Genomic DNA, 56,556 nt, shown 5'->3' on the forward strand with positions numbered 1-56,556 from the left:
ATCTGGACGATGGCGCTCTCGCTGCGGGAGCGCGAGTACGTCGATGCCGCGCGGTACATGGGCGTGAGCGGCATGCGCATCGTGATGCGGCACCTCGTGCCGAACATCGGCTCCCTGCTCGTGATCAACTTCACCCTCGGCGTGGTGAGCGCCGTTATGACCGAGACCGGCCTGTCGTTCATCGGTTTCGGTGTCAAGATCCCCGATGTCTCTCTCGGGTCGCTGATCGGCATCGGCGCGGCGAGCGTGACGAGCGCCCCGTGGCTGTTCTACTTCCCCGCTCTCGCGCTCACGCTGTTGACCGTCTCGATGGCGCTGGTCGCCGACGGCCTGCGCGACGCGCTCGATCCCACTTCTGCGGCGGGAGGCCGCGCATGAGCTCCAACACTGTTCTCTCCGTCCGAGACCTCAAGGTCAGCTTCCCGTCCGAGGCGGGCCGCGTCGACGCCGTCCGCGGCGTCTCCTTCGACCTCGAGGCCGGCAAGACGCTCGGCATCGTCGGCGAATCCGGTTCCGGCAAGTCGGTGACCTCACTGGCGATCATGGGCCTTCTCGACGAGAACGCCAAGGTCACCGGATCCGTGCAGTTCAACGGGGAGGAGCTGCTCGGCAAGTCCGACAAGCAGATGTCGATGATCCGCGGCAACGGCATGGCGATGGTCTTCCAGGACCCGCTGACCTCGCTGACGCCCGTGTTCACGATCGGCGACCAGCTGGTCGAGGCGCTCACGGTGCACCGCAGCATCTCGAAGCAGGAGGCGTGGGATCGGGCGATCGAACTGCTCACGCTCGTCGGCATCACCAGCCCCGAGAAGCGGATGAAGTCCTTCCCGCACGAGTTCTCGGGCGGTATGCGGCAGCGTGTCGTCATCGCCATCGCCATGGCGAACAACCCGAAGCTGATCATCTGCGACGAGCCCACCACTGCGCTCGACGTGACGATCCAGGCGCAGATCCTCGACCTCATCGAAAAGGCACAGGACGAGACCGGTGCGGCCGTCATCATGATCACCCACGACATGGGAGTCGTCGCCCGCACGGCCGATGACGTGATGGTGATGTACGCGGGCAAGCCCGTCGAGCACGCGCCCGCCCACGAGTTGTTCCACCGCACGCGGATGCCGTACTCCATCGGGCTGCTGGGAGCCATCCCCCGCGTCGACAAGGCCGAGAAGGAGCCTCTGATCCCGATCAAGGGCAATCCTCCGCTGCTCATCGACCTGCCGGACGCCTGCCCGTTCGCAGCACGCTGCCCGATCGCGATCGACGCATGTGTGCGACGCGAGCCCGACCTCGCCCCTGTCGCCACAGGCAGCGGCGAGCCGCACACCGCCGCATGCATTCGCGCAGACGAGATCGACGACGACGGGCGCATCGGCGGACTGCCGGTGTTCCCTGTGCCCGTCATCCCCGAGAGCGACCTCACGCGCATGCCACGTGAAGCGCGACCCGTCACGCTCGAGGTCAAGAACATGACCAAGACCTTCCCCCTGCTCAAGGGAGCGCTCTTCAAGCGGAAGGTCGGCGAGGTCCACGCCGTCAAGGGAATCAGCTTCGACGTGCGTGAGGGCGAGACGATGGCGATCGTCGGAGAATCCGGCAGTGGCAAGACGACCACGCTGCTGCAGATCATGGACTTCGCCAAGCAGGAGCACGGCGACATCGTCATCGCGGGCACCAGCGTCAACGACCTCCACGATCGCAAACTCGAGCGCACGCTGCGACGTGACATCCAGATCGTCTTCCAGGACCCGATGGGCGCGCTCGATCCACGCATGACCGTGTCGGACATCATCGCGGAGCCGCTGTTCGCGATCGGCACGCCCAAGGACGAGGCGTTCGCACGCGTCGAGGAGTTGATGGACCTGGTGGGTCTGAATCCCGCTCACCGCGACCGGTTCCCCGGCGCGTTCTCGGGAGGGCAGCGTCAGCGCATCGGCATCGCCCGTGCGCTGTCGACGAACCCCAAGGTCGTCGTCCTCGACGAGCCCGTGTCAGCCCTGGACGTGTCGATTCAGGCCGGCGTGATCAACCTGCTCGACGAGCTGAAGGTCAAGCTCGGGCTGTCGTACCTGTTCGTCGCGCACGACCTGTCCGTCGTGCGCCACATCGCCGACCGCGTGGCGGTGATGTACCTCGGCGAGTTCGTCGAGCACGGCGATGTCGACGAGGTGTTCGACAATCCGAAGCATCCCTACACGCAGGCCCTGCTGTCGGCGATCCCGGTCCCCGACCCGGACATCGAGCGCACGCGCGAGCGCGTGGTGTTCGATGCCGAGACGATGAGCACGCGACCCGCCACCGTCTGATCGCCAGGGGAGGCCGTGCGCGCGGCCTCGGAGCGATCACCGTCGATCACCGTCCGATAACAGTTAGTCACGATTCACTCACGCGCACCGCCGTCGCGGTCGCACGAGAACTATCCTCCCCTTATGACACGCCGAAAGGCGAAAGGAGCACCATGAAGCAGTACAAGCTGATGGGAGCGCTGGCACTCACCGGCGCTTTCGCACTCGCTCTGAGCGGGTGTGCAGCCAACACCGGCGACAACGGCGAAGGCGGCGACAACGGCGAAGGCGCCAAGGAAGTCGAGCAGGCTGACTACAACCCGCAGCCCCGCGAGAACCTCAAGGAGGGCGGCACCGCCAACTTCCCGATCAACGAGATCCCGGAGCAGCTGAACTCGTTCCACGGTGACGGCAGCGCCGACACCGCGCGCGTTGCCGCGTGGTACATGCCGCAGATCCTTCTGCAGGAGCCGGACGGCACGCCCTACAAGCACGACGCGTACCTCGACGAGTGGAAGATCGACACCGTCGACGGCAACACCCAGATCACCTTCACCTTCACGGAGGAGGCGACCTGGAACGACGGCACTCCGATGGACTGGACCGCCATCGAGGCGACCTGGAAGGCCAGCCGCTCGAACGACGAGGGCTACGTGCCCAACGCGATCGACGGTTACAAGGAGATCGCGTCGGTCGAGCAGGGCGACACCCCCAAGACCGCCATCGTCACCTTCGACGGCGAGTTCGCCTGGCCGCAGATGCCGTTCCTCACGGGCATCATCCACCCGAAGCTCGCCGAGAGCCCCGAGGTGTTCAACACCGCGATGATCGACAACCCGCACGCCGAGTGGGGTGCGGGCCCGTACACGATCGACGAGTTCGACGCGAACACCGACTTCGTCTCGTTCAAGCCGAACGACAAGTGGTGGGGCGACAAGCCGCTGCTCGAGAAGGTCACCTTCAAGGGCATGGACGCACAGGCCTCGATCAACGCGTTCAAGAACGGCGAGATCGACACCGTCGGCGTCGGCACGAAGGACCGCATCGCGCAGGTCGCCGACATGGAGGGCATCGAGATCTACCGGGCGATGCAGACCGCCAACACCCTGCTCGAGGTCGATGCGGAGAAGCCGCAGTTCGCCGACGTCAAGGTTCGCGAGGCGTTCTTCAAGGGCGTCAACATCGAGCAGCAGAAGAAGATCGCCTGGAACGGTCTGGACTACGAGGAGGAGCCGGCCGGTTCCTTCACGCTGTTCAACTTCCAGCCGGGCTACAGCAACGCGCTCGAAGAGGCGGGCTGGGAGTACAACCCCGAAGAGGCGAACAAGATCCTCGACGAGGCCGGCTGGGAAGCCGGAGCTGACGGCGTCCGTGAGAAGGACGGCGTGAAGCTCTCGGTGACCTACCCGATCTTCAGCGACGACCCGACCCAGGCCGCCCTGGCTCAGTCGCTGCAGGCGTCGCTGAAGGAGATCGGCTTCGAGGTCAAGGTCGACGTCCGTCCGGCGAACAAGTTCGCCGAGGACTACAACAACAAGAACTGGGACATCATGAGCCTCCGGTTCACGTCGTCCGACCCGTTCGGCGCGGCGTGGTTCTTCCAGCTCTACGGCCAGGACCAGGGTCTGAACCTTTCGGGTGTTCAGAACGAGGAGACCGACAAGCGGATCCACGAAGAGGTCGAGTCGATCAAGGACCCGGTCAAGCAGACCGAGGCCGCGATGAAGCTCGAGGCTGAGATCTTCCAGGAGTGGGGCCTGATCCCGCTCTACAACGGTCCTTCGGTCACCGCTGCCAAGGAGGGTCTGGCCAACCTGACCCCCGAGCCCTACGTGGGTCTCGACCTGTTCGGCGTCCAGCCCGTCGAGAACGTCGGCTGGGAGAAGTAATCCCTGACGGACCGCTGAGCTTCGGCACGGCGTCCTGACAGCGGGGCCGGTGGTTCATCCACCGGCCCCGCCTTCATATGCTGGGAGCGTGACGCCTCAGGTCGTTCTCGTGCACGGCATCCGCACCTCCGCGACGATGTGGCGCGCCCAACTCGCCTGGCTCGAAGAGCACGGCGTCCCCGCCCGCGCGGTGGATCTGCCGGGGCACGGCAGCCGGATGGCGGAGCAGTTCACGCTCGATGGGGCGTTCCGCACCATCGACGAGGCCGTCCGCGACGCGGCCGAACGCGGACCGGTGCTGCTGGTCGGGCACTCGATGGGCGGGCTGCTCTCGCTGGAGTACACCGGCGCCGAGGATCCGCCGCCCGTCGCCGCTCTCATCGCCGCATCCTCCACCGCACTCCCCCGTGGCGCGGCCCTGTCGACCTATCGCGCGCTCGCCGGCGCCTTCGACCGGCTGCCCGGCCGGGGCATGTGGATCACCGAGCGCGTGTTGGCCGCGACCATCCCGCCCGAGACCCGCGGCGATTTCGCCGCCGGCGGGTACGCCCTCGATGCGCAGTCTGTGGTGCTGCGCAGCCTGTCAACGCTCGATCTGACCGCCGCGGTGCACCGCATCCATGTCCCGCTCTGGTTCGTGAACGGGCAGTTCGACCAGCTGCGCTCGCATGAGCGGCTGTTCCGCCGCCTCGCGCCGCACGCCGAGCACATCGTGGTGCCGCGCACCTCGCACCTCGTGACGGCGATGCGCCCGCACGTGTTCAATGCCGTGCTGAGACTGGCGCTGGCTGTCGTGCGACAGGGATCGTGACGCCCCTAGGGCCGGCGACAACGATCTCGCCTCCGAGTTCCGTCCGGCGCGTCGCGCTCCGGCCGTTTCGCGCTCAGCCGCCGTGTGCTGGTAACATTGACTCTTGGCTTGCGTGTGGGTTCGTCCCTCACGACCATCGCATGGCGCCCCTCTCGCGCTCGCGACATCCGAATCCATCAAGACAGAAAGCGTCCACACGTGGCAAACATCAAGTCGCAGATCAAGCGCAACAAGACCAACCTGAAGGCGCAGGAGCGCAACAAGGCCGTCAAGAGCGAGCTGAAGACCCTCGTCCGCAAGACCCGCGAGGCTGTCGCCGGCGGCGACAAGGAGGCCGCTGAGGCCGCCCTCAAGGTCGCGTCCGTCAAGCTCGACAAGGCCGTCAGCAAGGGCGTCGTGCACAAGAACCAGGCGAAGAACCGCAAGTCGGCCATCGCCAAGCAGGTCGCCGCTCTCTGAGCTTCGTCTTCATCAGAAGGCCCGTCCCGTTCGCGGGGCGGGCCTTCTGCTCTGCCTGCGTCCGGTAGCCCGGCGCAGTCAGCAGTGGTCGTGCGACGGCCACGGGAACGAATCGTCTCCCCGCGCGCTCCGTCACCGCGCGATATCGCCGCCGAAAGGCTCGCGAGTCGCAATCACCGTGACCATGCGCTCCAGCGCGAAGATCGGGTCGCGCGCGGCGCCCTTGACCTCGGCGTCCGCACGCGCGGTCGCCTGGATCGCCATGCCGAGCGATCTCTCATTCCACCCGGCCAGGTCGCGGCGGGCGCGATCGACCTGCCAGTCCTTCATGCCGAGCCGCTGGGCGAGCTGGCGGCTGGGCTCGCGGTTGCCCGCCACCCTGGCCATCGTGCGCAGTTTCATGGCGAACGCGGCCACCATGGGCACCGGATCGGCGCCGGAGGCGAGAGCGTGCCGCAGCGCGATGAGCGCCTCACCGTAACGGCCCGCGATCGCCGTGTCGGCGACCACGAAGGCCGAGACTTCGACGCGGCCACCGTAGTACTTCGTGATCACCTCGTCGGTGACGTCGCCCTCGACGTCACCGATCAGCTGCTGGCAGGCCGCGGCGAGCTCGGTGAGGTCGTCGGCGAACGCAGACACGAGTGAGCGCAGTGCGCTCGGGGCGATGCGCTTCTTCGCAGCCTTGAACTCGCCCGCCGCGAAGTCGACGCGGTCCGAGTCGCGCTTGACAGCCGCGCAGGCGATCTCGATGCCCCCGCCCGTGCCCGCCCGGATCGCGTCGAGCAGCTTCTTGCCGCGCACGCTCGCCCCGGTGTGCCGCAGGATGACGGTGGCACCCTCCTGCGGGTTCTCGATGTACTTGAGTGCCTCCTGCAGGAACGCGTCGGTGCACTTCTCGACTCCTGCGACCCTCACCAGCCGCGGCTCGCCGAACAGCGACGGTGAGGTCATCGCGAGCAGCGTGCCCGCACCGTAGTCGTCGGCACGAATGTCGCTCACCTCGAGTGCAGGATCCTCCGCGCGCAGATAGTCGCGCACCCCTGCGGTGGCGCGCTCGGCGAGGATCTCCTCGGGGCCCGAGACCAGCACGATGGATGCCGGCCTGGGCTCGCGCCACGGAACCTGAGGGATCTTCGGCCCCTTCGCGCCGCCCCCGCGCGCATTCGACCCGCGGGCGGAGGAGCGAGGAGCGGACATGGATCCAGCCTACCGGCGGCCGGCGACGCTGCAGCCGGCGACCGCGCGTCTGGTCAGAGACCGAGATACACCACGAATGGCGCGTCGAGCGCCCACAGGCACGCGCTCTGCTCGTCCACTCGTACGACGGCATCCAGCCGCACGCGATCGGCGAACTCCTGCGCATCGATCCTGTCCATGAACGACACCGTGAAGAACTCGGCGTCCGGATCGGGATCCTGGTGGTTCGAGTCCTCCAAGGAGAGGGGTTCGATCCGCCAGACCTCCACGGTCAGCGGCTGAGGCGGCCGCGGGTCGTCCTTCGGCGTCTGCACCCGCCACGGCTCCTCGCAGACCAGCCCTTCGAGCGCGTGCGTGTCCAGGGTCGACAGCGCCCCGGCGATCCGCTCGGCCTCGTCCTCGACGGCCCGCGCCCGCATCTCCGGCGACGACAGCAACGGTGTGCAGCCGCTCAGCACGAATACCACCGCCACGGCCAGCGCAGGCACCGCATACTTCTTCCTCAAGATCTGTTCCTTCATCGATCCGTCCTCGTTCCGTCAGTCGTCTGCAGCATCCGGTGGCGCCCGCTGCGTTCGCACCTCGATACCGTCCGCTCCCCCGCCGAGCAGGGTCAGACCGTTCTCGTCCGTGCGCAGCACACGCGCACCGACGGCGTCGAGCAGCGCCACGGTCTCGGTGCGTGGATGCCCGTAGTCGTTGTCCTCCCCCACGCCTATCAATGCGACCGTGGGCCGAGTCGCCTGGTAGAGGCCGGGCTCCTGATCGCGGCTGCCGTGGTGCGCGACCTTGACGACGGCGTAGGGGCCACGCAGTCGTCCGCCCGACAGCAGCATCCGCTGAGGCGCCGCCGACAGGTCGCCGAGCAGCAGCGTGCGGGGCACGCCGCCGCCCGCGATCTCGATCACGATGCTCGCGTCGTTTCCCGCGGGAAAGGCCTTCGAGCCCGGTTCCGGCCAGAGCACGCGCCAGCGAGCACCGCCGAGGCTGCCGTGCACTCCCGCCGCGCCCTCCATGAGCGTCGCTCCCCCGGCGCGGAGCGACGTCAGCGCGCGAACATCCTGCCCTTCCGCACCCGGACCGTGCAGCACCGTGCCCACTCTCCCCTGCACGGCGGCGACGCCTCCGGCGTGATCGAGGTCGAAGTGCGTGAGCACGAGCAGGTCGATGCGATCCGTCGCGGTCTGTTGCAGGCAGTCCTGCAGCGCGTCAGGGTCGGGCCCTGTGTCGATGAGCGCCGTGCGGTCGGCCGAGCGGATCAGGAACGCGTCTCCCTGACCGACATCGCAGGCCGCGATCGACCAGTCCTCCGGCGTAGACAATGCCGCCAGCGGGCCGGTGAGCAGCATCCGCGCGCCGCCGAGACCGACGGAGACCGCCAGGACGAGTGCCGCGCCCGCGTGCAGGATGCGCGAGTGGGGACGCACCAGGGCGACCGCCACCGCGGCGCTGAGCGCGGTGACCAGCAGGGCTGCGACCGGCCCCGCCACGACGGCGAAGGTCGCACCCGGGACTGCAGCGCTCACCGTCGCCGTGGTGGCGATCCAGGCCGAGGGCAGCCAGGCCGTCGCCGCCAGCAGATCCGCAAGCCAGGGCACAGGCGCCGCAAGACAGGCCAGCAGGCCGATCACCGTCGCGACCGGCGCGGCGGGGGCCGCGAGCAGATTGGCCACGACGCCGACGAGCGACTGCTGTTCCGAGAACAGCGCGATGATCGGTCCGCACACCACCTGAGCGGCGAGCGGTACGGAGATCGCCAGTGCCAGCGGCTGCGGCATCCAGCGCCCGAGTCCCGAGAGCAGAGGCCGCGACAGCACGAGAAGTGCGGCCGTCGCCGCGGCCGACAGTGCGAAGCCCGGCGACGCGGCCAGCCAGGGATCGGCGAGCAGGATGCCGCAGACGGCGACCGATAGCATCGCAAGGCCCGCGCTGGGGCGCCCGAGCAGCACCGTGAGCATCGCCAGCGCCGCCATGACTGAGGCGCGCACGACGCTGGGCTCGGGCGTCACCAGCACCACGAACGCCGCGAGAGCGACCAGCGCGACTACGACCCGCATGCTCCTGCCGCCGCCCAGCAGCGAGATCATCCAGAACACGGCGGCGACGACGATCGCACAGTTCGCGCCGGAGACGGCGGTGAGGTGCGACAGTCCCGAGGCAAGCATCGCGTCGTTCAGCTCGTCGGAGACGGCTCGGGTGTCGCCGACCGCGAGCCCGGGCAGGAGCCCGGCCCCCGGCTCCGGCAGTATCGACGCTCTGGCCACGAACCCTGCTCTCGTGTCGGCGGCGATGGCGAAGACGCCCGAGGCCGGCCGAACCACTTCGGCACTCGATCCGAACACGACCAGTCCCGCGCGCTCGAACGGATCGGTCACCTTGCCCTGCCCCATGATCCGCACCGTCGCCCCGAGATCGGCGCCGGCGATCGGCGCGATGCCCACGCGGACGGGTGCGGCGACTGCGACGAGACGCCCCGGCGGTCCGAGCTCGGCCGTGACAGCGTCGAACCACAGCCGACCGTCATCGCCGATGGATGCCGAGGACGCGACCTGCACGACCGCCTCGACGGCGCGACCGTCGGATTCGGCCAGCAGCGCGCGCTGCGGCTGAGCGGCCGAGACGTTGACCCCCGCCCCCGTGATGCAGAGCAGCGCGAGCACTGCCAGACCGGCTCCCGCCGCCGGGGCACCCCGTCGCAGCCGGACGACGATCAGCAGGACGACGGCGCCCGTCGCACCCAGCGCGGCGCCTGGCAGCGCGACGGCGGGGAGGCAGACGGCGGTCAGGGCCGCCGCCCACACGACGGCGGCGAGCACCGCGCTGCGCAGATCCCTCACACGCGCACCTTCTCCCGGATGCCCGCGAGCAGTTTCTCGCCGATGCCAGGAACAGCGAGAAGATCCTCCACCGCGCGGAACCGGCCGTTCTCATCGCGCCACTGCAAGATGCGCTCGGCCAGGGCGGGACCGATGCGAGGCAGCGTCTCCAGCGCGGCCTGATCGGCCGAGTTGAGGTCGATCCTGCCGTCGGAGGGCGGCGGGGGCGACTCGCCCGAGGGCGTCTTTCCGCGAGCAGGGACGACGATCTGCTCGCCGTCGCTGAGCGGGCGCGCGAGGTTGACCGCCTGCAGGTCGGCGGCTTCGAGAGTGCCACCCGCCGCGGCCAGCGCGTCGACCAGCCGCGCCTGCGGATCGAGGATGTACAGCCCCGGCTTCGCCACCTCGCCCAGCACGTGCACGTACAGCTCTGCGCCTTCGGTCACGACGGCGCTGCTCGCCCCGTCGTCCAGAGGAATGCTCTCCACCGGCGCCGTCTGACCCCGGAGGATGCCCCAGCCGACCGAGGCCGACAGCACCACGAGCCCCAGGGTTACCGCCGCGCCGATGCCCAGCTTCAGACGCGGACGCGGCGACGGCTCCGGAACGATCGACTCAGCTGGGGCCACCCCGCCACGCTAGACACGCCTGTTGCCGCGCCGTGCCGCTTCGTCAGCGGATGTGGAGAACTCCTGCACGCTGCGACGCTGTGCAGGAGTTCTCCGAGTGCGTTCAGCTCTTGACGGCGAAGTTCACGATCTTCGGAGCGCGCACGATCACGCGGATGATCTCCTTGCCGTCCAGCGCGCGCTGCACGCGCTCGTCGGCGCGCGCCAGGGCTTCGAGCTCCGCCTCGCCGATCTTCGCCGGTACCTCGAGGGTCGCCCGCACCTTGCCGCCGACCTGCACGGCGACCGTGGCGGTGTCCTCGACGAGCAGGGCAGGGTCGGCGTGCGCCCACTGCACCAGCCCGACCGAAGGCTCATGACCGAGCATCTCCCACATCTCCTCCGCGGTGTGCGGGGCGATGAGGTCGAGCATCACCGCGAGCGTCTCGGCAGCCTCGCGCACGGCCGGATCGGCAGCACCAGCGCCGGCGTCGATCGTCTTCCGGATCGCGTTCACCAGCTCCATGAGGCGCGCGACCAGCACGTTGAACTTGGTCTGCTCGACCAGCCCCGGCGCCTCGGCCAGCAGGTGATGGGTGACACGGCGCAGCGAACGGTCTCCGCCGTCGAAGCCCACGCCCGCCTCGCTCGACACCTCACCGGCGATGCGCAGTGCGCGCGTCAGGAACTTCTGCGCTCCCGTGGTCGAGACGTCGGCCCAGTCCTTGTCGTCCTCCACCGGTCCGGCGAAGGCCAGGCCGACGCGCAGTGCGTCGGCTCCGTGCGCGTCGAGCTCCTCCTGGAACAGCACCAGGTTGCCCTTCGACTTCGACATCTTCGCGCCGTTGAGGATCACCATGCCCTGGTTGATCAGGCTCGAGAACGGCTCGGTGAAGTCCACCAGACCCATGTCGAACAGCACCTTCGTGATGAAGCGCGCGTAGAGCAGGTGCAGGATGGCGTGCTCGACGCCGCCGATGTACGAGTCGATCGGCGCCCAGCGCTTCGCCTCGTCGCCGTCGAACGCGAAGTCGGTGCTGTTCGGCGACAGGAAGCGCAGGTAGTACCACGAGCTGTCGACGAAGGTGTCCATGGTGTCGGGGTCGCGCAGGGCCGGCTCGCCGGTGCCCGGCACCACCGTGCGCACCCACGACTCCGCCGCGCCCAGGGGCGAGGTGCCCTTGGGGCGCAGATCGAGGCCAGCCGCATCGGGCAGGCGCACGGGCAGCTGGTCCTCCGCCACCGGCACGATGCCGCCGTCCTCGGTGTGCAGCATCGGGATCGGCGTGCCCCAGAAGCGCTGACGGGAGATCAGCCAGTCGCGCAGGCGGTAGTTCTTCGCCGCCCGCCCGACACCGTCCTTCTCGAGGCGCTCGATCTGACGCGCGATCGCGTTGCGCTTGGACAGCCCGTTCAGCTCACCGGAGTTGATCATCCGACCCTCGCCGGTCAGGGCGACACCGGTCTTCGCGGGATGCTGGTCGTCGAGCGAGTCGATGTCGGCATCCGCGTCGACGACGGGGATCGCACCCGTGACCGGCGCCGTCGTGTCGACCACGACCTTCACGGGCAGGTCGAAGGCACGGGCGAAGTCGAGGTCGCGCTGGTCGTGAGCGGGCACGGCCATCACCGCACCGTGGCCGTAGTCCGCCAGCACGTAGTCGGCGGCCCAGATCGGCATCCGCTCCCCGTTCACGGGGTTGATCGCATAACGCTCCAGGAACACCCCGGTCTTCGGGCGGTCGGTCGCCTGGCGGTCGATCTCGCTCGTCTTCTGTACCTGCTCGAGGTAGTCCTGGAAGCGCGTTCGTACCTCGGCGGGTGCCGCGGCGGCCAGTTCGGCAGCCAGATCGGAGTCGGGGGCGATCACGAAGAACGTCGCGCCGTGCAGCGTGTCGGCGCGGGTGGTGAACACGGTGACCGGCTCTTCGCGCCCTTCGATGCGGAAGTCCACGTCGGCTCCCACCGACCTGCCGATCCAGTTGCGCTGCATCTGCAGCACCTTGTGCGGCCAGCGGCCCTCCAGCTGGTTCAGGTCGTCCAGCAGGCGGTCGGCGTAGTCGGTGATCTTGAAGTACCACTGCGTGAGCTTCTTCTTCACGACCTCGGCCCCGCAGCGCTCGCAGCGACCGTCGACGACCTGCTCGTTCGCGAGCACCGTCTGGTCGTTGGGACACCAGTTCACCGGGCTCTTCTTGCGGTACGCCAGCCCCCGTTCGTACATCTTGAGGAACAGCCACTGGTTCCACCGGTAGTACTCGGGGTCGGAGGTGTGCAGCACACGTGACCAGTCGAACGAGACGCCGTAGGCGCGGAACCCCGTCTTCTGCTGATCGATGTTCTGATAAGTCCATTCGCGCGGGTCGGCGCCGCGGCGGATCGCGGCGTTCTCAGCCGGCAGGCCGAACGAGTCCCAGCCGATCGGGTTGAGCACGTTGTGGCCGCGGTGCCGCCAGAAGCGGGCCACGATGTCGCTGTACAGGTAGTTCTCCGCATGCCCCATGTGCAGGTCGCCTGAGGGGTACGGGAACATCGCCAGCACGTACTTGCGGGGCCTGGTGTCGTCAGAGCCGCCGGCGAGGAACGTCTCGTTCTCGGCCCAGTACTTCTGCCACTTGTCCTGGAGCGCGTGCGCAGAAGGCGTGTCGTGGGTCTCGGCGGTGGGTGCGGACGAATGCTCGGACAAGGATCGGCCAATCTACGGATGCGGAACATCCCGGAAAATCGGGAGATTCCAGGTTATCGCGAGTTGCCCTCTCCCCCGGCCTCGGTGAGGTCGGCGGTGAGTGCCGCCCATTCTCGCGGCAGCTCGGCGGCGAGCGCGGCCAGCGGCGCGCGCGCCTTGGTCGCGACCTCGGCAGCCTCGGCATCGGGGCGGGAGAGCCAGGTGATGCCGCCGCCGGCTCCGACGTAGGCGCCGTCGCGCTCGACCACGATCGAGCGGATCACCATCGCCAGATCGACCCTGCCGTCCAGACCGACGTGCCCGAAGCATCCCGCGTACACCCCGCGGGGCGCAGCCTCGAGCCTGTTGAGGATGCTCATCGCCGACAGCTTCGGCGCGCCCGTCATACTGCCGGCGGGGAAGGTGGCGTCGCACAGCTCTCCGAAGCGGATGCCGTCGCGCAGTCGCACGCTCACCGCGCTGACCAGTTGATGCACGGCCGGGTAGGTCTCCACCTGCCACAGCCGTCCCACGTTCAGCGTCCCCGGCACGCCGACGTGGGAAAGGTCGTTGCGCATCAGGTCGACGATCATGACGTTCTCAGCGCGCTCCTTCACATCCGTGCGCAGCTCCTCGGCGAGCCGCGCGTCCTCGACCGGATCCTGCGACCGGGGTCGCGTCCCCTTAATGGGGCTCGTCGACACGAAGCCACGGGACACGGCGAGGAACTGCTCGGGGCTCGCGCTGAGCAGGCTGCGGTCTCCGGCCCGCAGGTAGCCCCCGTGGTGCGCGGGCGTGGCCGCCCGCAGCCTGCGATAGGCGGAGAGCGGGTCAGCCGGCCGCGGCGCGCGGAAGCGGGTGGTGAGGCAGAGCTGGTACGCATCGCCGCGCCGGATCGCCTCCCGGCATTCCTCGATGAGCCCGGTGTACTCGCGCACGCCGTGCCGTGCGACAGCCGTCGACGTCGCCGGTACGGGCGGAGGAGGCGGCGCGGTGTCATCCGACAGGGCCGATCGCACCTGCGCCTGCCATGCCTCGGCGCTCGCCGGGTCGGCGAGCGTCCACAACCTGCGTCGCGCGTGATCGAGGGCGATCGCCCGATGCACCGCGATCCATGCGCCCTGCGGTTGCCGCTCCGCACGGGTCACGGGTGCTCCGGCGCGACCGGCCCCCGACTCGTAATCCAGCCAGCCCACCCATCCGCCCCGGAAGGGCACGGGAGATTCGGCCGCCGCGTCAACAGCCAGCGGCACCGCCCGCACGGCATCCGCATCGCTCTCGACCTCGCCCGCGCCGAGGATGCTCCAGCCGTCGGCCGCATCCGGACCGGCATCGAGCCAGAATGCCGCGTCGGTGTCGGCGAACAGACGCAGGAACAGGCTCTCGGCGTCCGTCCACCCGTCGAGCGGGAGAGCGGTCAGGGTCGCGGGAGATGACACGATTCTCAGCGTACGACCCGCATCGGGCTCGTAAGCTCGTGGCGTGAACGACTTCGTGCTGTGGGCCATCGAACTGGTGCAGTCGGTCGATCCCGTCCTGCGCACGGTGCTCGCTGGCATCGCGATCATGCTCGAGACGAGCATCCTGATCGGGCTGGTCGTTCCCGGGGACACGGTCGTGCTGGTCGCTTCGATCGGCGTGTCCGGGTGGGTCGAGGGCGTCGTGCTCGGGGCCGTCGTCGTCGTCGGGGCCCTGATCGGGGAATCGATCGGGTTCTGGCTCGGCAGATGGATAGGCCCGCACATCCGCACGTCATGGCTGGGCAGACGCATCGGCGAGGCGCACTGGGCGCGCTCCGAGCGCTACCTGCGCCGTCGTGGCGGGATCGCCATCTTCCTCTCCCGCTTCCTCCCCGTGCTGCACTCGCTCGTGCCGCTGACCGTCGGCATGAGCGGGTTCGCCTACCGGAGGTTCCTGGCCTGGACCTTCCCCGCGTGCGTGCTGTGGACCTCGATCTACGTGGGTGTCGCGTCCGTGATGGCAGGCAACTACAAGGAGCTGTCGCAGACGGTGCACTACGCGGGCTATCTTTTCGTCGGCGTGATCGTGCTGCTGCTGATCGCCGTGCTGGTGGCGAAGAAGGTCATTGCCAAGCGCGAGGAGCGGCATATGACCGAGGAGAGCCCGCACGACGCGTGAGCCTCGGCGTGGAACCGTGAAAGACTGAAGGAGATGTCCCCAGCCTCAGCGGCCAAGATCCACTGGTTCGCTCGACTCGAGCACCGTTTCCACGTCTGGCGCGAACGCCGCGCCCGCAGGCGAGGGCGTTCGGCGACCGCGGTGCCGTTTCCCGGCTACGGTGGCTCCGACTGGGTGCGCGTGGTGGGCCGTGTGCTGATCGTGCCGCCCCCGCCCAAGCGCGCGCGAGGCGAACGAGCCGGTGTGCGCGGCTGGCGCTCGTTCGTCGGCATCCCGGTCAGCTTCGCCTCGGCCCGCGTCGAGATCGGCGGCCGTGTGCACGAGGTCGTGGCCGATCGCGGCGGCGTGATCGACACGGTCGTCGAAGCCCACCTGGAGCCGGGCTGGCAGACGTTCACCATGTCGGTGGAGGGGCAGGAACCGGTCGAGGCGAGCGTGTTCGTCGTCGGGGATGACGTGCGCTTCGGCGTCGTGTGCGACGTGGACGACACCGTGATGGTCACCGCCCTGCCGCGCCCGTTCATCGCGGCGTGGAACTCGTTCGTGCTCGATGAGCACGCCCGCACGCCGGTACCGGGGATGGCTGTGCTGCTGGAGCAGCTGCGACGGGATCACCCCGGCGCGCCCGTGATCTACCTGTCGACAGGGGCGTGGAACATCGCGCCGACCCTGCGCCGCTTCCTCAGTCGGCACCTGTTCCCCGCCGGCGCCATGCTGCTCACCGACTGGGGTCCGACCCATGACCGCTGGTTCCGCAGCGGACGCGAGCACAAGACGCGCAATCTGCGCCGGCTCGCGCAGGAGTTCCCCGAGGTGCGCTGGCTGCTCATCGGAGACGACGGGCAGCATGACGAGGCGATCTACTCCCAGTTCCTCGAAGAGCATCCATCCTCGGTGGCCGGCATCGCGATCCGCCGGCTGCTCCCTGCGGAGGCCATGCTCGCGGGCGGTCGGGCCACAGCACCTCACGACGAGAACGCCGTGCCGTGGGTGAGCGCCGAGGACGGCGCCGGACTGCGCGACCGACTCGGCGACGTCGGCATCCTCGACGCGGGCTCATGATCGCCTCGCCCGCCGCATGCCTCCCGCGAGCGGATTGGCTCGAGCGGGCCGAGCGCCATGCGCAGCGTGCCGACGCGCTGACGGCGGCGCATCGCGAACGCGCCGCCCGCGGCCAGAAGCACCCTGTCTGGGACTTCCTCTTCACCTATTACTCGTACAAGCCGGCGCAGCTGCGCCGCTGGCATCCCGGTGCCGGCGTGACCCTCGAAGATGCCGCGGAGCGGACGGGCTGGCGCTGGTACTCCCCCGCAGCGCGCCCCGTTGACCTCTTCCCGGACGCAAGGGCGTTCGCCGACGACAAACCCGATCTCGCCCGGCTCGTGGAGCGGATGCTGCGCCGCACCGCGTCACGACCGGGGCAGTTCGGGTGCTTCGGCCTGCACGAGTGGGCGATGGTCTACCGCGCCGACGAGCATCGGCATCCGGTTCCGCTGAGGCTGGGACAGGCGGGAACGGATGCGGTCGTCGAGGCGCACGAGCTGCGCTGCACCCACTTCGACGCGTTCCGGTTCTTCACCCCGGAGGCCGTGCCCCGCAACCGGCTCGCGCCCACCAGGGAGACTCAGCCGACGCTGGAACAACCGGGCTGCCTGCACGCCGGCATGGATCTGTACAAGTGGGCGATGAAGCTCGGCCCGCTCATTCCCGGGGAGATGCTGCTGGACGCCTTCGAGCTCGCGCGCGACATCCGCCTGCTCGATATGGAGGCGGCACCGTACGATCTGTCGGCGTGGGGCGTGCGGCCGGTGCCGATCGAGACTCCCGAGGGCAAGGCGGAGTACGTGCGACGACAGCGCGGCTTCGCAGAGCGCGGCGCGGCGATGCGCGAGCGGATGCTGCGCGCCTGGCTCGGCGCATCAGTCTCAGCCTGAGCCCCCACTAGGGTTGCCTGGGAGGGGAGGACGAGTGAGTTCGAGGGCAGAGCCGTCTTCGCGTGCGCGTGCGCGGATCCGTGCGTTCAGCGCCGGGTACACGCTGGTGGCCCTGGTGCTGATCGCGCTCATCGCGTGGCCCTTGCTCACCTCGGCAGCCGACGGATACCGCCCCGGACCCGGTGGCATCGTCACCTCGGACGACTACTACGACCCCTGGGACGACCCTGAGCCGACCGCCGCCTCCGCGGAGGGCGACACCTGGACCGGTCACGGCCAGCAGTACATCCCTCTCACCAGCCTGACGCCGGGCGAGCCGCTGCTGTTCACCTACCTCGACGACGAGACCCCGATCTCCGCGGTGTTCCTCAGTGAGCGCGGCGCTGCGAGCGAGGATCTCGCACCGGCCGAGTTCAGCGACTATTCCACCGAACCGTTCCACCTGCTTCCCACCTCCTCGGAGATGACGGTGTGGCTGCGTGCGAGGACCGCTGACGAATGGCGCGTGCGCATCGAGCCGGCCGACCTCGAAGAGCGTGCAGGAATCGTGTCGGGCAGCGGATCCACCTCCTTCCTCTACACCGGCACGGCGACCGCGGCTCGGGTGACGGCTCGCGGCGAGTACACGGTGCGGCTGCACATCACGACGGGCGAGGGTCACGACCCGGAGTACCGCACCTTCCAGGACTCCTCGTCGACGGTCGCCTGGCCGGACAGCCCCGCCGTGGTCTTCTCCGTCGACAGCTACGACGACTCCACCAGCTGGTCGATCGAGTTCTTCGAACCGGCTCCGACCGCCTCGCCGACGCCCAGCGCCGACGCCTCGACACCCGAGGGGGATGCGGATGAGTGACCCGGCACTGCACCGCATCGGCGTCTTCTCCCGCGCCGCCTGGGGCGTTGGCGCGCTCGGTGTCATGGTCGCCGCCTTCTTCGTCGTCCCCCAGGTCGCGCTGGTCGACGGCGCACTCCACGTAGACCCCGGGCAGGGGCTCGTCGCCGATCGCGTCTACCCGTACTACGAGGAGGACCCCGTGCGGCTCGAACTCGTCGACGGACGGCTCAGCGGCGACGAACGCGGTGGCTGGCTCCCCTTCCCCGCTGACTCCGAACCGCTGGCGTTTCGCATGACGCATGAGCACGACGACTACGTCAACGTGTTCCAGACCGCCGACGCGGCGTCGTTCGAACTCGGCCAGGATCGTCCCGAGAATCTCGAGGCTCTCTGGGATCCGGACGATGTCGTGTACGCGACGCCCGCGCTCACGGACGGCAGGCTCTGGTTCTCGGCCGGCACGGAGAGCTGGGATCTGGTGGCCGAGCCGGTCGAGAGCACGCCGCTCGTCGACGGCGCCGCCAACGGTTCCGGTGATGCCCTGCTCTCGTACCGCGGCGACGCGCTCAGCGCGCGATTCTCCCATTCCGGGCCGGGGTTCCTCCGGGTGACGCTGTACGCGCCGGAACTCGAGTACGCCGCAGACCCGGCGGTCAACGACGTCGATGACTTCAGCACCCGCGCCTCCTGGCGCGCGCCGGGTACGGTGCTGTTCAGGATCGAATCGACCGGCGGCGAATGGTCCGTCGACGTGGACGAATGAAAGGGATGGCATGACGTTCGCCCAGACGCTCGACGAGGCCTTCAAGGCCCGCCTGCCGCTGCTGTACCTGGAGACCGGCGAGGAGGTACGCGCCATCGAAGCGGTGACGCAGGCCGCCGCCGCCCAGCGGCATCCTCGTCCGGTGTGGACGTGGACCAGCGCGCTCGGCCTGATCGACCCCGACGGCAAGAGCGTCGCGAACACCGCCAACCCCGCGCGGGCGCTCTCGCACATCGCAGGAGTGCCGGACGCCGGCGTCTTCGTCTTCTGCGATCTGCACGCCTACTTCGGCTCCGAGCATCGCCAGGGCGAGCCGCTCGTCGTCCGAACCGCGCGCGAGACGGCGCTGGACTTCCGCCACGGCGACGCTTCCAGGGTGCTTGTTCTCATCTCGCCCGTGCGCACCATCCCGCCTGAGCTGAGCGAGCTCACGCATCTGCTGGAGTTCCCGCTGCCGGACCCGGCAGAGATCCGCGAACTGCTCGACACCATGATCGAGCGCAACTCGTCGGGGCCTGGGCGGATCCGCATCGACGCCGACGACGACGTTCGAGACCAGCTGGTGCACGCCGCGCTCGGCCTGTCGATGGCCGAGGCGGAGAACGCGTTCGCTCGCGCCATGGTGAACGACGGCTCCCTCGGCGCGGCAGACGTCCACGTCATCCTGGACGAGAAGGGGCAGATCGTCCGCAAGTCCGGCCTGCTCGAGTTCATGGACGCCGGCATCGACCTCGACGACGTCGGCGGGCTGAACAACCTCAAGCGCTGGCTCTCGCGTCGTAGCGGCTCGTGGCTCAGCGGGGCCAAGGAGTACGGCCTGCCCGACCCCAAGGGCGTCCTGATCACCGGCGTGCCGGGATGCGGCAAGTCGCTGACAGCGAAGGCGACCGCAGCATCATGGGGACTGCCACTGCTGCGCCTCGACATCGGCCGCATCTTCTCGGGACTGGTCGGCTCCAGCGAGCAGAACCTGCGCACGGCGATCGCGACAGCCGAGGCCGTCGCACCGTGCATCCTGTGGGTGGACGAGATCGAGAAGGGCTTCTCCAACACCACCGGCAACGGCGACTCCGGCACCTCCGCGCGCGTGTTCGGCACGTTCCTGACCTGGATGCAGGAGAAGAAGCGGTCGGTCTTCGTCGTGGCGACAGCCAACAACATCGACGCGCTGCCGCCGGAGTTCCTGCGTAAGGGACGCTTCGATGAGATCTTCTTCGTGGACCTGCCCACGGCCGTCGAGCGCGAGGTGATCTGGCGGCTGCAGCTGGAGGCGAACGCGTCGGATGCGAACGGGCTGCGCGCCGTCGCGCAGGACCCGGATGCGATCGCCGAGCTCGTGCGGCGCACCGAGAACCACTCCGGAGCGGAGATCGAGCAGGCCGTCGTCGCCGCACTGTTCGAGGGATACAGCCTGGGCCGTCCGGTGGACCGCGGCGTACTGGAGCAGGTGGTCGAATCCACCATCCCGCTTGCCGTGACGCAGGCCGAGGAGGTGCGGCGCATCCGCGATTGGGCTTCCGAGCGCGCGGTGCGTGCGACCGGGTCGGAGGATCTGGACCCGATCGAGACCGGCGCCGAAGCGACGGGCGGACTGTCGTCGCGCCGCGGCGGCCGTACGGTCGACTACTGAGGGCCCCTGAGATCGGAGGAGAAACGTGCAGAAGCAGCTGATCGTCAACCTGCGCCCCGACGGCTCGGTCGCAGCAGAGACACTGGGTATGACCGGCGACGAGTGCCTGGCCTACATCTCGGCGCTCGAGGATCTTCTCGACGCCACCACGACGTCCTCGGCGTACACCGCCGATCACGCGGGGATCGCCACCGATGCCAAGGCGCAGCTCCTCGACGAGGAGCGCCGCATATGAAGGTGCACGCCGAAGCGGCGGGCATCTCCGTACCCAGCCTTCTGGGGTCGTGCCCTCCTCCGCACGCGGACGGTCCTCTGAGGTGGTCGCGCTTCCTCCCCGCGACCGACGCGGAAGGGCCGGGCCGCCGCGCCGCGGTCTGGGTGCAGGGCTGCCGCGTGAGATGCCCCGGATGCTTCAACCCGCAGATGTGGGCGGAACGCGGCGGCGAGCGCTCGGATGCCGCCGAGATCGGCGCCCGCTGGGCGGCCGAGGCCGCCGCTGCCGGATCGACGGGTCTGACGCTGCTCGGCGGAGAGCCCTTCGATCAAGCGGCGCCGCTCGCCGCTGTCGCGAGGGCGTTCCGCGATGCCGGTATGACCGTGATGGCGTTCAGCGGGTACACGCTGGGGTCGCTCACGGCGTGGGCGGGCGAGCGGACGGATCTCGCCGAGCTGCTCGAGCACACCGACCTGCTCTGCGACGGCCCCTACCTGCGCGAGCATCCCGAGACCCGTCGCCCCTGGATCGGCTCCGCGAACCAGAGCATCCGCGCTCTGAGCCCCGCCCACGCCGACGAGGTGCGCCGCATCTCCGCATCCGGAGGCGCCGACACCGTGGAGGTGCGCATCGCGCCCGACGGAACGGTGAGCGTCAACGGCTGGGCATCCGACGCCGCCCTGGCGGCATTGTTCGACGACCTCGGCGTGCGCGCCGACCGACCCCGGGAGCGTGCCGCATGAGCGTTTCGCTGATCCTGATCCCTGCCGCCCTCGCAATCGCCGGCGTCGTCGGCGGCGCGGGCGCAGTCGGGATCGCCTCGCAGACGGATCGACAGGCGTACGCCCCGGCGGGACCGGGCGGTGCCGCATCGGTCGCCGTGCAGACGCGGATGCGGGATGCCGCGCTGCTGAGTGCCGCGCTGCGCGAGCTCGGCGCCTCGGCTGTCGACCTGCAGGGCGACGAGCTGTCGGCGGTGGTCGGCGACCTCGCACTGACGATGACGCGCGACGCGGACGGCATCTGGGCGGCACGCATCACCGGTGCCGACGGTCGCGAGGCCGTCCTCGCGGAGGCCGAGGAGCTGATCGGCCGTGTGGACGCCGCGTACGCCGGGCAGGTGCAGCGCGCGGTGGCCGCGCGGATCCGCGAGCGCGCCGACGACGCCGGCTTCGAGCTTCTGTCGGAGTCGCGCGAGGACGACGACAGCGTGACCATGGTGCTCTCGGTGCGGGACCAGCGATGACGGATCCCCGCAGAGCCGTGCCTGGCATCGGGTGGATGCTGCTGATGAGCACCTGGATGATCTCGACCGTCATCCCGGGTTCGCTCTTCGGCTGGCTGGGATTCCTCAGCATCGGGATCATCGGTCGGATGCGGCGCTGGGTGGTGGTCGGCGTCGCGCTCGGGGTCGCCGCGATCGTGGCGACCCTTCCGCTGTGGGGGCAGTGGCAGCCGATGGTCGCAGCGATCGTCTACCTCGGTGGGATGCTGCTCGCGCTGGCCGCGAATCCGTCGTGGCTGCGCGCGATGTGGACACGATCGCAGGTGGCGGTCGGTGCGGCATCGGTGAAGGCGCCGGTGAACGCGCCGCCCGCTCGAACGACCGGCCGAAGCACCGACGGGCGCTCCCGCGGTGGCCGGCGGCGCAACGACACGACCGCATCGCGTGACAGCGGCCCCACGCGAGCCGCCGTCGACACCACGGTCGACAGCGAGGCCGAACGCCTCGCCGATCGCGCGGGAGCGTCGACTGCAGCGTACTTCGCTGCCGCCGAGACGCCCGCGGCGGGGCCGGTGGACGTGAACGCGGCCGATGCCGCTGCGCTCGCAGACCTCCCTGGCATCACCCGCGCCCGCGCGCGCAGCCTGGTCAAGCAGCGCGAGCGACAGGGCGGGTTCGTCTCGCTGGACGCGTTCGCCACCGCTGCCGGACTGCAGCCTCACGAGCTGGTCCGACTGCGGGCGGCAGCCGTGTGCTCCCCGCCTGCGCGAGGCCGGCGTCGGTTCGGCCGCCGCGTCGACTACTGAGCCGGCGGTCAGTCCGTTGAATCGGCGGAGAGCTGCAGCCGCAGGCGCATGACGCGCTCGGCGGCGTCCCCGAGCCGTGCGGCGGGGAGCCGACCGTCGTCGACCGCTCGGGCGATGGCCGTGGCCATCGCGTGCGCGGTGTCCGGCGTCGAGCCCGCGATCATCAGCACCATGTCGTTGCCCGCCGCGATCGCCGCGACCGCGTTCGCAACAGGATCGCCGTAGGCGGCTCCCGAGGAGCTCAGCATGCCCAGGTCATCGGTGATCAGCACTCCCTCGAAGCCGAGCTCTTCGCGGGCGATCTCATGCCACCGAGACGAGAGGGACGCCGGCGCGGCGTCGACCGCTGTGTATGCGAGGTGCCCGAACATCAGCAGCTCCGCGCCTGCCTCGATGCCGGCGATGAACGGTCGCGCATCGCTCTCACGCCAGTGCTCGAGGCTCATCGGCGTCGACGGGATGGCGTGGTGCGAGTCTCCCGGTGCGGCACCGTGCCCCGGAAAATGCTTCAGCGTCGAGAACACGACGCCCTTCTCGCCCGTCACAGCAGCGCGCACACGATCCGCGGCCGCTGCCTGGTCGGCGCCCAGTGCGCGCGACGCGATGAAGGAGGAGGCGTCGGCGGGCACATCGGCGACGATCCCGAAGTTCACGTTGGCGCCGACGTCGGCCACGAGCGATGCCCGCTCGGCGAACGACGCACGAGCCGCCTGCGCATCGGAGGACTGCAGGCTGCGACCGGCGGGCAGGTCGTCCCACGGCAGTCGGGAGACCACGCCGCCCTCCTGGTCGATGGCGATCAGCGGCGGCAGAGCGGAATCCAGCGTCAATGCGGCCGTCACCGACCGCACCTGGGCGGCGTCGCCGCTGATGTTCGCTCCCATGAGAATGAATCCGCCCAGCGGTGCTCCGTCCGGGCCCGACGCCATGTAGTCGCGCAGCGCGGCCGGGTCGGTGGTGGGTACATGTCCCATGACCACGCTGGCCGCCTGCTCGGCGGTGGTCATGCCCTCGACCGCCGCTTCGGCCGGGTCCCGGGTCGGCGTGACCGTCGGGCTCGGAGAGGCGCCGGCCGTGGCGGTCGGCGACGGCGGGCTCGTGTGCGGCGGCGTGCAGCCCGCCAGAGCCGCCATCAGGAGTGTGACGACGACGATTCCTCGCACGGCTGCACGCATGACTCGACCCTACGCGCATCGGCCACTCAGCGGATCACGGGGCCGGCGCGGCACTCCACGCCGGCATCAGCGTCCTCTCGAGCTGTTCCCGCACGCCTTTGGCGGCCGACCGCCCGGCGCGGTTGGCGCCGATGGTGCTCGCCGACGGGCCGTACCCGACCAGCTGGATGCGCGGGTCGGCGACCGCTGTCGTTCCCCGGCCGTTCCGGTCGAGTCGGATGCCGCCTTCATGGCTTCTCAGATGAAGCGGCGCGAGATGCGCGATCGCCGGCCGGAACCCGGTGGCCCAGAGAATCACGTCCACCCGTTCGAACGAACCGTCCGCCCAGCGGACGCCATCGGGCTCGATCCGCTCGAACATCGGACGTCGAGCCGCATAGGCGCCGAGTCTCTCGGCCTCCCGCTCCTGCGGGCGCAGCATCAGGCCGGTCACACTCACGACGCTCTCGGGCGGCAGCCCCTGCGCGACGCGCTGCTCGACCAGCGCCACGGCCGCCGCGCCCGCTTCGGGTGTGAACTCGTCGGTGCGCCACACCGGCGGGCGACGGGTCACCCAGATCGTCTCTGTGATCGGTGCGAGAGCGCCGAGGAACTGCACCGCCGAGGCGCCGCCGCCCACGACGAGCACCCGCTTGCCCACGAAGTGGCCGGGGCCGGGATAATGCGCCGTGTGCAGCTGCTCCCCGAGGAAGGTCTCCATTCCGGGGTAATGCGGCAGGAAAGGTCGCGTCCACGTGCCAGTGGCGTTCACGAGCGTTCGTGTGCGCCACTGCCCCGCATCGGCGTCGACGACGAGGATGCCGTCGTCATCGGCGACGCTGCGCACCACAACGGGTCTGATCACGGGCAGATCGTGCGTGTGCTCGTAGCTGTCGAAGTAGTGCGGTACGACCAGGTTTGCGCGCTGTGTCGTGCGCGCCGGGGGCATGTCGCCCGGCAGCTCCGCGACACCGTGCACATCCCGCATCGTCAGGGCGTCCCAGCGGTGCTGCCACGCTCCGCCCGGTCGCCCGTTCGCGTCGAGTACCACGTGCTCGACACCGAGCCGCTTCAGGTGGTACGACGACGACAGGCCCGCCTGACCGGCACCGATCACCAAGCTCTCGAGGATGCTCACATGCCATCTCAACGCCGTGGGATGCACGGATGTTCCGCGGCGGATACCCTGGAGGCGCAAGCAGACCGCGGGACGACCCGTCGGTGAGATCGTGCGCGGGGACGACCCCGCAGATTCGGACACCGCCCGTGCGCACTACTTCCCCGCTTCTCAGTCGCGTCGTGACCCGCTCCGCGTTGCTGCGCCTCGTGCTCGGCTGGGGGTCGTTCCTCGCCGTGCTGCTCGCCGCTCCGCTGCTCCACTCCCCTCTGCCGGCTTGGGCGCTGTGGACGCTTCTCGCCGGCATCGTCGCGGTGATCGTGATGTGCGCCTTCGGCGTCGTGATCGAGGCCGAGCAACTCGCCCACCGCCTCGGTGACCCGTACGGCACGCTCGTGCTGACCCTATCGATCGTGCTGATCGAGGTGATCCTCATCTCGGCCGTCATGCTCGGGCCAGGCGAGCACGCGACGATCGCCCGGGATTCGGTGATGGCCGTCGCGATGATCATCCTGAACCTCGTTATCGGCGCAGCGCTGGTCGTCGCCGGGCTGCGGCATCCGAAGGCTCGCGCGAATCGAACCGGAGTCTCCTCGTACATCGCCGTGCTGCTCGTGCTGCTGGCGGTCGCGTTCGCCCTGCCCGGCCTGATCGGAGCCGGAGGCGGCTACGCGCCGGGCCAGGCGATTCCCCTCGTCGTGCTCACCCTGGCGTTCTACGCGTTCTTCCTGTGGCGCCAGACCGGCGCGCAGCGCGGCGACTTCGTAGAGGAGGCGCCTGCCGCCTCGGCCGGCGCTCCGACGACCGGCGACACGCACCCGCCGTTCCGCGAGGTCTGGTCCAGGCATCGCCCCGAGCTGGTGCTCAGAACCGCCCTTCTCGTCGCCACCGTGCTTCCCATCGTGCTGCTCTCGCACGACATGGCGACCCTGCTCGACGATGGCCTCGAGCGGGCAGGCGCTCCTGTGGCGCTATCGGGGGTCCTGATCGCGATGATCGTGTTCCTGCCTGAGACGATCACGGCCGTGAGGGCGGCGTACGGCGGTGAGATGCAGCGGGTGAGCAACCTCTGCCACGGCGCGCTGGTCTCGACGGTGGGGCTCACCATCCCGGCCGTGCTGACCATCGGGCTGCTGACCGGCCAGCCGGTCGTGCTGGCGGGGAGCCCTGCGAATCTGATGCTGCTCGGCGTCACGATGCTGCTGACGATCGCCTCGTTCTCAGGGCGGCGGGTGAACGCCCTGCACGGCGCCGCCCACCTGCTCGTGTTCGTGCTGTACGGCATGGTCGTGCTCGCCTGAGCGAACCGACGTCCCGAGACGACGAAACCCCCGCGACGCTTCGCGGGGGTTTTTCGGTGGACCTGAGGGGACTCGAACCCCTGACCCCCTGCATGCCATGCAGGTGCGCTACCAGCTGCGCCACAGGCCCCGATGCTGTCACCGTGACAACTCCATCAGCTTACTACACGGCTTGAGAACGGCGCGAATCGGGCCCGACCCTCCGGGCGTGTCATGACATTCGCGTGCACTGACTAGTGTGCCGCTAGCGGGCCGGGCGTGCGCCGTCAACCCGCTCCGGCCGCGACCTGCCCGGGGGTATGGTCTCGACATCCCCAGCGAGAGGAACGGCGATGTCGAACCCCACCCCCAACTACCTGCCGGAAGACCCCGACGCCGCGGCCGAGGACGACCTCGTCACGCGCGAAGTGGACGGAGAGACTGTGCTCGACCCGGATGCCGACGACGATCTGATCGACAGTGCCGAAGCCGACCGGCTGGCCGCGGGTGCCGACGACGAAGCCGACATCGGTGAGGTGCCGGCAGGCGGGGCGGGAGCGGACAGCGGCGCCGCCGACGCCGTGCAAGTCGACCCCGACGACGAAGCAGAGATCCCGGACATCTCCGAGACGAACGACGAGCCAGGCGTCGGAACCCGACGACCGGAGTAGTGCGGCGGGGCTACTCCCCCGGCGCCGTGGCCGGAAGGTCGATCGGAACGACGGGGCAGTCCTTCCAGAGCCGTTCCAGCCCGTAGTACACGCGTTCCTCGGAGTGGAACACGTGCACGATGAGGTCGCCGAAGTCGAGGAGCACCCAGCGCGCCTCGGCGCGCCCTTCGCGACGCACGCGCTTGTGGCCCGCCTCGATGAGCTTGTCCTCGATCTCATCGGCGATGGCGGCGACGTTTCGCTCGCTGCTGCCGGTGACGAGCAGGAAGATGTCGACGAGCGGGAGCGGCTCCGAGACGTTCAGGGCGACGAGATCCTCGCCGCCCTTCGAGTCGGCCGCTGCTGCGGCGATCTGGAGCATCTCGACAGCGGATTCAGGTGATTGCATCATCCAAAGAGGTTCGTGGTGAAGGCGATGATGAGCACGGTGGCCAGCGCGAGCGCGAGGCCTCCGGCGATGACCGCGAGGGTGAGCATGAGCTTGTTGCCCTTCTCCGGCGCAGGCGGGCGGATGACCTCGCCTGCGGGCTTCGAAGTGCTGACCGCGGAGCTGGCCGCGATCGGGGTCGGCGATGACGCCGGTGCGAGCTCGCCATCGATGAGTACAGCGTCGACGTCTTTGCCGTCGGCAGCGCCCAGCGCATGTCCGCGCGAGCCCAGCCCTTCCGGCAGCTCGTACGTGCCCGTGATCAGCAGCTCACCGGTGGACGCGACCGGCCCGGAGAGCGAGCCGACACCAGGAGTGTGCGTGAAGATCAGGGCGTTCGAAGCGGTGTGGTGCGAGCCGGCCGAGTCGCCCTCCAGGATGGCGTCGAACAGCGGCGGGAAGGGCTGAGCGGAGTCAGAGCCCTTGACACCGAGCCCGAATGCGGCGCCCACTTTCGGTCGCTCCTCAGACTCGGCCCCGGCGACCGGCGCCTCGTCCGTCTCATCCGACGCGGTCTCATCGTCCGCGGGTTCCTCGAGGATGGGCTCCTCGCCGTGAGGGGCGTCATCCACGACGTCTTCATCGTCCGAGCCCGCCGCATCCGGATGCGTCTGAAAGAGGTGGCTCACCGGCGCGGCCGCTTCCGGCTCGTCGGTCTCGTTCGCATCACCCTCTTCCGAGACGCCGGTGGTCTCTGTCGGCACGGCGACGGGTGCGGTGTCGACGGCGGCCTCGTCGGGCGCCGGCGAGTCGAACCGCGGCACCTCCGAGACGATCTGCGGCTTCTCGTCCACTGCGGGGGCGTCGGCGTTCGAGGCGTCAGCGGATTCCGGGGCCGCCAGCTCCTGCGAATCCGCACCGGATTCACCGTCATCGGCGGGCTCGTCGGTGACGGGCACCGAGCCGGTGCGGGTGCGCTCCTGCTCACGTGCCTGCCTGCGCGTCAGGGGGGTGCCATCGGCCTCTTCCTGCGCCGGTTCAGGGGCTGGCTCGACGATGATCGGCTCGGCGGCGCGAGGCAGCACGGGCGCCGGCTGGGCGGCGTTCGCGGCCTCCTCCTCGCTGATGACCGGCGTCGAACCGGTCAGTCGGAGCTCACGCAGCTGCTTGCGCGTCAGCTGCCTGTTTCCGTCCTGATCCGATGTGCTCATGCCTTGCTCCGATACAGATGATGCTTCGCGATGTACTGGACGACTCCGTCGGGAACGAGATACCACACGGGTTCCCCGTCGGAGACCCTCTCCCGGCAATCGGTCGACGAGATCGTGAGAGCCGGCACCTCGAGCTGGCTCACGTCCTCCGTGGGGAGACCGTCGGTGCTCAGCACGTGTCCAGGGCGGGAGACTGCGACGAAGTGGGCGAGGTCCCACAGTTCATCATGGTCCCTCCAACTGAGAATCTGCGCCACGGCATCCGCGCCGGTGATGAAGAAGAGCTCGGCGCCGGGTCGCTCGCGCTTCAGATCGCGCAGCGTGTCGATCGTGTACGTGGGCCCGTCGCGGTCGATGTCGACGCGACTCACAGTGAAGCGGGGGTTCGAGGCGGTCGCGATCACCGTCATGAGATAGCGGTGCTCGCTGGGCGACACCTGCTGTTTGTGCCAGGGCTGTCCGGTGGGCACGAAGACGACCTCGTCGAGGTCGAAGGAGTGCGCGACCTCGCTGGCAGCGACCAGGTGCCCATGGTGGATGGGGTCGAACGTACCGCCCATCACGCCGATGCGCGGTGCCCGTGAATCATGCATGCGCGCCTTAGTGGCCGTGTCCGTCCCTGCCGTGCTTCTCGGCCCAGGCCTCGGCCTTGGCCGAGTGACGGTTGGCGACGTTGCGGTACGACAGGGTCACCAGCCCCAGTGCAGCGAAGACGACCGCCGCGATGATGCCGTAGATCACCGTCTCTGCGGCCACATTCCCGTGGTGCTCCGCCTCGGCTGCTGCCATCGCGATGTGTGCGACGAGGTTCATCCTGTCTCCGTTCCTAAAGCAAACGCCTGTCCATTCTAGACCTCAGCCGCGGATCTGCCCGGCTCCCCGCGCCAGCCATTTGGTGCTGGTCAGCTCGGCGAGCCCCATCGGCCCCCGCGTGTGCAGCTTCTGGGTCGAGATCCCCACCTCGGCGCCGAAACCGAACTCGGCGCCATCGGTGAAACGCGTCGAGGCGTTGGCCATGACGACGGCCGAGTCGACCTCGGCCAGGAACCTCTCCGCGTTGCGGGAATCGGTCGTGATGATCGACTCGGTGTGCCCGGTGCTGTACCGCCGGATGTGCTCGAGGGCGTCGTCGAGCGTGTCGACCACCTTCATGGCGATGTCCATGCTGAGGTACTCGGTCGACCAGTCCTCCTCGGTCGCCGGGATGACATTCGGGACCAGTCCCGCCACCATGTCATCTCCGTGGATCGCGACGCCCTCGCTCTGCAGAGCACTGGCCACCACCGGAATCAGCAGTGGTGCCGCCTGGCGGAGGACGAGCACCGTCTCGACCGCGTTGCACACGCTCGGACGCTGCACCTTGGCGTTCACGACGATGTCGCGAGCCCAGTCCTGCGGGGCGGACTCGTCGAGCACGATGTGCACGACTCCGGCGCCGGTCTCGATCACCGGCACCGTGGATTCCGTCACCACTGTCTCGATCAGGGCGGCGCTGCCTCGAGGCACGAGGACGTCGACGAATCCGCGGCCATGCATGAGCGCCCTGGCGCCGTCGCGACCGAAGTCGTCCACCGTCTGGATCACCTCCGCGGTGACGCCGGCGCGGTCCAGCGCCTCTCGCATCACCTCGACGAGGACGGTGTTCGACTCGCGCGCCGCACTGCCTCCCCTGAGCACCACGGCGTTTCCGGCTCGGAGGGCGAGGGCTGCGATATCCACGGTGACGTTCGGGCGCGCTTCGTAGATTGCTCCGACGACGCCGAAGGGGACCCGCACCTGTTCGAGCGCGACGCCGTTCGGCATCCGGTGCCCACCGACCACCTGGCCGATGGGGTCGGGCAGCAGCGCCACATCCCGCACGGCGGATGCCAGCGCCGCGATGCGCTTCTCGTCGAGGCGCAGCCGGTCGATCAGGCCCTCGCCGATGCCATCGCGACGGCCGCGTTCGACGTCCTCCTCATTGGCTGAGATGATGCGCGAGGCGGCATGCTCGATGCCGGCGGCGATCGCCTCAAGGGCATCGGCCTTGCCTCCGCTGGTGAGCTGCCCCACGATGCGGGACGCTTCCTTCGCGCGTGCAAGGCGGTCCTGCGCGGTGTCCGCGGGGGCATCGGTGGCGGTGCTCATCCGGTCAGTGTATCGGCGCCGGATGCTTCGCGAGGCCGCTGTTTCCTCGTGGGCGAAGCGGAAGTTCAGTCCTGCACGCGTGGTTCGAACCAGGTGCCGATCTCGACGCCCTCGAGCGCTTTCGAGACGAGATCGGCGCTGGTCACCAGCACGCCGATACCGGAAGCCGCCGCCATCCGCGCGGCCGACACCTTCGTCGCGGCGCCGCCCGTGCCGACGCTGTTCACCACCGTCGCCCCGAACTCCAGGCCGGCCAGGTCTGCATCGGCGGGGATGATGTCGATCGGCTCGGCAGACGGGTCCGTCGGGGGCTTCGTGTAGAGCGACTCGATGTCGCTGAGCAGGACCAGCGCGTCGGCGTTCAGAAGCTGAGCCACGAGGGCCGCCAAGCGATCATTGTCGCCGAAGCGGATCTCCTGGGTGGCCACCGTGTCGTTCTCATTCACGATCGGCAGGATGCGCAGCGACAGGAGTCGTTCCATCGCTCGGCGGGCGTTGCTGCGCGATGTGGGGTTCTCGAGGTCACCAGTTGTCAGGAGCACCTGCCCCGCGACGATGGAGAACGGTCGCAGCGCCTCCTGGTAGCGGAACACGAGCACGTTCTGTCCGACCGCGGCCGCCGCCTGCTGGGTGGCGAGATCAGTCGGACGCGCGTCGAGTGCCAGGAAGGGGATGCCTGTGGCGATCGCTCCCGAGGAGACGAGGATGATCTCGGCCCCACGACGATGCGCGCTCGAGAGGGCCTGCACGATCATGGGGATCCGCCAGGAGGACTCTCCGCTGATCGACGACGAGCCGACCTTGACGACGATCCGCTCGGCGGTGGCGAGCTCGGCCCTGGTCCGCGCGGTCATTCCTCGTCCTCGCGGGATGCCCGGCGCTGCGCCTCCAGTTCCTCGCGTGCGGCCGCCTTCGCGTCCATCCGCTCGTAGTACTGCTCGCGGCGCTGGCTCGTCGTGCGGCGCGTGCTGCGGTCGAAACGCGCATCCGTTCCGCGAGGCGCGGTGACCAGCTCCGCCGCCGATGTGATCGAGGGCTCCCAGTCGAACACGATGCCGTCGCCAGGTCCGATCATCACGGTGGAGCCGGCGGTCGCTCCCGCCCGGAACAGCGCGTCCTCGACCCCGAGACGTTCGAGCCGCTCGGCGAGGTAGCCGATGGCCTCTTCGTTCTGGAAGTCGGTCTGCTGCACCCAGCGCTCGGGCTTCTCACCCAGGATGCGGTAGAAGTTGCCGTAGCTGCCGCCCTCGAGACGCACGGTGAACTCGGCCTTCGAGCCCTTCGGGCGGATCACGATGCGCTCACGCGGCGCCTCCGCCGCTACCTCGACGCGATGCTCTTCGACGATCTCGGCCAGCGCGAAGCTCAGCGCCCGCAGCCCCTCGTGCGACACGGTGGAGATCTCGAAGACGCGGAAGCCGCGGGCCTCGATGTCAGGGCGCACCAGCTCGGCCAGGTCACGAGCCTCGGGCACGTCGACCTTGTTCAGCGCCACCAGCTGCGGGCGCTCGAGCAGCGGAAGCTGCCCCTCCGGCACCTCGTACGCGGCGAGTTCGGCGAGGATCACGTCCAGGTCGCTCAGCGGGTCACGGCCCGGTTCGAGGGTCGCGCAGTCCAGCACGTGCAGCAGCGCGGTGCACCGCTCCACATGGCGCAGGAACTCCAGGCCGAGGCCCTTGCCCTCACTGGCGCCCTCGATGAGGCCGGGGACATCGGCGACGGTGTACCGGCTGTCACCCGCCTGCACGACGCCGAGGTTCGGGTGCAGCGTGGTGAACGGGTAGTCGGCGATCTTCGGCCGTGCGGCGGACATGGCCGCGATCAGGCTCGATTTGCCCGCGGACGGATACCCGACCAGCGCGACGTCGGCGACGGTCTTGAGCTCGAGGACCACATCGCCCTCGAATCCGGGCGTCCCGAGCAGCGCGAAACCGGGTGCCTTGCGCTTCGGTGACGCGAGCGCCGCGTTCCCGAGCCCGCCACGCCCGCCGGGCGCGACGACGAAACGCTCGCCCGGGACGACCATGTCGCGCAGCACTTCGCCGTCGACGCCCTTAACCACGGTGCCGACGGGCACCGGTAGCTCGAGCGTCTCGCCTGCGGCTCCCGCGCGCAGATCGCCCATGCCGAATCCGCCGTTTCCGCCGTGTCGGTGCGGGGAATGGTGGTACGACAGCAACGTCGTGACCTGGGGGTCGGCGACGAGCACGACGTCACCGCCGTCGCCGCCGTTTCCGCCGTCGGGTCCGCCGAGCGGCTTGAACTTCTCACGGCGCACCGAGACGCAGCCGTTGCCGCCCTTGCCCGCACGCAGATGCAGGGTGACGGTGTCGACGAACGTGACCATGACGGTACCTCCTGAGGTTCGTGCCGGGTGGAAATGCACGGACGGGGCGGGCCGAAGCCCGCCCCGTCCGAGGAAGTGCGTCGCGCTTACTGCGCGGCTGCGACGATGTTGACGACCTTGCGGCCGCCCTTCGCGCCGAACTCGACCGAGCCTGCGGCGAGGGCGAACAGGGTGTCGTCGCCGCCACGGCCGACGTTCACGCCGGGGTGGAAGTGCGTGCCGCGCTGACGGACGAGGATCTCGCCGGCGTTGACGGTCTGGCCGCCGAAGCGCTTCACGCCGAGTCGCTGTGCGTTGGAGTCACGACCGTTGCGTGTCGAGCTCGCGCCCTTCTTGTGTGCCATTGTTCAGCCTCTTCCGTGCTTACTTGATGCCGGTGATCTTGACGCGCGTGAGCTCCTGGCGGTGGCCCTGACGCTTCTTGTAACCGGTCTTGTTCTTGTACTTCTGGATGATGATCTTCGGGCCGCGGAGGTCGCCGATAACCTCGGCGGTGACCTTGACCTTCGCCAGCTTGTCGGCGTCGGTGGTCACCGTGGTGCCGTCGACGAGAAGCACGGCGGGAAGCTCGATCTTCTCGCCCTGGGCAGCCTGAACACGGTCGAGCTGAACGATCGTGCCGACCTCGACCTTCTCCTGCCGGCCACCGGCGCGCACTACTGCGTAAACCACTTCATACCTGTTTCGTTGGGGAGCACTTCGACTCCGGGAATCTCACGGGAAGACTGTTGCTTGCGTACGTCGCGCTGCGACGGATGCGGACGCAAGACTTGTCCTGAGCGACTGGGAAAGCCGACAGGGGTCGCGCACCAAAGGACAACTTTACCGGAACCGCGGCGATGCCGCAAAGTGAGCCCGTCGCGCGCCGCCGTCCTAAGCTCGGCGACATGACCGTACTCGTCGACGATCCCATCTGGCCGGCGCACGGACGGCTGTGGTCGCACCTGATCAGCGATCAGAGCCTCGACGAGCTGCACGCCTTCGCGGCGGCGCAGGGCGTTCCCGCACGCGCGTTCGATCGCGACCACTACGACGTGCCCGAGGAGTCACTGACGAAGCTCCTTGCCGCCGGCGCTGTGCACGTCGGCGGCAAGGAGCTGGTCAGAAGGCTGATCGCGTCAGGACTGCGCGTCCCCGCCCGCGATCGGCGCTGAGGTCTCCGGCCGCACCATGGGAGTGCCGGTCAGGGCTGCTGTGCTGACGCGGCGGCGGTTGCGGCCCTGACCCGGTGCCTTGGGCTCGGGGAGCGCGTCGAGCACCGAGTCGAGAAGCTGCTCCGCCTCGGTCTTCGGCGCCTTGCGATCCGAGCCGCGCTTCTTGCGGGCCTTCTTCGGGCGCTCCGCCGGTTCGACGGCCGCGGGTTCTGCGGTCTCCTGCTGCGGCTCGCCGTTGGAGACGATCGTCGACGCCGCGATCTGGGCGAGCGCCGACTTCGCGCCCTCGGTGATGCTGTGCGTGCCGCCGTTCACCATGGCGGGCGCCTGCTGTTGCGGCGCGGGCGCCGACTGGCCGCCGCGCGAGCGCCGCCCCTGACCGCCGCCGTTCGACGCGCCTCCACGGTGCTTGACCACGGGGTCGTGATGCACGATGACACCGCGGCCGGCGCAGACCTCGCACGGTTCGCTGAACGTCTCCAGCAGGCCGAGGCCGAGCTTCTTGCGCGTCATCTGCACGAGGCCGAGAGAGGTGACCTCGGCGACCTGGTGCTTGGTGCGGTCACGGCTGAGGCACTCGATGAGCCGGCGCAGCACGAGGTCGCGGTTCGACTCGAGAACCATGTCGATGAAGTCGACGACGATGATGCCGCCGATGTCGCGCAGGCGCAGCTGGCGGACGATCTCCTCTGCGGCCTCGAGGTTGTTCTTGGTGACGGTCTCCTCGAGGTTGCCGCCGGATCCGACGAACTTGCCGGTGTTGACGTCGACGACCGTCATCGCCTCGGTGCGGTCGATCACCAGCGATCCGCCCGACGGCAGCCAGACCTTGCGGTCGAGGGCCTTCTCGATCTGCTCGGTGACCCGGAACGCGTCGAATGGATCGATGTCGTCGGTGTACGACTCGACGCGCTCGAGCAGGTCGGGCGCGACACCCTCGAGATAGGCGCGGATCGTGGTCTGCGCGTCATCGCCCTGGATCAGCATCTTCGTGAAGTCCTCGTTGAAGACGTCGCGCACGATCTTGACCAGCAGGTCGGGTTCGGCGTGCAGCAGCGCGGGTGCCTGCTGGTTCTGCACCTGCTTCTGGATGTGCTCCCACTGCGCGGTGAGGCGCTGCACGTCCCGCGTGAGCTGCTCCTCGGTCGCCCCCTCGGCTGCGGTGCGCACGATGACGCCGGATGACTCGGGAAGCACCTCCTTGAGGATGCGCTTCAGCCGCGCGCGCTCGTTGTCGGGGAGCTTGCGCGAGATGCCGTTCATCGAGCCGTTCGGCACGTACACGAGGTAGCGCCCTGGCAGCGAGATCTGGCTGGTGAGGCGCGCACCCTTGTGTCCGACCGGGTCTTTGGTGACCTGCACCAGCACCCGGTCGCCGGGCTTGAGTGCGAGCTCGATGCGACGCGGCTGATTGCCCGTCTCGACCGAGTCCCAGTCGACCTCGCCTGAGTACAGCACGGCGTTGCGGCCTCGCCCGATGTCGACGAACGCGGCCTCCATGCTGGGCAGGACGTTCTGGACGCGGCCGAGGTAGACGTTGCCGATCAGCGATGCGTCCTGATTGCGTGCCACGTAGTGCTCGACGAGCACGTTGTCCTCGAGCACACCGATCTGGGTGCGCCCGTTCTTGGCACGCACGACCATCATCCGGTCGACGGCCTCGCGGCGCGCCAAGAACTCGGCCTCGGTGACCACCGGACGACGGCGGCCCGCGTCGCGACCGTCACGGCGGCGCTGCTTCTTGGCCTCGAGTCGCGTGGAACCCTTGATCGCCTTTGGCTCCGTGATGTACTCCACGTGGCGCTGACGCTGACGGGGCTCATCGCGGCCCTCATCACCGTCTGCTCCCCCGCGGCGACGGCGTCCGCGGCGGGCGCCCCGCTCGTCGTCCTCGTCCTGGTCGTCGCGCGTGCGTGCCGGCAGCGGGGTGATCTCCGGAGCGTGGAAGTGCAGCTGCGTCGAGACCCTGGAGACGAACACTTCCGGCAGCAGGCCGAGGCTCACCGCCGTCACCGGCTGCGGCTCGGACGGCGCTGCCTGCTGCTCGGGGGCTGCCGGCTGCTCGGGCGCGGCCGGCTGCTCCGGCGCGGCAGAGGCGGCCCCGGCGTCGGGTGATGCCTCGGGCGCGGCCTGGGAGTCAGCGGCGGTCTCCGTCTCGGACGCCCCGTCCTCGGTAACGGATGCCGCGGTGCCGGATGCCTCGGTGCCGGAGCCGGCAGTCTCCCCCGTCTCAGATCCAGCGGCACTCGTGGTCGAAGGTGCGACGTCCTCGGCGAGTGCGTCACCTGCTTCCACAGCCGGCGCCACGGACGCATCGGCTGCCGCATCCGTCAGCGCGGCCTCGGCATCCGTGTCGGCGTGCTCCGTGGAAGCGGGCTCGGCGCTCTGCGCGGCGGCGTCCTCGGCTACCGGCTGCGCCGGAGTCTCGTCGAGGTCGGGGGTGTTGTTGTCATTGCTCTCATCGGCCATCTCTGGCTTACTCCCTGCGCGGGCACTGGGTGCGCCGCGGAAACTCGTGCGGCGAAACTGCGGCCGCGAACTCAATCGGCATGCGGTCTGCGCTGTGGCGATGACCGCGTGGGGCGACTCGCCCCGAAGTCTTGTCGATGCGGCCGCGACTGCTCGCGACGCCATCTGAAGCCATTATCGCACCTATCGGCGCGCCGCGTGGCATTCCCGCTCAACGGGCACGGCGGGGCTCACGCCCGCCGCATAGCCAGCGCTGGGATAATCGCGCCATGACCGCGCAGCGCAACCGGCACATCGGCTACGGAATATGGCTCATCGTGGCGAGCCTCGTCGGCTGGTGGGCGGCTTTCCAGCTCACGCTGGAGAAGTTCTTCCTGCTCGAGAATCCGGGTGAGCTGACCAACTGCTACGTGAGCGTGCTGCTGCAGTGCGACCGCAACCTGGGCTCGTGGCAGGGCGAGGTGTTCGGCTTTCCCAACCCGCTGATCGGGGTAACCGGGTGGATGGCGGTGCTGGTGATGGGGGTCGCGGTGATCGCCGGTGTGCGATTCCCGCGCTGGTTCTGGGCGCTCTTCGGCGTCGGCATCGCCGGCGCGTTCGCCTTCGTCTGCTGGCTGATCGGGCAGAGCGTCTTCGTCCTGAACACGCTGTGCCCGTGGTGCATGGTCACGTGGGCGGTCACGATCCCGACATTCATCTCGACGGCAGTGCACCTCGTGCGCAACGGAACGCTCACCACCTCCCCGCGTGCGAAGGAGCGCGCAGGCCGTCTGGTGGTGTGGATCCCGCTGATGACGATCGTCGCCTACGCGATCGTGATCGCGATCGTCCAGCTCGCCGGCCTCGACCTGCTCGGCGAACTGGTGGGGATGGTCTTCTGACTGCGATCCCCTGAACGCGAAGGCGGGCTCCTCGATAGGAATCGAGGAGCCCGCCTTCGCGTTCAGGGTCAGCCGAACCAGATGCCGAGTTCGCGTGCTGCCGACTCCGGGCTGTCCGAACCGTGCACGAGGTTCTGCTGCACGGCCAGGCCCCAGTCGCGGCCGAAGTCACCGCGAATGGTGCCGGGTGCCGCCGTGGTCGGGTCGGTGGTGCCGGCGAGAGAGCGGAAGCCCTCGATGACGCGGTTGCCCGCCAGACGGATCGCCACCGACGGGCCCGACATCATGAACTCGAGGAGCGGCTCGTAGAACGGCTTGCCCTCGTGCTCGGCGTAGTGCGCGGCCAGCAGTTCGCGATCGGGCTCGACGAGACGGATGTCGACGAGCGCGTAGCCCTTCGCCTCGATGCGGGCGAGGATCGCGCCGGTGAGGCCTCGGGCGACGCCGTCGGGCTTGACCAGTACGAGGGTTTCTTCAGTGGCCATGTCATTCGCTCTCTGTGTGAGGTTGAGCCGGAGGGCCCTGGGGACGCTGTCTGTCGATTCGGGCCCCCACGATCGTCGCATATGCCCACATGCCGCCGAAAATCAGCGCCACGAGGGCGATCGCCGGCACGAGGACGCTCGAGGCGAGCACCAGGCACTGCAGCACCCATCCCGCCGCGATGGCACCTGGCCGGGAGATGGCGCCGGCCACGCCGATCATCACGACTGCGAGCACCGCACCGCCGACGATGGCCCACCACGAGGGGATGCTCTCGGGCAGGACCCGCAGGCCGTAGACGGTGAGACCAGCCAGGAACACGACGATCGACTCGAAGCCGAGCACGATCGCGCCCAGCTTCTGGGTGAGGGTCCGTACCGGTCTGGTCGTCGGTCGCACGCGGCGCGCGCTCACGACCGCCATCCGCTCTTCCAGTCCTCATCCTCGGCGAGAAGCAGCGCCTCACCGGCGAGCACGACCGACCCCGCGATCACGACCGCGCGACGATCGGATGCCGACGCCCATTCGCGTGCGGCATCCGCCGCCTCGGCGAGACTCGGGTGCACGCTGGCGCGGCGCCCGCGTGCCTCGACCAGATCGGCCAGCCCGTCGGCGTCGGCCGCCCTGTCGCTCTCGGGGGCGGTGGTGAACACCTCGGCGACCGCCGGCAGGAGCCGCTCGAGGATGCCGTCCGCGTCCTTGTCGCCGAGCACGCCAACCACGAGCCCCCACTCGTCGAAGTCGAAGCTGTCGTCGAGTGACTGCGCGAGTGCTGCGGCGCCGTGCGGGTTGTGCGCGGCATCCACGACGACCGTCGGGGCGATGCCGACCAGCTGCAGCCGTCCGGGCGAGGTCGCGTCCTGCAGGCCGTCCGTGAGGATGTCCCCCGCGATCGCCTGGGTCGCCCCTCCGATCAGGGACTCGACCGCGGCGATGGCGAGTGCGGCGTTGTGCCCCTGGTGCGCACCGTACAGCGGCAGGTACTCGTCGGCGTACTCGCCGGCGAGGCCACGCACCGAGATCAGCTGTCCGCCGACCGCGAGCTTCTGCGCGGACAGGCCGAACTGCTCACCCTCGAAAGCGATGGAGGCGTCCTTCTCGGCCGCGACGCGGCGAAGCACCTCTGCGGCCTCGGCCGGCTGCTGAGCCGAGACGACGGCCGCGCCGTCCTTGATGATGCCGGCCTTGACCTCGGCGATCGCGGCGATGGTGTCGCCCAGCCGATCGGCGTGATCGAGGTCGATCGGGGCGAAGACGGCCACGTCGCCGTCGGCGGTGTTCGTCGAGTCCCATGACCCGCCCATGCCCACCTCGAGCACCAGCACATCGACCGGAGCGTCGGAGGCCGCGACGAAGGCGAGCACCGTGAGCAGCTCGAAGAAGGTCAGCGGCTCGTCCCCCGCCGCCTCCAGCTCGGCGTCGACGATGTCGGCGAAGGGCTCGATCTCCTCCCAGGCGTCCGCGACCGCGGCATCCGCGACGGGTTCGCCGTCGATCATGATCCGCTCGGTGAACCTCTTGAGGTGAGGGCTCGTGAACAGCCCTGTGCGCAGGCCGTGCGCGCGCAGCAGGCTCTCGATGATCCGCGCCGTGGAGGTCTTGCCGTTCGTGCCGGTGATGTGCACCACCCGGTAGGTGCGCTGCGGATCGTCCAGCAGGGTGAGGATGCGCGCGACCCGCTCCTTGCGCGGCTGGACCCAGCGCTCCCCCGCCCTTCTCAGCAGCTTCTCGTAGACCAGGTCAGCGCGTTCGCGATCAGACATTCGCCGCTCCCTCGATGTTCGCGTCGATCGTTACGATGATGGGCGCCTTGTCCGAGCCGATGGCCGTCGCGGCGGTGCGGAACACGCCGTCGCCCGGGCTGACGACACTCGTCACGAGCCGGTCCATCTCCTCGGTGGGCTGAACGGCGTACCCGACCGCCAGTGTCTCACCCGCGATCAGCTCCGCGTGCGCGCGGAGCGCATCGACATGCTCCGGCGACACGTTGAGCGCCAGCACGATGCGGTCGCTCACGTCGAGCCCGGCGTTTTTGCGGGCTTCCTGCACGACACGGATGGCATCGCGTGCCATCCCCTCCGCCTCGAGCTCGGGGGTCGTCTTCGTGTCGAGCAGCATGAAGCCGCCCGTCGGCACCAGGGCGAGCGCCTCGCCCTCCGGACGCCCGGAGGTCTCGAGCACCAGCTCGTACTCGCTGGGTTCGAGCACGACGCCATCGGCGGTCACGACGCCGTTCTCCTCGGTCCAGAACCCCTCTTTGGCGGCGCGGATGACCTTCTGCACCTCCTTGCCGAGACGGGGGCCGGCCGCGCGGGCGTTGACGCTGAGGCGGTGGCTGATGCCGTAGTCGATCGCGGTGTTCTCGTCGAGCTGCACGAGCTCGACGTCCTTGACGTTCAGCTCCTCTCGCAGGATCCCCTCGAACTGTGCCAGCTCGCCCGCAAGGGGCGATACGACGGTGAGCCGCTTCAGCGGCAGCCGCACCCGAAGCTTCTCCTTCTTGCGCAGCGCGTTGCCGACGCTCGAGAGCTCGCGCACGGCATCCATCGCATCGCGCACGTCGCCGGCAGCGGGGAACGCGGCCTGGTCCGGCCAATCCTGCAGGTGCACACTGCGTCCGCCGGTGAGGCCCTGCCAGATGCGCTCACTCACGAGCGGCACGAGCGGAGCCGCGACGCGCGTGACCGTCTCGAGCACGGTGTAGAGCGTGTCGAAGGCCTCGCGGCTCTTCGGGTCGTCGGTGACGCCGGTCCAGAACCGATCCCGCGAACGACGGATGTACCAATTGGTGAGCACTTCGGCGAAGTCGCGCAGGCGCGACGCTGCCGTCGTGGAGTCGAGCCCCTCGAGGTCGGCGCGAACCTCGCGCACGAGATCGCCGAGACGGGCCAGGATGTAACGGTCGAGCACGTCGGTGGAATCCGTGCGCCATTCGGCTTCGTAGCCCCCTTCGGATGCGTTCGCATACGTGGCGAAGAAGTACCACGAGTTCCACAGCGGCAGGAGGAACTCACGCACCCCGGCGCGGATGCCCTCCTCGGTGACGGCGAGGTTGCCACCTCGCAGCACCGAGCTCGACATCAGGAACCAGCGCATCGCGTCGGAGCCGTCGCGATCGAGCACCTCGGAGACGTCCGGGTAGTTGCGCAGCGATTTCGACATCTTGTACCCGTCGCTGCCGAGCACGATCCCGTGACAGCTGACGCCGGTGAACGCCGGGCGGTCGAACAGCGCGGTCGAGAGCACGTGCATCACGTAGAACCAGCCGCGGGTCTGACCGATGTACTCCACGATGAAGTCCGCAGGCGCGTGCGTGTCGAACCACTCCTGATTCTCGAACGGGTAGTGCACCTGCGCGTAGGGCATCGAACCCGAGTCGAACCACACGTCGAAGACGTCCTCGATGCGACGCATCGTGCTCTTGCCGGTGGGATCGTCGGGGTTCGGGCGGGTCAGGTCATCGATGTAGGGGCGATGCAGGTCGACCTCGCCCTCCGGGTTGCGCGGCAGCGTGCCGAAATCGCGCTCCAGCTCCTCGAGGGATCCGTACGCGTCGACGCGCGGATACTCGGGGTCGTCGCTCTTCCAGATCGGGATCGGCGAGCCCCAATAGCGGTTGCGGCTGATCGACCAGTCGCGCGCGCCTTCGAGCCACTTGCCGAACTGGCCGTGCTTGACGTTCTCCGGCACCCAGGTGATCTGCTCGTTGTTCGCGAGCATCCGGTCCTTGATGTCCGTCACGCGGATGAACCAGCTCGACACCGCCTTGTAGATCAGCGGGTTCCGGCACCGCCAGCAGTGCGGGTACGAGTGCACGTAGCTCTGTTCGCGCAGCATCCGCCCCGCAGACCGCAGGAGGCGGATGAGCGGCGTGTTCGCCTCCATCCAGAGCTGACCGGCGACATCGGTGACGTGCGGGAGGAAGCGTCCGCCATCGTCGAGCGAGATGATCGTGGGGATACCGGCGGCGTTGGTGATGCGCTGGTCGTCCTCGCCGTATGCCGGCGCCTGGTGCACGATGCCGGTACCGTCGGTGGTGGTGACGTAGTCGTCGACGAGGATGCGCCAGGCACTCCCCGTGCCCCAGGTCTCCGCGTCGGCGTAGTAATCGAACAGCCGGTCGTAGGCGACGTCTTCGAGCTCCTTGCCCACGACGGTCCTCTCGACGGCGGCGAGCGCCTCGTCGGCCGACTCGTAGCCCAGGTCCTTCGCGTAGCCGCCGAGCAGGTCGCGCGCCAGCAGGTAGCGATGTGAGTCGCTCTCGGCGGGGTCGTCGCCCTGCTTGATGTCGGCGGCGCCGTTCGGGCCGGCCGGAAGCACGACGTAGTCGATATCCGGGCCCACGACGAGTGCCATGTTGGTCGGCAGGGTCCACGGGGTCGTCGTCCAGGCGAGAGCGCGCACGGCGGTGAGGCCGAGCGCCTCGGCCTTCGCCCCCGCCAGCGGGAAGGTGACCGTGACCGACGGGTCCTGGCGGTCCTGGTAGACGTCGTCGTCCATGCGCAGCTCATGCGCCGACAGCGGTGTCTCATCGCGCCAGCAGTAGGGCAGCACGCGGTAGCCCTCGTACGCGAGACCCTTGTCGTAGAGGGTCTTGAACGCCCACAGCACGCTCTCCATGTAGCCGAGGTCGAGGGTCTTGTAGCCGCGCTCGAAGTCGACCCAGCGCGCTTGGCGAGTGACGTAGTCCTGCCATTCGCGCGTGTACGCGAGCACCGAGTCGCGGGCTTTGGCATTGAAGACGTCGATGCCCATGGCTTCGATCTCGCTCTTCTCGGTGATCCCGAGCTGCTTCATCGCCTCGAGCTCGGCGGGCAGGCCGTGGGTGTCCCAGCCGAACACCCGGTCGACCTTCTTGCCGAGCATGGTCTGGAAGCGCGGGAAGACGTCCTTGGCGTACCCGGTGAGCAGGTGGCCGTAGTGCGGCAGTCCGTTGGCGAACGGAGGACCGTCGTAGAAGACCCACTCGTCCGCGCCCTCGCGCTGCGCGATGGAATCCCGGAAGGTGTCGTCCGCCTTCCAGAAGTCGAGCACTTCACGCTCGATGTCGGGGAAGCGCGGGCTCGGAACGACGGAGTCGGCGGCGGGGCCGAAGGAGGAGCGCGGGTAGGTCATCGTCTCTCGCAGTGATCGTGGTGGCGGATGCTGCTCGCGAGGACGATCGTTTGACCGCGGTACCACCCCGCTTGCGGCACCTCACGGCGACGCCACTCTCACTGCGGCGATGACGGGCCTGCCCCGCTCGGTTCTAGTGGGCCCGGGGGCCGTTCTTCCGAGAGCTCCCCGGTGATGGCCGGATCAAAGCTGGTGGGGTCATTCTACGCCCTGTGGCGAGGATGCGGAGCGCAGCAGCGCGGCGAGATCGGCCAGCGCCCGCTGGCCGGTGAGTTCGCCCGCGATCAGCGGGATCTCGGCGATGACTGCATCCGGCATCCTTCGGCGAAGTCCCGCGAGCTGTCGGTCCTCGACCGTTCGTCTCGCGCGAAGCAGCGCTCCGGCGTCATCCGGGGAGCGGCGGTTCGCGATCAGCGCCGCGACGTTCACGCGCATCTCGTCGAGGGATTCGACCACCTCGAGCGTCTCGGCCACCGGCAGTGCCTCTGCGGTGAACACGACCACGAACCCCGTTCGCTCGCGATCGGTGATATCCCGCTGCAGCGCGTCGAACCGCTCGCGTCGACGATGAAGCGTCTGTCGCAGCTCGCTCTCCGCCGAGGTCTGCGGTGCGGAGCGCCCGGCGAGGCCGCGCATGGCGGCTGAGAACCGCTCGGATCGATCGCGATTGCGCAGCAGGGTGTCCGTCCAGCCCGCCAGCTGCCCTGGAAGCGCGAGCAGGCGCAGCGTGTGACCGGACGGCGCGGTGTCGAAAACGACGAGGTCGTAGTCCCGCTGTCCGCGTTCAGCCGCCTCGGCGATGCGCTCGAGCACCGCGGACTCGTGGCTGCCTGGAGCGTGCCGCGCACGTTCCAGATGTGCGCGCACCTGGGCGTGCTGCTGCTCCGGCAGCATGCGCGTCATCGTGCGCTCGACCGCCGCCAGGTGCCGATCGATCGTGGCGTGCGGATCGATCTCGACCCCGTCGACGAGCCCGCCTTCGGCGGTATCCGCGAGCCGGATCGGGTCGTCGCCGACCCTGCGCTGCCAGAGGTGGCCGAGATTGTGCGCCGGATCTGTCGAGACCACGAGCACCCGCCCACCCTCCTGCGCGCGCGCCAGCGCGAGTGCGGACGACAGTGAGGTCTTGCCGACTCCCCCTTTGCCTCCAACGAAGAGGATGCGGCGGTGCAGCACGTTCAGCAGCATGCGACGTGGTCCAGCGGCGACCGCGGCATGCCCATGCGGCGATGCCACGCATGGAAGTCCTGCGCCAACATCGGCAGCAGCTCCGCGCTGTAGTACGCGGCGGTGTCGGGCACGCCGAGCGCCTCACCGAGCACGACGAGTGTGAACAGGTCGTCCTCGTCCCGCCGCTCGCGCGCCAGAGTCTGCCGGTAAGGGCCGGCGTAGTACTCGGCCAATCCGCGCCGGAAGGCGGCCCAGCCCTCGATGAGACGCCGGGCCGCCTTGTGGTCCGTCACCGATCAGACCTCCTCACGTACCGCTTGCCGCTTCGTGTCCTCGTCCTCCGCCTCCGGCGGTTCCGTCGCAGCCCTGCGCATGGCGATGACCGCCTCGATGGCCACCCAGATGCTGGAGACGATGATTACCACGTCGAGCACGAACAGCAGCCAGTCGGGCTGTGCCGGATCGGCGAAAGACGACAGCTGCTCGATCGCGGCCCAGAAGGACATCACGAAGACGAAGGCCAGCGGGAGGAGCGCCGGCAGCGGATTGCGGCGCTTGCGGATGAGCATCACGGCGATGATCGACAGCGTGAGCGATGCCATCAGCTGGTTGGTCGTGCCGAACAGCGGCCAGATCCGCAGGCCTCCGTCGCCGCCCAGGCCCTGCGAGAAGGTCAGCCCGAGCCCCACCACGACGACGATCAGCGTCGCCGGGATCTTTGTGATGCGCAGACGCATCGACTCGCCGATCTCCTGCACGACGAAGCGCAGCAGCCGCATCCCGGTGTCCATCGTGGTGGCGGCGAACAGCACGGCCATGGTGGCGAGCACGGTGGCGCTGAGCGAGGCGGGAAGCCCGATGCCGTTCTGCATGAGCGCGCCGCCGCCCTCGACGAAAGCCGCCACGCCGCCGGCGCCGAACGCGCTGTACACTTCGTCCCACTCCGCCGCGGTGCGGAACCCGCCGATCACGGCGAGAATCGTGCCGAGCGAGAGCAGGCCTTCGCCGACGGCCCCGAAGTAGCCGACGAAGCGAGCGTCGGTCTCCTTGTCGAGCTGCTTCGAGCTCGTACCGGATGACACCATCCCGTGGAAGCCCGATATGGCTCCGCACGCGATGGTCACGAACAGCAGCGGCAACAGGCTCGGGGTGCCCTCGGGCACGGCGGTGTTGATCATCGGGGCGACGATCTCTGGCTTCTGACCGGCGAAGATCGCGCCGATGAGCACGGCGCCGTACAGCAGTCCGAGGCCGACGAAAAGCTGAACGCCGTTGATGTAGTCGCGCGGCTGCAGCAGCACCCACACGGGCAGCAGCGAGGCGATCGCCCCGTAGACGAACAACGCGACGATCCAGAACGTCGCCGGGGTCATCCCGAGGAAGCTCTCGGGCAGCACGACCGGCATCTGATCACCGAGCACGATCAGGCCGTACAGCGTGACGACGCCGACGATGGTGACGGGAAGCAGCGGCCAGCGCAGCCGGTACACCGCGACACCGACGAGCAGGGCCACGACGATGGCGCCCCATGTCGGAATGACCGCGGTCGGAGTGCTGATCAGCAGGTTCTTGATGACCACCGCGAAGGCCGCGATCACCATCAGCAGCAGCAGGAAGATCACGACGAGGAACAGATTCGCGCCGCGCTTGCCGATGTAGCGCGCCGAGAGCGCGCCGATGGAGCGTCCCTTGTTGCGCGCCGAGGCCCACAGTGCGCCGAAGTCGTGCATGCCGGCGAAGAACACGGTGCCGAGCGTGACCCAGAGGAAGGCGGGCAGCCAGCCCCAGATGATCGCGATCGCCGGCCCCACGATCGGCGCGGCGCCTGCTACCGAGGTGAAGTGATGTCCCCACAGGATGAACTTGTTCGTCGGCACGTAATCGACGCCGTCGTTGAGCTCATGCGCCGGGGTCTTGAACGCCGGGTCGAGACGGAAGATCCGGCGTGAAAGGAACTTGGAGTAGACGAGATAGCCGAACGCGAAGAGCGCGAGGCCTATGAGCATCAGGAGTACGGAACTCATGGTGGGAATCCTCTCTCGTGGCGACCGCATCGTCGCCACTCGCGCATCACCCTAGCAAAGGCTGGGAGAATGCTGTGGATCCCTCGCGGTGGTAGCCGTACAGGTCGTCCTGGATTCCGTTGATCCACGCATCCGGATCGGTGACCCGGATGGTGCGCGCGTAGGCCTCATCCACGACGGAAGCCGCGAAGCTCGCGTCGACCAGCCGGGCGGCGAGCGCATCTAGGTCTCCCCTGGCGAGGAAGCCGAGCCCGATCGACGGCTCGAGGGCGGCGTGCACGCCGACGCAGCCGCCCCCGTCCGCGTGCATCTCCACCCATCCCCCGCGGTCGGCGACGATGTCCGCACGCAGACCGAGCGCCTCGAGGATGCCGCGGGCCTCCGCCACGTCCTCTTGGAACCAGATGGGCTGCATGAGCAGGTCTCCCGACGTGGCCTTGGCGCCGGCGGAAACGGTGACCTGCACACCGGAGGCGGCGCGCACGGTGAGCACCTCCCCTACCCCCTCCATCACGGAACGGACGACGTCGCGCCCCGCGACGGCCCGCTCGGCGGCCTCCAGATCATCCACCAGCAGGTGCAGATCCGCCGTGCCATCGGCGTGGTCGTCGATCTCGCGGTGCACGGCGAGCACACCGCCGCCGTCGAACTCGGCCCAGTCCGCTGCCGGCGGGAACGGCGCGACAAGTCCGAGTGCGGTGGCCAGCGCATGCCAGCGCTCGGGGTGTCGTGCGTACACGATCTGCTGCACCGTGATCATGATCCGTCCCTCTCCAGATACCCGCGCAACGCCCGCTCGACGAGCGCTGACAGGCTGGAGCCCTCGTCGATGGCGCGATGCTTCACGGCGCGCACGACGTCGGGCGGCAGATAGACGTTGAACTGCACCTTCTGCGCGCTAGGCCGCGGCTTGCTCGATTGCATGCTAGCAATTTAGCCTTCGAAATCCGACGGCGCAAGAGGATACGGCGGCGTCGGAGCCCTCACCTAGAGTCGCTGTCATGCCCCGTCGCACGGACGAACTCCGCCCTCCCGTCATCTCGGCCCCCGACCTGCCGCCGCACCTCGAGAAGGCGGCGGCCCATCGCGGCGCCGACGTTCACGGCTGCCTCTTCGAGCTGGACGGCGACACCGACCTGGCACATGGGTCGCTGGAGGGATGCGCCATCACCGGCACGGCTGACAGCCTCGATCTGCGCGGAGCGACGCTCATGGACGTCGAGCTGCGAGATATGCGGGTCGCAGATCTGTCTGCGCGTGACGCCAACCTGCGCCGGGTGCGCCTCGTAGGCGGCCGGATCGGCACTCTCGACCTGAACGACACGCGCATCGATGAGCTGGAACTGCGCGGCGTGCGCATCGACTATCTGAGCCTCGCCGGTGTCAAGGCCGTCGATGCCATCGTCGACGCCTGCCACATGACCGCGCTCGACATGCCCGCCGCCACGCTCACCCGCGTCGCCTTCAGAGCCTGCCGCGCCGACGAGGTGGACACCCGCGGCATGCGTGCCGAGCATGTCGACCTGCGCGGGCTGGATGCGCTGTCGTTCCTCGATGTCGCGTCCCTGCGCGGCACGACGATGACCCCACGCCAGATCGAACTGCTGGCCCCGGTGTTCGCCACCGCCGCCGGGATCAGTCTGCGCGACTGAAGTCGCGACCGAGCGAGCGATCGCGCCTCGCCCGGCGGCCTCAGCCGCCGGCGGCGAGCAGCTCGCGGGTGAAGGGATGCTGCGGCGCGGCGAACACGTCACGCACCGGCCCCTGCTCCACGATGACGCCGTGCTGCATGACCAGCACGTCGTCGCAGACGGCCGCGACGACGCCCAGGTCGTGCGAGACGAAGACCATCGTCAGCTCGCGCTCCTGCTGCAGACGAGCGAGCAGCTGCAGCACCCGCTCGCGCACGGTCGGATCCAGAGCCGAGACCGGCTCATCGAGCACCAGCACCTCGGGGTCGGCGGCGAGCGCTCTGGCTATCGACGCGCGCTGCCGCTGGCCTCCGGAGAGCTCGCGCGGCCGGCGACGCGAGAGCTCCGGGTCGAGTCCGACCTCGTTCAGCAGCTCTGAGATGCGACGCGTCCGATGCCTGCGCAAGACTCCAGCCGCCTCCAGCGCCTCCGATAGGGAGCGGCCGATCGTCCACCGCGGATCGAAGGCTCCCAGCGGGTTCTGGTGAACGAGCTGCACCCGTTGGGGCGATGACCATTCCAGCCGCCCTGAATCCGGATGCTGCACGCCGACGAGCATCCGAGCCAGTGTGGTCTTGCCAGAACCGGACTCTCCGACGATCCCCAGCGTGCGCCCGGCGGTCAGGGTGAACGACGCGCCGTCCACGGCCGGACGGTCGAACGACTTCGTCACGGCGTGCGCGACGAGGAGCGTCGACCCCGCACCGCGGCGAACGGCCCGTGGCTGCGGGATGCTGGCCGCCAGCAACGCCCTGGTGTACTCGTCCCGCGGGGCGCGCATCAGCTCGGCCGTCTCGCCGCGTTCGACGATCCGCCCGTCGCGCATCACCAGCACGCGGTCGGCCACCCGACGCACCGCCGCGAGGTCGTGGCTGATGAACACCACTGCGGTGCCGCGATCAGCGATGCCGCGCAGCAGCGCGAGAATGCGTGCCTGCACCGTCGCGTCCAGGGCCGTCGTCGCCTCGTCGGCCACCAGCACCGCAGGGTCGCCCGCGAGAGCGGACGCGATCAGCGCCCGCTGCCTCATCCCTCCGGAGAGCTCGTGCGGCCTGTCGCGCGCCCGGCGTGCCGGCTCGGGCATCGCGACGGATGCGAGCAGATCGATCACGCGCGTCTCTCTGTCGCTCGCGTGCAGACCGTGGATCTCCATGGGCTCGGCGATCTCCCGGCCGATCCGGCGCAGGGGGTCCAGCGCCGCGAGAGCGTCCTGAGCGACCAATGCGATCGAGCGGCCGCGCAGCATCCTCCAGCCGGCATCGTCGAGCCCCGCGGCATCCGTGCCGTCGATATCGAGACGGCCGCTCGCGGCCCTCGCTCCTTCCGGCAGCATGCCGAGCAGGGCGCGCGCGGTGAGCGATTTGCCCGCGCCGGATTCACCCACGATCGCGACGCACTCCCCCGGCGAGACCGTGAAGGACACGTCGTCGACGAGCGTGCGTGGGCCGGCGACGATGCGCAGCCCCTGAACGTCCAGAGCATTCACGAGCGACGCCCTTCGGCTCGTTCGCGCAGCGTGCGGCCGACGACGGTGGCGCTGATGACTGTCAGCGTTATCGCCATTCCGGGGAACACGGATATCCACCATGCCTGGCCGAGCACATTGCGACCTCCGGCGAGCATCAGCCCCCACTCCGGCGAGGGCTCGGCGGGTCCGAGACCGAGGAAGCTCAGTCCCGCGGCGGCCAGGATGCTGGAGCCGACGCCGATCATCGCCAGCACGCTGAGCGAGCCGAGCACCCCGGGTACGACGTGTCGCGTGAAAGCGCGAAACGGGCTCACCCCGACGATGCGCGCCGCCTCGACATGTTCTGCGAGCCGCAGCGTGCGCGTGCGGGTGCGCGCCAGCCGGACGTAGACGGGCGCGGCGGCGATCGTGACGGCGATCGCGACGTTGGTGTGTCCAGGGCCGAGCAGCGCGACGACCACGAGCGCGACGAGGAACTCCGGGAACGCCAGCAGGATGTCGGTGACCCGCATCAGCACCGCGTCGACAGCACGCGGCGCTGCCCCGGATGCGGAGCCGACGACGAGACCTGCGATAAGCGCGAGGGAGGTGGCGAGCAGGCCGATTCCCACCGAGGAGCCCGCACCGTGCACGACCCGCGAGAACACGTCGCGGCCGCTCTGGTCGGTGCCGAACGGATGTTCCGCGTTGGGCGGCAGCAGCGCAGAGGCGACATCGGTCTGAATCGGATCGTGCTGCGCGAGCACTCCGGGGAACGCGGCGGCGAGTGCGATCGTCACGAGGAACGCACCCGCGACCCAGGCGCCGATGACGCGCGCCCTCATCGCCGTTCCTCCAGTGCGGGTGCCGGCAGCCGCAGGGGCGCGGAGCGCAGACGTGGATCGATCACGGGATGCAGCACCTCGACGACGGTGTTGACGGCGACGAAGACCACCGCGCTGAGCATGATCACACCGGTCACCACTGGCAGGTCACGGTCGGTGATCGCCGCCAGGGTGACGCTGCCGATGCCGGGCCGGGCGAAGACGGTCTCGACGAGCACCGCACCGCCCAGCAGCGACCCGACGAGGTAGGCGGTGAGAGTGAGGGCGCCGGCGGCGCCGTGCCGCAGCGTGTGATGCAGCGTGAGCCGCGTATGGTCGGCGCCGCGCGACCGCACGGTCTCTGCGAACGGCTGGCGCTCCGCCTCGTCGATCCCGTCGCGGAGCACCTGCCCGATCAGTGCCGAGACGGGCAGGGCGAGTGTGAGTGCGGGGAGCACGATGGTCGCCGGATTTCGCGATCCCGCGACGGGAAACCAGCCCAGTCCGAACGCGAACACGCTCAGCAGCACGAGTCCGATCCAGAACACCGGAGACGACAGCACGACCAGCTCGAGAGCCCCCACGATGGTCCTGGCAGCTCCCCGGCGCGCCAGCAGGGCTGCGGCGAGCGCGAGCACCAGGGCAATCACCAGCGCGAGCAGCGCGAGCTGCACGGTCGCGCCGAGCTGTCGTCCGATGACCTCGGTCACGGGCATGCGCAGCTGATACGACTCGCCCAGATCACCGCGCAGCAGCCGTCCGAGGAAGTCGAGGTATTGCTCGCCGGCCGGCCGGTCGAGCCCCAGCTCGGCGCGGATGCCGTCCTTCACTTCGTCACTCACCTGCGCCTGCGGGCCGAGCATCACCGAGACCGGGTCACCGGGGATGAGCCGGAACGAAACGAAGGCGAGCGTCGCCGCGCCCCACAGCACCACCACGACCGAAGCCAGCAGCCCTCCGCTACGGCGCAGGATGCGGAACACGGCGAGGCCTCTCGCCCGCGGACGGTTCACCGGTGCGGGTAGGTCAGCGTGTGACCGACACGTCGTAGAACAGGGGCCGCCCGTACAGGTCGTACGAGAGTCCGTCGACGCCGTCGTTCACCGCGGTGATCAGCGAGGGGACGTACAACGGCACGATCGCGACGTGCTCCGCGTTCCACTGCTGCAGCTCGATGTACACCTTCTCGCGAGCGGCCGGGTCGGTGGTGCTCAGTCCCTGCTGGAGCAGCGCGTCGACCTCGGGATCCTTCACCTGCGACGCGTTCTGGAAGCCTTCGCTGCCCAGGTGGCTGCGCAGCAGATCGGCGTCCACACCCGAGAAGCCCCAGTCGGTGATGTCGAAGGTCTTCGGACCGTACTGCTCGTTGTACGCGCCGGGCTCGAGCACCTCGCGTTCGATCTCGAAGCCCACCTTCTTCAGATCGGACTGGATGGCGTTGGCCAGCGCGGCGCGGTCGTCGGGGACGGGCGTCCAGGCGATCCAGCGCGCCGAGAGCCGTTTGCCGTCCTTCACGCGGATCCCGTCGGCGTCGCGCTCCGTCCAGCCTGCGTCGTCGAGCAGCTCGTTCGCACGGTCCGCGTCGAATGGCCAGCTGCCCTCCAGCGTCTCGTCATAGCCGGGAGTCGTTGAGCCCAGCACGCTCCAAGCCCGAGGGAATTGACCGAAGAAGATCTTCTCGACAGCCGTGTCGACGTCGATGGCCCGCTCGAACGCCTCCCGGACCTTCTGATCGGCGAACACGCCGTACGCCTCATTGAGGAACAGCGAGTAGGGCATTCCCGGGTATTCGATCGACTCGACGGTGAGCTGCTCGCCGAGGCCGGCCGCGATGTTCGGCGGAAGCTGGCTGGCGAGGTCGGCCTCACCCGACTCGACGACGCCGGCGCGCACGGACGCCTCGGGGAGGATCTGCACGCGCAGCGTCTCGAACCGGGGAGCCTTCTCGCCATGCGGGCCCCAGGCGTAGTCGTCGTTGCGGGTGTACACGATCTCCTGGTTGGGCGTGTACTCGGTCAGCTCGAACGGTCCGGTGCCCACGTTCACATCCGGGCCGCCCGCCTTGAGCCGGTCGCCGGATTCCGCGATCGCTTTCGGCGACCAGAAGCCCAGTTGCGCCGTGCTCGCGGCCTGAAGGAACGGCGCGTACGGGCCGGTGAAGTGCACGGCCACAGTGTGGTCGCCGAGGACCTCGGTGCTCTCGTACAGGTCGCCGCCCAGCATGCTGGCCGCCTGAGCGGAGGCAGTCGCCGGATCCATGATGCGATCGAAGTTCGCCTTCACCGCAGCCGCGTCGAAGGGCGTGCCGTCGGTGAAGGTGACGTCGTCGCGCAGTTCGAAGGTGTAGGTCATGCCGTCATCGGAGACCTTCCAGCTCTTCGCGAGCCACGGCGAGAACGTGCCGTCCGCCTCCTGGAACACCAGCGAGTCGAGCACCTGACGCTGCACCATCGCCGAGACGTCGAGTTGGCTGATCTGCGGGTCCATGTGTCCGGCCGACAGGTTTGCGCCCTCGATGGCCCAGATCAGCTCTGCATCCGGATCAGCACCGGCCGCCTCGGTGTCGGAGGAGGGGCCGGCACATGCGCTCAGGATGAGTGCGGATGCCGCGGCGAGGGCGGCCAGCGGAAGAAGGCGACGCACGGAAAGGGAAGGCATGAGCGACCTCGGGTGAGTGCGGATGGGTGACATTCCATACTACCTGCGATTCTTGGACGCAGTCGATCTAGCTGTTGCCGGGCAGGTCGTCGAACGAGTGCTGCCCGGACGAGGCGAGACACCTCCTCGCCCAGTAGACTTTCCCCACAACCCACACTCAGGCACGCTCACACAGTGCCGCACACATCGCTCAAGGAGACCCTCATGTCCGCGATCCCCGACAAGCCCGCCCTCGAAGGTCTCGAAGCGAAGTGGGGTGAGCGCTGGTCCGAGCAGGGCACGTTCCTCTTCGACCGCGCCGGCGCCGCGGCATCCGGACGCGAAGGCGTCTACTCGATCGACACTCCCCCGCCCACGGCATCCGGTAGCCTGCACATCGGTCACGTGTTCTCGTACACCCACACAGACATCAAGGCACGATTCGAGCGAATGCGCGGCAAGAAGGTGTTCTACCCGATGGGCTGGGACGACAACGGCCTGCCCACCGAGCGCCGCGTGCAGAACTACTACGGCGTGCGCTGCGATCCGTCGCTCCCGTACGACCCCGACTTCACCCCGCCGTTCGAGGGCGGAGACAACAAGTCGTCGCGCGCGGCCGACCAGGTGCCGATCAGCCGTCGCAACTTCATCGAACTGTGCGAGAAACTCACGGTCGAGGACGAGAAGCACTTCGAGGCGCTGTTCCGTCAGCTCGGGCTGAGCGTGGACTGGACGCAGACCTATCGCACGATCTCGGATGACACGATCCGGCAGAGCCAGCTCGCCTTCCTGCGCGGACTGGACCGTGGTGAGGCGTATCAGTCCCTCGCCCCCACGCTCTGGGACATCGACTTCCGTTCGGCCATCGCACAGGCCGAGCTCGAGGACCGCGAACAGCAGGCCGCCTTCCATCGCATCGCCTTCCACAAGAGCGACGGCTCAGGCGATATCCACATCGAGACCACTCGGCCCGAGCTGCTTCCGGCTTGCGTGGCCCTGGTCGCCCACCCCGATGACGAGCGCTATCAGCCGTACTTCGGCTCCACCGTGCGCACCCCCCTGTTCGGCGTCGAAGTGCCCGTGCTGGCACATCACCTCGCGCAGCCCGACAAGGGCTCGGGAATCGCCATGATCTGCACTTTCGGCGATGTCACCGACATCGTCTGGTGGCGCGAGCTGGACCTTCCCAACCGCACGATCCTCGGCATGGACGGGCGGGTGCTCGTCGACGCCCCGGAGGCGATCGAGTCCGACACCGGCAGGGCCGCCTACGCGGAGCTCGCGGGAAAGACCGTGTTCAGCGCGCGCAAGCGCATCGTGGAGCTGCTCGGCGACAGCGGCGAGCTCATCGAGGTGTCGAAGCCGTTCAGCCACGCCGTGAAGTTCTTCGAGAAGGGCGACCGTCCTCTCGAGATCGTGTCCACCCGCCAGTGGTACATCCGCAACGGCGCCCGCGACGAGCAGCTGCGCGACGATCTCCTCACCAACGGACGCGAGCTGGCGTGGCACCCCGACTTCATGCGCGTGCGCTACGAGAACTGGGTCGGCGGCCTGACCGGCGACTGGCTGGTCTCGCGCCAGCGCTTCTTCGGCGTGCCGATCCCGGTGTGGTACGCGCTCGACGAGAACGGCGAGCGGGACTACGACCGCGTACTGGTGCCCTCGCACGACAGGCTGCCGATCGATCCGACCACCGATGTGCCCGAGGGGTACACCGAGGAGCAGCGTGGAGTCCCCGGCGGGTTCGACGCCGAGAAGGACATCTTCGACACCTGGGCCACTTCCTCGCTCACCCCGCAGCTCGCCGGCGGATGGCAGCGGGATGAGGAGCTGTGGAACCTGGTCGCGCCGTTCGACCTGCGCCCGCAGGGTCAGGACATCATCCGCACCTGGCTGTTCTCGACCATGCTGCGCTCCACGCTGGAGGACCACCGCTCACCGTGGCGCAATGCCGCGATCTCCGGCTTCATCGTCGATCCCGATCGCAAGAAGATGTCCAAGTCGAAGGGCAACGTGGTCACGCCCGCCGACATCCTCGACAAGCACGGCTCCGACGCAGTGCGCTACTGGTCGGCATCCAGCCGCCTCGGAATGGATGCAGCGTTCGACCCCCAGAACCCGACGCAGGTGAAGATCGGACGCCGCCTGGCGATCAAGATCCTCAACGCGGCGAAGTTCGTGCTCTCGTTCCCCGTGCCCGAGGGCGCGCAGATCACTCATGCACTGGACGCCTCGATGCTGGCGACCCTCGACGGTGTGATCCGCGAGGCCACCGCAGCCTACGAGAACTACGATCAGGCCAAGGCGCTCGAGGTGACAGAGGCGTTCTTCTGGACGTTCTGCGACGACTACCTCGAATTGGTCAAGGAGCGAGCGTACGATCAGTCCGATGTCGGGCAGGCCTCCGCTGCCCTCGCGCTGCGACTGGCGCTGTCCACATTGCTTCGCCTTCTCGCCCCGATCGTGTCGTTCGCGACCGAGGAGGCGTGGTCATGGTTCGAAGCGGGCTCCATCCACACAGCCGCCTGGCCCGATCCGCTCGGCATCGAGGGCGATGTGGCCGTGCTGTCCGCGGCGAGTGATGCCCTGATCGGCATCCGCCGGGCGAAGACCGAGGCGAAGGCCTCGCAGAAGACGCCCGTGTCGAGTGCTACCATCGCCGCGCCGGCGACGAAGATCGAGGCGCTGAAGGCCGCGGCCGGCGACCTGAAGGCGGTGGGCCGGATCGCTGAGCTGCACTTCGCCGAGGCCGACGCGCTGGCTGTGACGCAGATCGAGCTGGCTCCGGTGGAGGCGTGATGCAGCTCGGGACTCGCTGGGCGACGGGTGCGGAGCCGCCGGCTTCCGTGCCCGCTGCCCTGCGCCCGGCCATCGCCGAGGTGGAGGCGGGTGGCCTTGTAGGCCATTGGACGCTGACCTGGCTGGAGGGCCGGCCCATCGCCGAGCTGGACGCCGGGTGGGAAGTGCTGCTCACCGCTTCCGGCGACGTCGTCGCCCGGCCCTTCCAGGACTGATCTCCGGCGCCCCTCCGGTGAACACCGCGCGTTCAGCGCGGACGCGAGCCGAGAGCCAGCAGTGCGGTGTCGAGGGCTTGCGGATCGTGTCTGCGGGTCTGCTGCTCCCGCAGCATATCGAGCGTGATCTCACGGCGCTCGGCTCGGGCGGCGATTCGGCGAGCGACGTAGTGCGAGATCGCGTCGGCGATGTGCTGCAGGCCGCGCTCGAGAGCGGTCGGGGCGGTGAGATGAAGCGTCGCACTGGTCATGATCACTCCTGATTCATCGTCCCGCGGCTGTTCGCCGCGGGGAGGTCGAAGATCTCCGCGCGCAGCGATACGCGTCGGGTGCCTGGCATGGATTCCTGTCCGCGGTAGCGCTCGATAGCGTTATCGACCACCGCGGTCAGCTCGTCCTTGAGTGCCTGCATCTGATCGGGCGTGAGATCGAACATGGTGGTCATCACCAGGCCTGCATCCCGCCACTCCTCGGGCTTCTCGGACTCGGGACGGCTGAGGTAGTCCATCAGCGTCTGGTGCCTGAGCCGGAAGAACTCGGACGTGACGATCTGCGCGGCGGCGCGGCTGGACGGTGTCATCTGCTCGTCGGGTCCGGGCAGGTTGATACGCCCCTTCGGGCGTTCCCACCAGCGCTCCCGTGCGGTGCCTCGCCCCTGCACTTCGCGGATGAGGTCGTGTGCGGCCAGCGCTCGCAGGTGGTAGCTGGTGGCGCCCGAGGTCTCTCCGATGAGCGTGGCGAGACTGCTCGCCGTCTGCGGACCGCGCTCGCTGAGCAGATCGTAGATCCTCACCCGCATCGGGTGCGCGAGTGCCTTCAGCGCGCTGGCATCGAGGGTGCGTCCCTGCTCGTTCTCCGTCATATATGCAAAGATACCTTTGCATTACTCTCTTTGCAAGCTTTTCTTTGCAAAGAGAGTAATGCTATTCGAGGCGCGGAGGTCGGCGCCCCCGCAGACGAGACGGGCGGCAGGCGCCGTCAGCTCACCGCAGCGCGTGCCGTCACGAACGCCGCCACACAGCGCTCGACCTGTTCAGCGGTGTGTGCGGCGGACAGCTGCACGCGGATGCGGGCCAGGCCTCTCGGGACCA

Annotated in this window: 56 protein-coding genes and 1 tRNA gene (2 of these 57 only partly in view); 22 read left to right on the forward strand and 35 right to left on the reverse strand. The window is 69.0% G+C overall.

What is annotated here, in order from left to right; all coding sequences use genetic code 11:
- From RIN43_RS08820 to rpsT, 5 genes are all read left to right on the forward strand, one after another.
- Positions 1–378: the final stretch of an ABC transporter permease gene (locus RIN43_RS08820; RefSeq protein WP_309128534.1), read on the forward strand. The gene continues 555 nt to the left of window position 1, outside the view; 378 of the gene's 933 nt are visible here — the last part of the coding sequence; its start codon lies off the left edge, out of view; the stop codon is at positions 376–378.
- Positions 375–2,309 carry an ABC transporter ATP-binding protein gene (locus RIN43_RS08825; protein WP_309128535.1) on the forward strand — a complete coding sequence of 645 codons (1,935 nt, stop codon included), beginning with the start codon at positions 375–377 and terminating at the stop codon, positions 2,307–2,309. Before RIN43_RS08820 ends, RIN43_RS08825 begins: the two co-directional genes overlap by 4 nt.
- Before the next feature lie 152 nt (positions 2,310–2,461).
- Positions 2,462–4,177, forward strand: a complete 1,716-nt coding sequence (locus tag RIN43_RS08830; RefSeq protein ID WP_309128536.1) for an ABC transporter family substrate-binding protein — start codon at positions 2,462–2,464, stop codon at positions 4,175–4,177.
- A gap of 88 nt (positions 4,178–4,265) precedes the next feature.
- On the forward strand, positions 4,266–4,988 hold the full coding sequence (locus RIN43_RS08835) for an alpha/beta hydrolase (RefSeq protein ID WP_309128537.1): 723 nt from the start codon (positions 4,266–4,268) through the stop codon (positions 4,986–4,988).
- Positions 4,989–5,186: 198 nt separating this feature from the next.
- Positions 5,187–5,447 carry a 30S ribosomal protein S20 gene (gene rpsT, locus RIN43_RS08840; protein WP_309128538.1) on the forward strand — a complete coding sequence of 87 codons (261 nt, stop codon included), beginning with the start codon at positions 5,187–5,189 and terminating at the stop codon, positions 5,445–5,447.
- A 132-nt stretch (positions 5,448–5,579) separates the two neighbouring features.
- On the opposite strand, the gene holA is transcribed toward rpsT, so the two are convergent.
- The 6 genes from holA to RIN43_RS08870 form a co-directional block, all read right to left on the reverse strand.
- The gene (gene holA, locus RIN43_RS08845; protein WP_309128539.1) at positions 5,580–6,647 is read right to left on the reverse strand and encodes a DNA polymerase III subunit delta; all 1,068 of its coding nucleotides are present in this window, start codon (positions 6,645–6,647) and stop codon (positions 5,580–5,582) included.
- 53 nt (positions 6,648–6,700) lie between these two features.
- Positions 6,701–7,168 carry a hypothetical protein gene (locus tag RIN43_RS08850; RefSeq protein WP_309128540.1) on the reverse strand — a complete coding sequence of 156 codons (468 nt, stop codon included), beginning with the start codon at positions 7,166–7,168 and terminating at the stop codon, positions 6,701–6,703.
- A gap of 18 nt (positions 7,169–7,186) precedes the next feature.
- Complete coding sequence (locus tag RIN43_RS08855) at positions 7,187–9,484, reverse strand: ComEC/Rec2 family competence protein (protein ID WP_309128541.1); 2,298 nt, start codon at positions 9,482–9,484, stop codon at positions 7,187–7,189.
- Positions 9,481–10,092, reverse strand: coding sequence for a ComEA family DNA-binding protein (locus tag RIN43_RS08860; RefSeq protein ID WP_309128542.1), 612 nt, complete (start codon positions 10,090–10,092; stop codon positions 9,481–9,483). Before RIN43_RS08860 ends, RIN43_RS08855 begins: the two co-directional genes overlap by 4 nt.
- A gap of 103 nt (positions 10,093–10,195) precedes the next feature.
- Positions 10,196–12,757, reverse strand: a complete 2,562-nt coding sequence (leuS, locus tag RIN43_RS08865) for a leucine--tRNA ligase (protein WP_309128543.1) — start codon at positions 12,755–12,757, stop codon at positions 10,196–10,198.
- A gap of 53 nt (positions 12,758–12,810) precedes the next feature.
- The gene (locus RIN43_RS08870) at positions 12,811–14,175 is read right to left on the reverse strand and encodes an anthranilate synthase component I family protein (RefSeq protein ID WP_309128544.1); all 1,365 of its coding nucleotides are present in this window, start codon (positions 14,173–14,175) and stop codon (positions 12,811–12,813) included.
- Between the two features lie 43 nt (positions 14,176–14,218).
- Between RIN43_RS08870 and RIN43_RS08875 the strand changes: the two genes are divergently transcribed.
- Genes RIN43_RS08875 through RIN43_RS08920 form a run of 10 tightly spaced genes read left to right on the forward strand, consistent with a single transcriptional unit; the run spans position 14,219 to position 22,282 of the window.
- Positions 14,219–14,875: a DedA family protein gene (locus RIN43_RS08875; RefSeq protein ID WP_309128545.1), complete on the forward strand. Its 657-nt coding sequence runs from the start codon at positions 14,219–14,221 to the stop codon at positions 14,873–14,875.
- Between the two features lie 33 nt (positions 14,876–14,908).
- Complete coding sequence (locus RIN43_RS08880; protein ID WP_309128546.1) at positions 14,909–15,937, forward strand: phosphatase domain-containing protein; 1,029 nt, start codon at positions 14,909–14,911, stop codon at positions 15,935–15,937.
- Positions 15,934–16,809: a 3-methyladenine DNA glycosylase gene (locus tag RIN43_RS08885; protein ID WP_309128547.1), complete on the forward strand. Its 876-nt coding sequence runs from the start codon at positions 15,934–15,936 to the stop codon at positions 16,807–16,809. The genes RIN43_RS08880 and RIN43_RS08885 overlap by 4 nt, the downstream gene beginning before the upstream one ends.
- Positions 16,810–16,843: 34 nt before the next feature.
- Positions 16,844–17,662, forward strand: coding sequence for a hypothetical protein (locus RIN43_RS08890; protein ID WP_309128548.1), 819 nt, complete (start codon positions 16,844–16,846; stop codon positions 17,660–17,662).
- Positions 17,655–18,407 (forward strand): hypothetical protein, encoded by a 753-nt coding sequence (locus RIN43_RS08895; RefSeq protein WP_309128549.1) that lies wholly within the window; start codon positions 17,655–17,657, stop codon positions 18,405–18,407. Before RIN43_RS08890 ends, RIN43_RS08895 begins: the two co-directional genes overlap by 8 nt.
- A gap of 10 nt (positions 18,408–18,417) precedes the next feature.
- The gene (locus RIN43_RS08900) at positions 18,418–20,037 is read left to right on the forward strand and encodes an AAA family ATPase (protein ID WP_309128550.1); all 1,620 of its coding nucleotides are present in this window, start codon (positions 18,418–18,420) and stop codon (positions 20,035–20,037) included.
- Positions 20,038–20,062: 25 nt separating this feature from the next.
- A complete protein-coding gene (locus tag RIN43_RS08905) occupies positions 20,063–20,272 on the forward strand; it encodes a DUF2997 domain-containing protein (protein ID WP_309128551.1) in 210 nt (69 codons plus the stop codon).
- Positions 20,269–20,994 (forward strand): 4Fe-4S single cluster domain-containing protein, encoded by a 726-nt coding sequence (locus RIN43_RS08910; RefSeq protein WP_309128552.1) that lies wholly within the window; start codon positions 20,269–20,271, stop codon positions 20,992–20,994. The genes RIN43_RS08905 and RIN43_RS08910 overlap by 4 nt, the downstream gene beginning before the upstream one ends.
- Complete coding sequence (locus RIN43_RS08915) at positions 20,991–21,497, forward strand: hypothetical protein (protein ID WP_309128553.1); 507 nt, start codon at positions 20,991–20,993, stop codon at positions 21,495–21,497. The genes RIN43_RS08910 and RIN43_RS08915 overlap by 4 nt, the downstream gene beginning before the upstream one ends.
- On the forward strand, positions 21,494–22,282 hold the full coding sequence (locus tag RIN43_RS08920; RefSeq protein ID WP_309128554.1) for a helix-hairpin-helix domain-containing protein: 789 nt from the start codon (positions 21,494–21,496) through the stop codon (positions 22,280–22,282). The genes RIN43_RS08915 and RIN43_RS08920 overlap by 4 nt, the downstream gene beginning before the upstream one ends.
- 8 nt (positions 22,283–22,290) lie before the next feature.
- On the opposite strand, the gene RIN43_RS08925 is transcribed toward RIN43_RS08920, so the two are convergent.
- Together RIN43_RS08925 and RIN43_RS08930 are read right to left on the reverse strand one after the other, a co-directional pair.
- A complete protein-coding gene (locus RIN43_RS08925) occupies positions 22,291–23,457 on the reverse strand; it encodes a glycoside hydrolase family 3 N-terminal domain-containing protein (protein WP_309128555.1) in 1,167 nt (388 codons plus the stop codon).
- A 34-nt stretch (positions 23,458–23,491) separates the two neighbouring features.
- Positions 23,492–24,574 (reverse strand): NAD(P)-binding domain-containing protein, encoded by a 1,083-nt coding sequence (locus RIN43_RS08930; protein WP_309128556.1) that lies wholly within the window; start codon positions 24,572–24,574, stop codon positions 23,492–23,494.
- 128 nt (positions 24,575–24,702) lie between these two features.
- On the opposite strand from RIN43_RS08930, the gene RIN43_RS08935 reads away from it, so the two are divergent.
- Complete coding sequence (locus RIN43_RS08935; protein ID WP_309128557.1) at positions 24,703–25,854, forward strand: calcium:proton antiporter; 1,152 nt, start codon at positions 24,703–24,705, stop codon at positions 25,852–25,854.
- Positions 25,855–25,911: 57 nt separating this feature from the next.
- On the opposite strand, the gene RIN43_RS08940 is transcribed toward RIN43_RS08935, so the two are convergent.
- Positions 25,912–25,984, reverse strand: a tRNA-Ala gene (locus RIN43_RS08940).
- A 202-nt stretch (positions 25,985–26,186) separates the two neighbouring features.
- Between RIN43_RS08940 and RIN43_RS08945 the strand changes: the two genes are divergently transcribed.
- Positions 26,187–26,504 (forward strand): hypothetical protein, encoded by a 318-nt coding sequence (locus tag RIN43_RS08945; RefSeq protein ID WP_309128558.1) that lies wholly within the window; start codon positions 26,187–26,189, stop codon positions 26,502–26,504.
- Positions 26,505–26,514: 10 nt separating this feature from the next.
- On the opposite strand, the gene rsfS is transcribed toward RIN43_RS08945, so the two are convergent.
- The 9 genes from rsfS to rplU form a co-directional block, all read right to left on the reverse strand.
- Positions 26,515–26,892, reverse strand: coding sequence for a ribosome silencing factor (rsfS, locus tag RIN43_RS08950; protein ID WP_309128738.1), 378 nt, complete (start codon positions 26,890–26,892; stop codon positions 26,515–26,517).
- A complete protein-coding gene (locus RIN43_RS08955; protein ID WP_309128559.1) occupies positions 26,892–28,082 on the reverse strand; it encodes a hypothetical protein in 1,191 nt (396 codons plus the stop codon). Before RIN43_RS08955 ends, rsfS begins: the two co-directional genes overlap by 1 nt.
- Entirely contained in the window at positions 28,079–28,675 is a 597-nt protein-coding gene (gene nadD, locus RIN43_RS08960; RefSeq protein ID WP_309128560.1) for a nicotinate-nucleotide adenylyltransferase, read from the reverse strand. Before nadD ends, RIN43_RS08955 begins: the two co-directional genes overlap by 4 nt.
- A 7-nt stretch (positions 28,676–28,682) precedes the next feature.
- Positions 28,683–28,895, reverse strand: coding sequence for a hypothetical protein (locus tag RIN43_RS08965; RefSeq protein WP_309128561.1), 213 nt, complete (start codon positions 28,893–28,895; stop codon positions 28,683–28,685).
- A gap of 42 nt (positions 28,896–28,937) precedes the next feature.
- Positions 28,938–30,209, reverse strand: a complete 1,272-nt coding sequence (locus RIN43_RS08970; protein WP_309128562.1) for a glutamate-5-semialdehyde dehydrogenase — start codon at positions 30,207–30,209, stop codon at positions 28,938–28,940.
- Between the two features lie 65 nt (positions 30,210–30,274).
- Positions 30,275–31,063, reverse strand: coding sequence for a glutamate 5-kinase (proB, locus tag RIN43_RS08975; protein ID WP_309128563.1), 789 nt, complete (start codon positions 31,061–31,063; stop codon positions 30,275–30,277).
- Positions 31,060–32,556 carry a GTPase ObgE gene (gene obgE, locus RIN43_RS08980; protein ID WP_309128564.1) on the reverse strand — a complete coding sequence of 499 codons (1,497 nt, stop codon included), beginning with the start codon at positions 32,554–32,556 and terminating at the stop codon, positions 31,060–31,062. The genes proB and obgE overlap by 4 nt, the downstream gene beginning before the upstream one ends.
- Before the next feature lie 86 nt (positions 32,557–32,642).
- Entirely contained in the window at positions 32,643–32,900 is a 258-nt protein-coding gene (gene rpmA, locus RIN43_RS08985) for a 50S ribosomal protein L27 (RefSeq protein WP_309128565.1), read from the reverse strand.
- Between the two features lie 19 nt (positions 32,901–32,919).
- On the reverse strand, positions 32,920–33,228 hold the full coding sequence (gene rplU, locus RIN43_RS08990; RefSeq protein WP_309128566.1) for a 50S ribosomal protein L21: 309 nt from the start codon (positions 33,226–33,228) through the stop codon (positions 32,920–32,922).
- A gap of 215 nt (positions 33,229–33,443) precedes the next feature.
- On the opposite strand from rplU, the gene RIN43_RS08995 reads away from it, so the two are divergent.
- Positions 33,444–33,710, forward strand: coding sequence for a DUF4031 domain-containing protein (locus tag RIN43_RS08995; RefSeq protein ID WP_309128567.1), 267 nt, complete (start codon positions 33,444–33,446; stop codon positions 33,708–33,710).
- Here the strand turns inward: RIN43_RS08995 and RIN43_RS09000 are convergent.
- Entirely contained in the window at positions 33,675–36,179 is a 2,505-nt protein-coding gene (locus RIN43_RS09000) for an Rne/Rng family ribonuclease (RefSeq protein WP_309128568.1), read from the reverse strand. The two genes, RIN43_RS08995 and RIN43_RS09000, sit on opposite strands and share 36 nt — an antisense overlap.
- Before the next feature lie 269 nt (positions 36,180–36,448).
- Here RIN43_RS09000 and RIN43_RS09005 point away from each other — a divergent pair, with 269 nt between their 5' ends.
- Positions 36,449–37,060 (forward strand): vitamin K epoxide reductase family protein, encoded by a 612-nt coding sequence (locus RIN43_RS09005; protein WP_309128569.1) that lies wholly within the window; start codon positions 36,449–36,451, stop codon positions 37,058–37,060.
- Between the two features lie 68 nt (positions 37,061–37,128).
- On the opposite strand, the gene ndk is transcribed toward RIN43_RS09005, so the two are convergent.
- From ndk to RIN43_RS09050, 9 genes are all read right to left on the reverse strand, one after another.
- Positions 37,129–37,545: a nucleoside-diphosphate kinase gene (ndk, locus tag RIN43_RS09010; RefSeq protein WP_309128570.1), complete on the reverse strand. Its 417-nt coding sequence runs from the start codon at positions 37,543–37,545 to the stop codon at positions 37,129–37,131.
- Position 37,546: 1 nt separating this feature from the next.
- Complete coding sequence (locus tag RIN43_RS09015) at positions 37,547–37,966, reverse strand: DUF4233 domain-containing protein (protein WP_375163728.1); 420 nt, start codon at positions 37,964–37,966, stop codon at positions 37,547–37,549.
- A complete protein-coding gene (locus tag RIN43_RS09020) occupies positions 37,954–39,306 on the reverse strand; it encodes a folylpolyglutamate synthase/dihydrofolate synthase family protein (RefSeq protein ID WP_309128572.1) in 1,353 nt (450 codons plus the stop codon). The genes RIN43_RS09015 and RIN43_RS09020 overlap by 13 nt, the downstream gene beginning before the upstream one ends.
- Positions 39,299–42,658 (reverse strand): isoleucine--tRNA ligase, encoded by a 3,360-nt coding sequence (gene ileS, locus RIN43_RS09025; RefSeq protein WP_309128573.1) that lies wholly within the window; start codon positions 42,656–42,658, stop codon positions 39,299–39,301. The genes RIN43_RS09020 and ileS overlap by 8 nt, the downstream gene beginning before the upstream one ends.
- 198 nt (positions 42,659–42,856) lie before the next feature.
- Positions 42,857–43,846 carry an ArsA family ATPase gene (locus RIN43_RS09030; protein WP_309128574.1) on the reverse strand — a complete coding sequence of 330 codons (990 nt, stop codon included), beginning with the start codon at positions 43,844–43,846 and terminating at the stop codon, positions 42,857–42,859.
- Positions 43,837–44,121 (reverse strand): cory-CC-star protein, encoded by a 285-nt coding sequence (locus RIN43_RS09035; protein WP_309128575.1) that lies wholly within the window; start codon positions 44,119–44,121, stop codon positions 43,837–43,839. The genes RIN43_RS09030 and RIN43_RS09035 overlap by 10 nt, the downstream gene beginning before the upstream one ends.
- A gap of 3 nt (positions 44,122–44,124) precedes the next feature.
- Entirely contained in the window at positions 44,125–45,852 is a 1,728-nt protein-coding gene (locus tag RIN43_RS09040; protein WP_309128576.1) for a carbon starvation protein A, read from the reverse strand.
- 46 nt (positions 45,853–45,898) lie between these two features.
- A complete protein-coding gene (locus RIN43_RS09045; protein ID WP_309128577.1) occupies positions 45,899–46,612 on the reverse strand; it encodes a hypothetical protein in 714 nt (237 codons plus the stop codon).
- Positions 46,609–46,776 (reverse strand): CopG family transcriptional regulator, encoded by a 168-nt coding sequence (locus RIN43_RS09050; RefSeq protein WP_309128578.1) that lies wholly within the window; start codon positions 46,774–46,776, stop codon positions 46,609–46,611. Before RIN43_RS09050 ends, RIN43_RS09045 begins: the two co-directional genes overlap by 4 nt.
- A gap of 77 nt (positions 46,777–46,853) precedes the next feature.
- Here RIN43_RS09050 and RIN43_RS09055 point away from each other — a divergent pair, with 77 nt between their 5' ends.
- Complete coding sequence (locus tag RIN43_RS09055; RefSeq protein ID WP_309128579.1) at positions 46,854–47,504, forward strand: pentapeptide repeat-containing protein; 651 nt, start codon at positions 46,854–46,856, stop codon at positions 47,502–47,504.
- A 40-nt stretch (positions 47,505–47,544) separates the two neighbouring features.
- Here RIN43_RS09055 and RIN43_RS09060 read toward each other — a convergent pair whose 3' ends face one another.
- Genes RIN43_RS09060 through RIN43_RS09075 form a run of 4 tightly spaced genes read right to left on the reverse strand, consistent with a single transcriptional unit; the run spans position 47,545 to position 52,472 of the window.
- Positions 47,545–49,029 carry an ABC transporter ATP-binding protein gene (locus tag RIN43_RS09060; protein WP_309128580.1) on the reverse strand — a complete coding sequence of 495 codons (1,485 nt, stop codon included), beginning with the start codon at positions 49,027–49,029 and terminating at the stop codon, positions 47,545–47,547.
- On the reverse strand, positions 49,026–49,835 hold the full coding sequence (locus tag RIN43_RS09065; RefSeq protein ID WP_309128581.1) for an ABC transporter permease: 810 nt from the start codon (positions 49,833–49,835) through the stop codon (positions 49,026–49,028). Before RIN43_RS09065 ends, RIN43_RS09060 begins: the two co-directional genes overlap by 4 nt.
- Complete coding sequence (locus RIN43_RS09070; protein WP_309128582.1) at positions 49,832–50,797, reverse strand: ABC transporter permease; 966 nt, start codon at positions 50,795–50,797, stop codon at positions 49,832–49,834. Before RIN43_RS09070 ends, RIN43_RS09065 begins: the two co-directional genes overlap by 4 nt.
- A gap of 43 nt (positions 50,798–50,840) precedes the next feature.
- The gene (locus RIN43_RS09075; RefSeq protein ID WP_309128583.1) at positions 50,841–52,472 is read right to left on the reverse strand and encodes an ABC transporter substrate-binding protein; all 1,632 of its coding nucleotides are present in this window, start codon (positions 52,470–52,472) and stop codon (positions 50,841–50,843) included.
- 204 nt (positions 52,473–52,676) lie between these two features.
- Between RIN43_RS09075 and valS the strand changes: the two genes are divergently transcribed.
- Positions 52,677–55,250 carry a valine--tRNA ligase gene (valS, locus tag RIN43_RS09080; RefSeq protein ID WP_309128584.1) on the forward strand — a complete coding sequence of 858 codons (2,574 nt, stop codon included), beginning with the start codon at positions 52,677–52,679 and terminating at the stop codon, positions 55,248–55,250.
- On the forward strand, positions 55,250–55,465 hold the full coding sequence (locus RIN43_RS09085; protein WP_309128585.1) for a hypothetical protein: 216 nt from the start codon (positions 55,250–55,252) through the stop codon (positions 55,463–55,465). The genes valS and RIN43_RS09085 overlap by 1 nt, the downstream gene beginning before the upstream one ends.
- Positions 55,466–55,497: 32 nt before the next feature.
- Here the strand turns inward: RIN43_RS09085 and RIN43_RS09090 are convergent, their stop codons facing one another.
- The 3 genes from RIN43_RS09090 to RIN43_RS09100 form a co-directional block, all read right to left on the reverse strand.
- Positions 55,498–55,716 carry a hypothetical protein gene (locus RIN43_RS09090; protein ID WP_309128586.1) on the reverse strand — a complete coding sequence of 73 codons (219 nt, stop codon included), beginning with the start codon at positions 55,714–55,716 and terminating at the stop codon, positions 55,498–55,500.
- A gap of 2 nt (positions 55,717–55,718) precedes the next feature.
- Positions 55,719–56,327 (reverse strand): helix-turn-helix domain-containing protein, encoded by a 609-nt coding sequence (locus RIN43_RS09095; RefSeq protein WP_309128587.1) that lies wholly within the window; start codon positions 56,325–56,327, stop codon positions 55,719–55,721.
- A gap of 116 nt (positions 56,328–56,443) precedes the next feature.
- On the reverse strand, positions 56,444–56,556 hold the 3' portion of the coding sequence (locus RIN43_RS09100; protein ID WP_309128588.1) for a glycine C-acetyltransferase. The gene runs 1,066 nt beyond the window's last position; 113 of the gene's 1,179 nt are visible here — the last part of the coding sequence; the start codon falls outside the window, past its right edge; its stop codon occupies positions 56,444–56,446.

Origin of the sequence: Microbacterium sp., from assembly GCF_031178445.1 — a bacterium.
Lineage (GTDB): Bacteria > Actinomycetota > Actinomycetes > Actinomycetales > Microbacteriaceae > Microbacterium.

Bases quoted from the DNA above. Each gene is read 5' to 3' on its own strand.
- RIN43_RS08825 (WP_309128535.1), top strand. From the start codon at position 375: ATGAGCTCCAACACTGTTCTCTCCGTCCGAGACCTCAAGGTCAGCTTC.
- RIN43_RS08830 (WP_309128536.1), top strand. From the start codon at position 2,462: ATGAAGCAGTACAAGCTGATGGGAGCGCTGGCACTCACCGGCGCTTTC.
- holA (WP_309128539.1), bottom strand. From the start codon at position 6,647: ATGTCCGCTCCTCGCTCCTCCGCCCGCGGGTCGAATGCGCGCGGGGGC.
- RIN43_RS08850 (WP_309128540.1), bottom strand. From the start codon at position 7,168: ATGAAGGAACAGATCTTGAGGAAGAAGTATGCGGTGCCTGCGCTGGCC.
- RIN43_RS08880 (WP_309128546.1), top strand. From the start codon at position 14,909: ATGTCCCCAGCCTCAGCGGCCAAGATCCACTGGTTCGCTCGACTCGAG.
- RIN43_RS08885 (WP_309128547.1), top strand. From the start codon at position 15,934: ATGATCGCCTCGCCCGCCGCATGCCTCCCGCGAGCGGATTGGCTCGAG.
- RIN43_RS08895 (WP_309128549.1), top strand. From the start codon at position 17,655: ATGAGTGACCCGGCACTGCACCGCATCGGCGTCTTCTCCCGCGCCGCC.
- RIN43_RS08900 (WP_309128550.1), top strand. From the start codon at position 18,418: ATGACGTTCGCCCAGACGCTCGACGAGGCCTTCAAGGCCCGCCTGCCG.
- RIN43_RS08910 (WP_309128552.1), top strand. From the start codon at position 20,269: ATGAAGGTGCACGCCGAAGCGGCGGGCATCTCCGTACCCAGCCTTCTG.
- RIN43_RS08915 (WP_309128553.1), top strand. From the start codon at position 20,991: ATGAGCGTTTCGCTGATCCTGATCCCTGCCGCCCTCGCAATCGCCGGC.
- RIN43_RS08920 (WP_309128554.1), top strand. From the start codon at position 21,494: ATGACGGATCCCCGCAGAGCCGTGCCTGGCATCGGGTGGATGCTGCTG.
- RIN43_RS08925 (WP_309128555.1), bottom strand. From the start codon at position 23,457: ATGCGTGCAGCCGTGCGAGGAATCGTCGTCGTCACACTCCTGATGGCG.
- RIN43_RS08945 (WP_309128558.1), top strand. From the start codon at position 26,187: ATGTCGAACCCCACCCCCAACTACCTGCCGGAAGACCCCGACGCCGCG.
- rsfS (WP_309128738.1), bottom strand. From the start codon at position 26,892: ATGCAATCACCTGAATCCGCTGTCGAGATGCTCCAGATCGCCGCAGCA.
- RIN43_RS08955 (WP_309128559.1), bottom strand. From the start codon at position 28,082: ATGAGCACATCGGATCAGGACGGAAACAGGCAGCTGACGCGCAAGCAG.
- nadD (WP_309128560.1), bottom strand. From the start codon at position 28,675: ATGCATGATTCACGGGCACCGCGCATCGGCGTGATGGGCGGTACGTTC.
- RIN43_RS08965 (WP_309128561.1), bottom strand. From the start codon at position 28,895: ATGAACCTCGTCGCACACATCGCGATGGCAGCAGCCGAGGCGGAGCAC.
- RIN43_RS08970 (WP_309128562.1), bottom strand. From the start codon at position 30,209: ATGAGCACCGCCACCGATGCCCCCGCGGACACCGCGCAGGACCGCCTT.
- proB (WP_309128563.1), bottom strand. From the start codon at position 31,063: ATGACCGCGCGGACCAGGGCCGAGCTCGCCACCGCCGAGCGGATCGTC.
- obgE (WP_309128564.1), bottom strand. From the start codon at position 32,556: ATGGTCACGTTCGTCGACACCGTCACCCTGCATCTGCGTGCGGGCAAG.
- rpmA (WP_309128565.1), bottom strand. From the start codon at position 32,900: ATGGCACACAAGAAGGGCGCGAGCTCGACACGCAACGGTCGTGACTCC.
- RIN43_RS08995 (WP_309128567.1), top strand. From the start codon at position 33,444: ATGACCGTACTCGTCGACGATCCCATCTGGCCGGCGCACGGACGGCTG.
- RIN43_RS09000 (WP_309128568.1), bottom strand. From the start codon at position 36,179: ATGGCCGATGAGAGCAATGACAACAACACCCCCGACCTCGACGAGACT.
- RIN43_RS09005 (WP_309128569.1), top strand. From the start codon at position 36,449: ATGACCGCGCAGCGCAACCGGCACATCGGCTACGGAATATGGCTCATC.
- ndk (WP_309128570.1), bottom strand. From the start codon at position 37,545: ATGGCCACTGAAGAAACCCTCGTACTGGTCAAGCCCGACGGCGTCGCC.
- RIN43_RS09015 (WP_375163728.1), bottom strand. From the start codon at position 37,966: ATGGCGGTCGTGAGCGCGCGCCGCGTGCGACCGACGACCAGACCGGTA.
- RIN43_RS09020 (WP_309128572.1), bottom strand. From the start codon at position 39,306: ATGTCTGATCGCGAACGCGCTGACCTGGTCTACGAGAAGCTGCTGAGA.
- ileS (WP_309128573.1), bottom strand. From the start codon at position 42,658: ATGACCTACCCGCGCTCCTCCTTCGGCCCCGCCGCCGACTCCGTCGTT.
- RIN43_RS09030 (WP_309128574.1), bottom strand. From the start codon at position 43,846: ATGCTGCTGAACGTGCTGCACCGCCGCATCCTCTTCGTTGGAGGCAAA.
- RIN43_RS09040 (WP_309128576.1), bottom strand. From the start codon at position 45,852: ATGAGTTCCGTACTCCTGATGCTCATAGGCCTCGCGCTCTTCGCGTTC.
- RIN43_RS09045 (WP_309128577.1), bottom strand. From the start codon at position 46,612: ATGATCACGGTGCAGCAGATCGTGTACGCACGACACCCCGAGCGCTGG.
- RIN43_RS09050 (WP_309128578.1), bottom strand. From the start codon at position 46,776: ATGCAATCGAGCAAGCCGCGGCCTAGCGCGCAGAAGGTGCAGTTCAAC.
- RIN43_RS09055 (WP_309128579.1), top strand. From the start codon at position 46,854: ATGCCCCGTCGCACGGACGAACTCCGCCCTCCCGTCATCTCGGCCCCC.
- RIN43_RS09065 (WP_309128581.1), bottom strand. From the start codon at position 49,835: ATGAGGGCGCGCGTCATCGGCGCCTGGGTCGCGGGTGCGTTCCTCGTG.
- RIN43_RS09075 (WP_309128583.1), bottom strand. From the start codon at position 52,472: ATGCCTTCCCTTTCCGTGCGTCGCCTTCTTCCGCTGGCCGCCCTCGCC.
- valS (WP_309128584.1), top strand. From the start codon at position 52,677: ATGTCCGCGATCCCCGACAAGCCCGCCCTCGAAGGTCTCGAAGCGAAG.
- RIN43_RS09085 (WP_309128585.1), top strand. From the start codon at position 55,250: ATGCAGCTCGGGACTCGCTGGGCGACGGGTGCGGAGCCGCCGGCTTCC.
- RIN43_RS09090 (WP_309128586.1), bottom strand. From the start codon at position 55,716: ATGACCAGTGCGACGCTTCATCTCACCGCCCCGACCGCTCTCGAGCGC.
- RIN43_RS09095 (WP_309128587.1), bottom strand. From the start codon at position 56,327: ATGACGGAGAACGAGCAGGGACGCACCCTCGATGCCAGCGCGCTGAAG.